Below are 57,671 nucleotides of genomic sequence, written 5' to 3'. Positions count from 1 at the left end.
AGCAGAATAGCCAATTAAAGCATAAATGGGGAAAAGATGAAGTTTCGATCTCTACTGAGGGAAGGGAGCTTCTGAAGCTAGGGGAAGAACAAGAAATGGATTCAGCCCGTCTCGCTAAAATTTCTGAACTAAAAAGCAAGGTTGAAAACGGTACATATCAAGTACCAAGCGATCAAATCGCTGAGAAATTCATTGCTTTTTGGAAAAAATCGTAGGGGAGCGACAGGGAGCTCATGACGCATGTAAACGAACTCTTTGCCGTGTTGGATAATTTGACGAATCTTCACCAAGCACTATATACATTGGCATTGGAGAAGCGAGAAGTTTTAATAAAAAACGATATGCAACTACTAACTGAACATGTCAAAAAAGAACAACAGTTGTTAAAAGCTGTTCAGCAAACCGAGCTATTACGTAAAGAAATGACCAACACGATCTTTAATGAAAAAGGGGTAGCTGTTACGAATGGAACCCTGCAAGATGTCATTAGATTGTGTACGGACGTAGAAACGAAAAATCGGTTGACTCAGTATCGGGAAGAATTACTCAGAGTCATTGGACAATTGAAGGAAGAGAATGAGCAGAATCAGCAATTATTGCAGCACTCCCTTGACTTTGTCAACATGAGCCTCGACCTGTTCACAGATCGACCGGAAGAGGACTTTATTTATAAAAATCCAGTGAATCAACAGTTACACTCGTCAATGAATCGTTCTATTTTTAACCACAAGGCTTAGAAAGGGGTGTCCATATGAGATCAACCTTCCATCTTATCGAAGTAAGTAAGAGAGCGTTGTTTGCGCAACAAGCTGCTTTAAACGTAACAGGACACAACGTTGCAAATACTAATACAGTTGGCTATACTCGTCAACGCGTAAATATGGCTGCTACAACTCCGATACCTGGACCTGGGATGAATGCAGACCGTGCACCGGGTTTACTTGGTACAGGTGTGTATGCAACAGATATTCAACGCATTCGAGAAGATTACATAGATGGTCAGTATCGAGCTGCCGCTAAAAATACAGGGTATTGGAATGACAAGGTTAAAACGATTTCTAACATAGAAGATATCATGAATGAACCGTCTGATAGTAGTCTACAGAAGGTCATGGATCAAATGTGGAAAGGGTGGGAGGATTTATCCGGCGACCCAAGGAACCAATCAGTGCGTTCTGTTTTACGTGAACGTGCGGTAGCAGTAGCTGACACATTTAATCATATGTACAACCGTCTTACCCAACTACAAGCTGATTTAAATAATGAGGTAGCTGTACAATCTGAATCCATTGATTCTATTGCCAAGCAAATCGCATCCATTAATAAACAAATCGGTGATGTTGTACCACATGGTTATCAGCCTAATGATTTATATGACCAACGTGATGTTTTAATTGATAAGCTTTCCTCGATGGTTGATGTCAAGGTTACGCCAACAGAAGGTGGTATGGTTAATATTACAATAGGTGGACAACCGCTTGTTAACAATGCAACATCTGTTGAAATGAAAGCCACAAAAAACGCAGAAACAGGAAAGTTTGATATTACCTTAGGTGGAGCAGAGTTTAAACCACTTACGGCCTCGGGAACATTGTCAGCAGCGATTGAAGGAAGAGATGAAACCACAACCAATATGATACAAAAGATTAATGCTCTTGCTGTCAATTTAGCCCGTGAGATTAACGAAGTTCATAGAACGGGGTACAACCTGGATGATATTAAAAATGGCACTCAGGAAGGCCTTAATTTCTTTGTGATTGACGGTGGAAAAGATAATCCGACAAGTGCAGCAAATATTAAAGTAAATCCTGAGATATTAAATAGCCTAGATAAGATCGCAGCAGCTAGAGCTGATGGAACAGGGCAAGTTAATGACGGAAACAACCAAAATGCATTGGAGATCACCAAAATTAAAAATAAACTAATTCCTGCGGGAACAGGCGGCAATCCAACTGATTTTCCGCAATCTACAACCATTGACGATTTTTATCGCCACACAATCGCTCAATTGGGTGTAGATGGTCAAGAAGCTTACCGTAATTATAAAAATGCAGATACGACTTCAGACATGATTTTAATGAACCGTGAATCTGTATCAGGAGTTGATACAGATGAAGAAATGACGAACGTTATCAAGTTTCAGAAGGCATATAGCGCAGCGGCTCGTGTCATGACCAGTATGGATGAGATCTTAGACAAAATCATTAATGGTATGGGGCGTGTAGGCTTGTAGGTTACTAGGGAAAAGCGTCGTAGGTAGCGACGCTTTTTTTAAAACGGTAAGAGATGAAGTCTAAGTTCCTGTTCATCTATAAACGTAAAGCAGTAAGGGATGAAATAAAATTTAGCTGGACACTGTACAAGGAGGCTAACCAAATGGCAATACGTATTACACAGAATATGATGAGTAACACCATGGTACGCAATATTAATAACTCCATGAGCCAGATGAGTAAATCTTATCAACAACTTTCTACAGGGAAATTAGTGTCCCGTCCGTCCGATGATCCAGTAATTGCTTCTAGAGGAATGTATTATCGAACATCACTAGTGGAAAATGAGCAGTTTCTACGCAATGCTGGACAAGCCCAAACGTGGATGGATTCTTATGATACATCTATGGATGAAGTTGGGAAGGTATTTCACCGGGTTCGTGAACTATTAAATGGCTCAGGTAATGGTACTTATTCAAAAGAAGAAGAAAAAAGTATTGCTGCTGAGATTGATGAATTAAAAAAACATTTGGGGGATTTGGCTAACCAAACGGTGAATGGGAAATATATTTACGGAGGCGACAATAATAATAAGCCACCGTTTGAAATTAAAAATCAAGGTGGTAAAGATGAGTTCATCTTTACATCCAACGAAGGCAAAGTGGAAATGGAAATGAGTCAAGGAGTCTTTTTCCAAGTGAACATCAGTGGGAAAAACATTTTTGATTCGCCAGCAGGTGAAAATATTTTTAAAACATTAGAAGACATTGTAGGAGATCTAAACGCAGGAAAATCTGCAGCAGACTATTTAGATAGAATGGACAATCACATTAATAACTTACTTTTAGAGCGAGCCGCTTTAGGTGCGCGTTCTAATCGCTTAGAATTAATGAGCGATCGACTTGATACTGATAGTGTAAGCATTACTTCCATGATGTCTAAAAATGAAGATGCAGATGAAGCAGAGGTTATTACAAACTTAAAAATGCAAGAAAATGTACATCGAGCTGCTTTAGGTGCAGGTGCACGAATCATTCAACCATCGTTACTCGATTTTTTAAGATAAAAGTGAAAGGGGAGTAGTAAGATGCAACTAGCTTCTTTATCTATGAGATCTACTCCTCTCTTGCTAAACTGGCGTAGTGAGCGTGGAAAGCAAGAGATTGAGCAACCAATGGCAAGCATGGAAATAAAACAAGAAGCAGCTATTCTTGAGATTAGCCAACCTCTAGGTGAATTGCAGATTGATTCCAATGAAGCGCGTGAAAATATCGATATGAGAGGCCCGTTACGACGGACTAGTGATAATGCTGAGTATGGCTACAACAAAGTAATGGAAGCGATTGAGCAAGCTGGAGTTGAAGGGGATCAACTGCGTGCTTTTGAACGCGGAGGAAATGCCATAGCTGATATCGCTTTTGAAAAAAGCATCATGTTTTCAGGTGAAGGAGTCGTAGCTGCGGGTTCTCTCATTGGAGATGGTATTGAAATACGTTATGAAGCCAAGCCGGTAGAGATCAAATTTACGCCAAGAGGGACAAAAGTTGAGACAACCATCCACCCACCTGTTCACAAATATACGCCTTCTAAGGTAGAAGCGTACGTAAAACAGTGGAATCGGCTGGATATCGAAGTCGTTGGTTTAAATGTGAACGTAGCTAGATAAGAGGTGTTGTCTGATGATGTATCAACAGGAAAAAATGGGAAAACTTTATATTGTAGAGGGTATGATTGGTTTTTCACATTTACATGAGTATCAATTAGTGCAAGAGAATCCGGAAATGCCTTTTTTCTCTCTTCAGTCATTGGAAGAGCAGGGAACTAGTTTTTGGGTGGTAGATCCGTTTCTATTCTTTACGGATTATGAATTTGATCTACCCCGTTCAGTGAAAGAAGCCTTGGAGATTACGGAAGAATCTCAGGTAGTGATTTTGTCTGTCATGACAATACGAGGAAAAGACCAAATCACAGTTAATTTGAAATCACCTCTTGTCATTAATGTGAAAAACAGAAAAGCTACACAATTTATTCTGCAAGGGGACCATTATAATTTACGGCAGCCCCTCCTTTTACAAAAAGAGAAGCCAGTGACAAAGTAGGTGATAAATATGTTGGTATTAGCGCGTAAAAAAGATGAGTCCATCATGATTGGCGATCAGATAGAGATAAAAGTGATTGCAGTTGAGAAAGACTTTGTCCGTATCGGCATATCGGCTCCACGCGATATTAACGTTCATCGAAAAGAAGTATACGTAGCCATTCAAGAAGAGAATCAATTAGCTGTACAAACAAAAGTAGATTGGGCTCAACTAGCTCAATGGTTAGAAACTGAAGAAAAACTTGAAGATGAATAAGCTTCAAGTTTTTTTGTTGTCTTCACTTGTAAGAAAATGGTTTCGTTAAAAATGCTATGCAACGTATAATAAAATACCGATATATGTAGTATGAGAGGTTAGCAAACTATTGTTGACGCGTGATCAGGAATCGCTAGGTTAAAGCTAGCTATGATCTATTTGTTTTGGAAAGGAAATATTTTTTATCATGGAAAAATACTGGGATGTTATGCGAGGGATGATCGGACTGTCAATAACTTGTGGAGAGGCGATCGAATTACTATATGAGCGCCTGTATCAGAGTCAGATCCATGAAATGGCATATTTAATGGCAGATATCACTGATGCATGTAATCAATTAGAACAGTCAATAGGGGTGGTTTCGCCATTTCTATTAAGTGATAACCGTTTAGAAGAGTTAACAAAAGTCAGAGCTGAAATACTAGAGAAGTTGGTAGTTGCTTTTGAACGAAAGGATCAGGTACTAGCAATTCAAGTATTATCTTCCCAAATGATCCCACTACAAAACCAGTGGCAAGAGGAAATGACACGTAATGTAGTTCCTCACGTACTCTCATAGTATATCTTTTAAAAATTTTAATAAATAGTAAGGAATTTGGGGGAATCTGCAAATGTCGACAACAACTAAGAAAACACTTGTGCCAGAGTATATGCTAGAATTCCAATGTATAGGTTCAGAGTGTGAGGATACTTGCTGTGCTGGATGGAAGGTCACAGTTGATCAGGATACGTATAAGAAATATAAACGTTTGAAAGATGAGGAATTATCACCAATTATAGACGAGAACATAAAACGAGTTCGCTCCAAGGCTTCTCCGAGTAATTATGCCAGAATTAAGATGGATACAGAAGGTAGCTGTGTGTTTCTTAATGAACAAAAACTATGTAGTATCCAACTAAAAAAAGGGGAAGATTACCTCTGTCACACTTGTAAAACCTATCCTCGTATTTGGAATAATGTGAATGATGTTGTCGAGCGTGCAGCAACCATATCTTGTCCAGAAATAGCAAGATTGGCACTTCTTAACCCAGAAGGAATAGGATTTCAAGAGCAAATAGAGAGTGTTGAGATAGGTTTACAATTTTCTAACCATATTAACACCAGTAAGCAAGTAAAAGGTAAAAAACTCCAAAAGTATTTCTGGGAACTTCGGATTTTTACGATCCAAGTCTTGCAATACCGACAATATAAGTTAGAGGATCGTCTACTATTTTTAGGGTTATTCTATCAAAAAGTACAAGAATACATGAACAATTCAGAAGAAGATCAAGTCTTACAGCTTATAGGTTCCTATACCAATATGCTGCAAAGTGGTACCATTGATAAAATGTTTGCTGATGTGCCTGTTAATCATACCATTCAAATGAAGATTATTAAAAAATTAACTGATCGACGTTTTTTTCAAGGTGGAGTCAATCAGCGCTATACAGAGTGCTATACGGAATGTTTAATGGGATTGGAACATTTTGAAGGTATGGAAGAGGAAGATACTCTTACTCGATATATAGATGCTAATGAAAACTATTACCAACCATTCATGAAAAATCACGAATATATCTTAGAAAATTATCTGGTAAATCATGTGTTTTCTAAAGTCTTCCCTGTTACCCTTGATAAGAATATTTTTGAAGAATATGTCATGCTCATTATTCGTTATGCCTTGATTAAATTGCAGTTAATCGGCATGTCTAAATACCATAAAACGGCGTTTTCTACCGATCATGTTGTGAAGCTTATTCAATCATTTGGACGAGCTGTCGAACATAATCAAGCTTATTTAACAAATACGAAAAGCCTGATGGAGGAAAATGGTTTCACTACAATGGGATATATGTCTATTTTGATCAAAAATTAATCGAACTGTTATAGTAATGATTATCCAAATGGTAGGAAACACCTAAAAGACTAGATTGCTATTTGTTATTTTGAATTACCTTTTCTAATAAACCAAAGGAGACCCCCCTTTTATGAGGTCTCTTTTTTATTTTTAACGAGGAAAAGAGCGCTACTACTCAATTTCTCCCAGCAATATGCCGATACTTTAGATAGAAGATGAAGATGACGGAGGGATTACTGTGGAAATTCGTCAAAATGGAAATGCAGGTTCAAATCCTCAAGAGCTAACCAAGCCACCATTAGATGCTACTATAAAACCGAAGCCTTCAACAGAAAAAGATGTGGCTCAAGCTATTGAGCATAAGGACGCTTTTCAAAAAGAATTACAGGATGAAGTATCAGCTTTAAATAGATTCATGCAAGCAAAAGAAACACACTTGAAATTTAATCTCCATGAAAAATTAGGCGAGTATTATGTACAGGTGATTGACAATAAGACTGATGAAGTGGTCAGAGAGATCCCATCTAAAAAGATGATGGATACAGTTGCTCAAATGTACGAACTAATTGGTATTATGGTTGATCAAAAAATTTAGGAGGGATTCTAAATGGCAAGTCCAATAAGATTATCTGGTTTAGCTTCAGGTATTGATACTGAAACAATGATTCAAAAATTAATGAAAGCAGAAAGATCTCCAATGGAGAAATTGCTTCGTAAGCGTCAAAAAGAAGAATGGACGCGCGACAGCTATCGTGAGCAAAATGCATTATTGCTAGATTTAAATAATAAAGTAAGTAAATTGCGCCTGACTTCAGATTTTACAAAGCAAAAAGTATCTTCTTCCGATGACGCTAAAGTAACAGCAAGTATTACAAAGAAGAATTCTACAACGCAGTACGATGTATCGAATGTTCAGCTTGCGAAACCGGGTACTGGTGTTTCCGTGAAATTTAAGGTTAGCGATGATATTAAGGATAGTAATACAGAAATAAATAGTTCCTTTGATTTTACACTGAAGGGTAATGATGGCCCAGAAGAAGTCACCATTTCAGTAGGTGAAAAAGACACAATTGAGTCGGTTTTAAATAAAATTAATAATGAATCAAGTAAGACCGGCGTTAAAGCTTTTTATTCTAATACAGACAAATCTATCGTTTTCACATCTCAGGTACCTCCAACTGATGAAGATAAATCACTAGTATCAGCTATTAAAATTACAACTAGCAGTACAGATAATAAGCTTAAGATCGAAAATGGTGAAGTCAGACAAAGTGCTAATGATGCAGAGCCTGATATTAAAGCTTTTTCTAAAGAGCAAGTTTTTAAAGGCATCGTAAAACAAGCAGGAAAAGCGACTGTAAATGGTATTGAATTTGCTCTAGATTCCAAAAACACACTTGATTTTGATGGTATGAGCTTTACTTTTAAAGATAATATCGGCGTCGGGGATAAAAATATAGTCATTACTACAGCCAAAGATACGGAGTCAGTTATGACTGCTATCAAAGAGTTCGTCGATACCTACAACAAGGTAATCGATCAATTTAATAACAAGCTGACAGAAAAAGTGTACCGCGATTTCTACCCGCTTATTGATGAAGAAAAAGAAGCAATGAAAGAAAAACAAACTGAGAAATGGGAAGAGAAAGCGAAAAGTGGTCTGTTAAAAGGCGACAGTATTTTATCTAATGTGCTCACACAGATGCGCAGCTCGTTCTATACTCCTGTAGAAGGAGTAGAACCGCCAAAAAATACACTTGCTAGCATTGGTATCGGTCCAAAGAAATCCGATGGTATGGGCAGTAAGTTTGATTACATGGAAAACGGTAAGATCTACATTGATGAAGAAAAGCTTAAAGATGCCTTGTCGAATGATCAGGAAAGAGTAATTGCTCTCTTCACAAATGGTAATGGGGGTACTTCAGGATCTGATGCATTCAAAAACCAAGGTCTTGCTCAACGTATTTATAGTCAGACGAATGCTGCTATGAAAACAATTGGAGACAAAGCGGGTCGGACAGGTACAACCAGTGATAATAGTCTAATTTCAAGGGATATCCGAGATATCAACACTCGCATTAAGGCTTGGGAGGATAAACTAAAAGATAAAGAAACGTATTTGTGGAAAAAATTCTCTGCCATGGAGCAAGCAATTAATAAGCTTAATTCTCAAGGCTCCAATCTATTATCTAACTTCGGTGGGTAATGGTTTTGAGGAATAAGGAGGGGAATGCATGAATCAGACGGCTGCACAGATCTATCAACAGAACCAAGTGAAGACTGCCTCGCCAGGCGAGCTTACGTTAATGCTGTACAATGGAGGCATCCGTTATAGTAAAGAGGCAAAGATGGCCTTGGAGAAACAGGACGTTCAAAAAGCTCATCTCAGCATTATTAAGATACAGGATATCATCCGAGAATTAATGGTTACGTTAGATCAAAATGTACCAATTTCTGAGCAGTTTATGCTGATGTATGACTATATGTTTAATCGTACAATGGAAGCGAATTTGAAAAAGGACGGTGCCATTATCACGGAAGTAGAAGAGTTTTTTGTGCAATTCCGCGATACATGGAAACAGGCAATGCTGATCGTGAAAAGGCAACCGGAAGGAACTCAGGGATAATGACGAATGTTTCTGCGATGGATGTAGCGAGCAATATCTTTATCCTTACTGAAAAACTAATGGAGATCTTGAAACGTGATGAAGAGCCGAATCCCGATGAGTGGAACTCCGTCCTTGAACAGAGAGAAGAACAAATTACGCAACTTGGCAAACTGCAAACACAAGGCATAGAATTACATGTACAGGAGAAGGAATTATTGAAAAAGAGCTATCAGCTTGATCAAGAAATCCTTCCGCTGATGAAGCTACAACAAGCTAAAATTGAAGAACAGCTACAACAGGTAAACAAGGCGAAAACAGCAAGCAAACAGTACGCTGGAGAAACCACTCAGGTTGCCTATGGAGCTTTTTTTGATAAGAAAAAGTAAGGTATATGCTAGTTTTTACACGAAAAAATGGTCGAGCAATCGACCATTTTATTTCTTGCTGAAGCTCATGTAGAGCCAATAGGAATCTATGGCATCACATCTACTGGGATACTTTGACCACATACCTGACAAGGCTTGTTGTATTCGATCCTGTCACCGCAGTAACAAACAAGGCCAATCATACGAGCGGGGTTTCCGACTACGAGCTGATGAGCTCCTACGTCCCGGATGACTACAGAGCCTGCTCCTACCATAGAATAGGCACCGATGGTTATTCCGCATACGATGGTGGCATGTGCTCCTATGGAAGCTCCTATCTCTACTTTGGTCGGTACCACTTTCCATGCATTATTACATGCACGTGGGAACAAATCATTTGTAAATGTCATATGGGGGCCGAGAAACACATTATCGTCAATCTCGACCCCTTGATATACAGAAACACCATTCTGAATTTTGACGTTATTTCCGATTTTTACCCCTTGATCGATGTAAACATCCTTACTAATGATACATTGGCTACCGATTTTACTTTTCTCGCGGACCTGTGCATTGTTCCAGATTTTTGTTCCAGCTCCAATAATAGCTTGCTTAGACACTTCGGCTGTTGGATGAATAAAGACACTTTCATTTGTCTGGTGAGACATAGCTTGCCCCCTCATAGTTCGTTCCCTTTTTGGTAAAGGATTATTTTTTTCCTTCCACAAATTACTCAGATGTTGCACGATGCTCCTCTTCTTAACGTATTACTAATAGAGTAATTTAATGACGGATACGAGGGGGAATGAACGTGAGGATACCCATCATTGATTTGACGGACGAGGTAGAATTACTTTGGGATGAGATCAACAGTGCTGTCCAGGAAGTGCTACGTTCGGGCCATTTCGTACTTGGTACCGAGGGAAAAGCGTTTGAGAAGGAAGTAGCCGACTATTTGGGATGCAAACATGCGATTGCGTTAAATTCAGGCACGGATGCTTTATTTATCGCTTTAAGGGCATTGGGAATTGGAGAAGGAGATGAAGTGATTGTTCCCTCCTTTACTTTTTATGCTACGGCGGAAGCTGTGGAGCTAGTCGGAGCGAAGCCGGTGTTTGCCGAGATTAATCCAGATACATTCAATGTAGAGCCAGCTGATATAGAATCCAAAATTACCGATCGGACCAGGGCGATTATCCCTGTTCATCTATATGGACATGCGGCTAAAATGGAGCCGATGATTACGATCGCTCAACAATACGGACTAGGGCTTATTGAAGACACGGCACAGGCATTTGGTGGAGAGTACTGTGGCAAGAAGCTCGGGACCTTTGGGCATTTTGGGTGTTTCTCCTTTTATCCAACCAAGAATCTGGGAGCATACGGTGATGCAGGTATGTTAACCACTGATAACGACGAACTGGCAGAGCTAGCTCGCAAATTACGTACCCACGGCTCCTTGATTCCTTATCAGAATGAACTTACAGGTTACAATTCTCGTTTAGATGAGTTGCAAGCCTGTATTTTACGTGTAAAGCTACCTTATATTAATCAATGGAACGAAGCCAGAAGAGAGGCTGCCCAGCATTACAATCAGATGTTAAAAGACGTACCAGGAATTGTTACGCCAAAGGTAGCAGGATATGCCAAACATGTGTATCATCAATACACGATTCGGGTGGAACAAGGCTTACGAGACGAATTGCACCGTTATCTGCAGCAAGAAGGAATTGGTGCGATGCTATATTACCCAACTCCTGTACATCAGCTGCCAGTATATCAGACAACACAACAGCCCACGTTAGCTATTACGGAACAAATGGCAACTGAGGCGTTAAGTCTGCCGATGTGGCCACGTATTACTTTAGAGATACAACAAAAGGTAGTACATGCGATACAGGGCTTCATGGCTAAAGTGGTATAGGGCAAAGGGGCGAAACTTGCTGGTGAAAGCAGGGATTCGCTTTTTTCTTTGCTGTTTTTTGGGAGTAGAAATATTTTTTACTTTTTCATCTAACTCTGGATTTTCATTTGCTATAATGAATTCGTTCAGAAATACATGCTTGGGCAAGTGAGGTTACTAACATGAATGTAAAAACATTTTTTGCGGGAAGAAATCGTTCGCTGTTACTCGTTCTACTAGTTATGTTTATTTTAATACATACCATTTATTTAAATGGAAGTGTAAGTCAGTTGCTACATCCGGCGGCAATTGAATTAGTGGGATTATCTGTCATTATCTCGTATGCCATTAAGCGTAAACACATTAAAATCAAACATTTATTCCGGTTATTGGTCCATGGTAGAGAAAATAACATGGAAGAGACCATCAAGCGTTTTTATCAATACTCGCTTGTTTTAAAAGAGAAAGGCTATCTTCCCTTGGAAAAAGAGCTGATGGACGAGCCGGATTCATTTGTTCAGCGAGGAGCGTTGCTAGCGATCGAGGGTGTATCAGAGCAAGAACTTCGTATGATTTTAGAGAATGAGTGTAAGGGTGAACAGCATTGCTATCAGCAGATGGGAGGAATGTTTCGACTGATTGCCTTACTGGCACCTGGAATGGGGCTTGTTGGGACATTAATGGGGATGACAGGCGTATTACAAACCTTGTCTGATTTTACCCAGACAGGGCAGAGCCTGAGCACCGCAGTGGTAGCTACCTTGTATGGGGCCTTGTTAGCCAATATGTTTGCGTTGCCATGTTACTACCGATTGATGGATACTCATGATCAGGAAATGTTTGAAAAACGGCTTTACATTGAAGGATGCGTAGGGCTACAACGCGTGGAAACTCCTCGAATTTTGTTTGAAAAACTAAATTCCTTTTTACCTGCTGATCAAAAGCTAGTGCTCTTAAAAATGCCAGGTAGTATGAAAGGAATTATTGAAAGGCAGAGCGAGTATGCAGGATGATCGTCTGTATGATGAGAAGGAGCTGGAGAAGAGCTGGCTATTAAGCTATAGCGATTTGATTACCTTGTTGTTTATAATCGTCATAATCATTGCAGCAATGTACTCGGCTCAGGTCAAGCAACAACAACAAGAGCTTCAGCAGAAGGCATCTCAAACTACTCAAAAAGCAGAGATAGCAAAAGCTGAGCAAGCTGTAGCTGAAATGAAAAAGAAAGCATTGGAAGCGGAAATTCGCGAGCTGTCTGCAAAGCGTGAGGTAATGGCTATCGGTGCAGGGCAACAACCAGAGGAAGATGTAGATCGAAATATGCAGGTAGTGAAGGAAAAAGTAGGGGAAGCCTTGCGAGAATTCCATATTCCCTTTGAAGAAGAAAGCGATGGAGTGATGATACGGTTACCTGAAAATTTGTTGTTTGCTAGTGGATCAGCAGAGTTAGCTCCAGATGGTCAAAAGATCGTAGACAGCCTAGCTGACGTATTACAAAAATTCCCCCACCAAGTGCGAATTGAGGGACACACAGATGACACTCCCATTACAAAAAGTCAGTATGTTGCTAATTGGGATCTGTCTCTTGCGCGTGCAAAGGCAGTAATGCAGGAATTTGTACAAGAACGGGGATTATCTCCATCACGCTTCATTGTCGCAGGTTTTGGAGAAACAAAGCCTCTTGTAGCGAATACAACAGAAAAGAATCGCATCCAAAATCGCCGTGTGGAAATCACTGTATTAAGTGAACAGACAGAATGAAGGATTCACTAAAGTAGCTATAGGTATATTCATAATTGAATGTTTTTTAAAGACCTCCTTTTTGAATCAAAATTAGGAGGTCTTTTTTATTTATGAGAACAGACAACAAGCTGATGTGAACAAAATGGAAGCGCTTATTCTAAGTTATGCACAAAAACAGTGGTCTTGTGCACAACTTCTTGTGGATAATGTGGACAACTTTGTGTAAATGCGCAATTATAGGTTAAGTTACCCACAGATAATAAAATAAGAAAATAAATTATAAAATAATGAGGTAGACAGATGGCCATATGATCGAGTAGTGGACCTAGCTTACTATTGTAAGCTGTAGATAAAGAAATAAATAAGCAAAAAAATCTTATGTGTCCAATGTGTGACATCATTTTCATATAGAATTAAAGTATTTTTCGAGCTAGAATACAATTAATCGACAATATCTGTAGGTGGAAGTAGCTCGTTTGATAGAAATAAATAATTTCATATTTAGAACTGGTAACTATATCTAAAAATGTATCGTGATTCCCTTATGTATAGGGCTGAGGCCAATTTTTAATGGTAGATTACTTCATTTTTAGCACTATTTTTTTGGCTGAAATCGAATATATAAAAAAAAATCTAATCAAAAAAATGGGAGCGCTTTCCTGCTTTTACTACGGCAGTAGTGGCTTATTTGCTAGTAAGAGTAAGCCTTTCTGAGGCTGACGCTAGATGTTTAACAAAAAAATATCGTCTACGTTGAAATTTGTCGATAATCCAGCATTTGACTTTACCATAGGCAAGGTGTATAGTCAGATCATGGATTAACAAATAGTCCACAGTTTTCTTATGAAAGGAATGTTTAATACATGCAAGGAAAAGTAAAATGGTTTAATGCAGAAAAAGGTTTTGGTTTCATCGAGCGCGATGGAGGCGACGATGTATTCGTACATTTCTCCGCTATCCAATCCGAAGGTTTCAAAAGCTTGGATGAAGGTCAAACTGTAGAGTTTGATATCGTTGAAGGCGACCGTGGTCCTCAAGCGGCAAACGTATCTAAAATCTAATTGATTTTATAATCAATACCCCCTAGGTTAACTTAGGGGGTTTTTGGTGTTTATTTCCTTAAAATTCTCTGTTTCAAAAAAATCAAAATAGGTTTAAAATGGAGACAAGCCTTACTTGCTATGTTGACGAAAGATTAAAATCAAGTGAAAATTTTTAAACATTTTGTCTGTTTTTCACGATTTTTGTTAAAACAAAAAGAGGCAACAGCAGGTTTTATTTACGTCTATGCAGAATACAAATAGCATAGACGGAAGGAGGTTGTGTCCATGAACTACAATATTCGTGGCGAAAACATTCAAGTTACAGAAGCTCTTCGGGAGTATGTAGAGAAAAAGATAAGCCGTCTCGAACGCTATTTTGACAACCTAAGTCATGTAGAGGTACATGTAACGATGCGCGTGCTTCGTGGAGAAGGAACCATTGAGGTAACCATTCCGATGACCGGAGTTATTCTCCGAGCAGAGGAGACCCACGATGATATGTATGCAGCAATTGATTTAGTTGTCGAAAAATTAGAGCGTCAAATGCGTAAGTACAAAACAAAAATCAACCGTAAACAGCGTCATGAAACAGGGAATAAAGCTATGCCAACTATGGAAGCTTCCTCTGTAGCTGTAGCGGATGAAGAGGATGATGTACAGTTTGATATCGTAAGAACCAAGCGATTCAACTTAAAACCGATGGATTCAGAAGAGGCCGTTATGCAAATGGAACTTCTGGGCCACAACTTCTTCGTCTTTGAAAACAGTGAAAGTAATGATGTAAATGTAGTCTATCGTCGAAATGATGGACGATACGGGTTAATAGAACCAAAGTAAACGTATACAATCATTAAAAAATTTAAAAATATATGTAAAAAGTGGTAAAGGGGTTGTCGATTGGCAACTCCTTTACTTGTGTTTACTGATATAGATTTGGTAAAATAGGTTGTTAGAAAGTACCCTTAGGGGAACGGTGGAAGGGGTGTCCCTATGTTAGGGCTTGTGAAAAAGCTTTTTGGCGATACAAATGAGCGTGAATTAAAGAAATTAGTTAAGCGTGTAGAAAAAATTAATGTGTTAGAACCCCAAGTAACATTACTTAGTGATGACCAATTAAAGGAAAAAACGGCGGAATTCCGTGCGCGTTTGGAAAAGGGAGAAACGCTGAATGATATATTAAACGAAGCTTTTGCTGTTGTGCGTGAAGCTTCCAAACGTGTATTGGGGATGCGTCACTTTGATGTGCAGCTAATTGGTGGTATGGTCCTGCAAGAAGGACGTATCGCTGAAATGAAGACCGGTGAAGGTAAAACCCTTGTAGCGACCTTAGCTACGTACTTGAATGCCTTGGCTGGGAAAGGTGTTCACATTGTAACGGTAAACGAATACTTGGCTGAACGTGACTCCAAGATTATGGGTGAGCTCTATCAATTTCTTGGAATGACTGTAGGCTTGAACATAAACGGTATGAATGCTGAACAAAAGCGTGAGGCTTACTACTGTGATATCACGTATGGTACAAACAATGAGTTTGGATTTGACTACCTACGTGACAACATGGTGCTTTATAAAGAGCAAATGACGCAACGCCCTTTGCACTATGCAATCATTGATGAAGTGGATAGTATCTTAGTCGACGAAGCACGTACTCCACTGATCATCTCTGGATCAGCTAATAAATCTACTGAACTTTATTATATTTGTTCCCATTTTGTAAAAAGACTAGAGCCTGAAACAGATTTTAGCATTGATGAAAAACTAAAAATCGCTACTTTAACCGATGAAGGTGTGAGCAAGGTTGAAAAAGCGTTTAACGTGGATAATTTGTATGACACCAACCATGTTACGCTTAACCACCATGTTACATCCGCTCTGAAGGCCCAGGTTCTGTTTAAACGTGATGTTGATTATGTTGTGCAGGATGGCGAGGTTGTGATCGTAGACGAGTTCACAGGGCGTCTGATGGTGGGTCGTCGTTACAGTGATGGTTTGCATCAAGCGATTGAAGCGAAGGAAGGCCTAAAAGTACAAAGTGAAAGCATGACCTTGGCAACAATTACACTACAAAACTACTTCCGTATGTATCAAAAATTGAGCGGTATGACCGGTACAGCTAAGACAGAGGAAGAGGAATTCAAAAAAATCTATGGATTGGATGTAGTCGTTATTCCTACGAACCGCCCAATCCAACGTATAGATATGGCGGATGCGATATATAAATCTGAGGATGCCAAATATCGTGCGGTAGTAAAAGAAATCGTGGAACGCCATAAAAAAGGACAACCTGTCCTGGTTGGTACAATCTCTATCGAAAACTCAGAAAAATTGTCTCATCTATTGAGCCAAAAAGGTGTACCACATAACGTACTAAATGCTAAGCAGCATGAACGCGAAGCAGAGATTGTTGCACGTGCAGGTCAATTCGGTGCAGTAACCATTGCTACAAACATGGCTGGTCGTGGTACAGACATTCAATTGGGTGAAGGAGTACCTGAAGTAGGTGGCTTGCATATTATCGGTACAGAGCGCCATGAGAGCCGCCGTATTGATAACCAGCTACGTGGTCGTGCAGGTCGTCAAGGGGACCCAGGTTCCTCTCAGTTCTTCTTGTCCCTACAGGATGAGCTAATGCGACGTTTCGGAGCTGATAACATCATGAATATGATGGATAAGCTAGGAATGGAAGAAGATATGCCAATCGAAAGCCGTCTTGTATCTCGTGCGGTTGAATCTGCTCAAAAACGAGTAGAGGGTAGCAACTTCGATGCTCGTAAAGTTGTCTTGCAATATGATGACGTAATGAATAAACAGCGTGAAGTTATCTATAAGCAGCGTAAGGAGATTCTTGAACGCGATAACCTACATGATATTGTTGAGGGCATGGTAAATAGTGTGATTGAGCGTATAGTTCAAGCTTATTGCCCGAAAGAACAGATTCCAGAGGAATGGGATCTAGAGGGTCTACTTGAAACATGCCAAAGCACATTCTTGTTCGAAGATGCGATTACGCTTTCTAATCTGAAAGGAAAAGAAGCAGAAGAGATCGAGGAGATGTTGAAAGAGATTGCTGAGAAGCAATTGAAACAACGTCAGGAAGAAATCGGCGATATGATGGCTGAATTCGAAAAAGTGGTCGTTCTACGTGCTGTTGATAGCAAGTGGATGGATCACATCGATGCAATGGAACAGTTGCGTCAAGGTATCCACCTACGTGCCTATGCTCAAACAGATCCATTGCGTGAGTACCAATTTGAAGGATATGAGATGTTCCAAGGCATGATTGCAAGCATTGAGGAAGAAGTATCCTTGTATATCATGAAATCGGAAGTAGGGCAAAACCTAGAGCGTCAGGAAGTAATTGATGCTGAGAAGTTAAAAACATCCGGTCCATCTGATGAGGCTGGAACATCTGAGCCTGAGCAAAAAAACAGAGCACAACGCCGTGCTGATAAAAAGAAAAAATAAACAGGCCTGAGAAGAAAGCTGCTGTTCAGTTGAATGGCAGCTTTTTTCGCATATAATAAGAGCAATAAGTTAGAAATGGGGGAGACAATGGAAACAGCAGAGATAACCTCGTGGCTCTTAAAAATTTTATTCTTATTAAACTTTTTGTTTGCCATTGTGGTTGTTTTTTTAGAAAGGCGTACCCCTGTTTCTACATGGGCCTGGTTAATGATTCTATGGTTTATTCCTGTTCTTGGATTTGTTTTATATCTTATGCTGGGTCAAAATTTAAGCCGGAAGAAAATTTTTAAATGGGATAAACATGTCTATGCTTATATCAAGCGAGAGGTAGTTAAACAGATGGAGCAGCTAAAAGCCAAGAAGCTCCATTTTCATGATCCTGTTGGCAAAGAGTATCAGGATATAGTGTATTTGCATCTAAACAATGATGAAGCACTGCTGACCCAAGATAATCAAGTAGAGATTATTACGGATGGCTTATATAAATTTGAACGTTTGTTTGAAGATATACGCCGGGCCAGCAAACATGTCCATTTGCTATATTACATTATAAAAAGTGACGAGCTTGGCAATCGATTAGCTGATTTATTATGCGAAAAATCACGTGAGGGGATAGAGGTTCGCGTCCTATATGATGAGAGTGGATCACGTTGGCTGTCTAAGGGATTTGTACGTCGAATTAGGCAAGCAGGTGGACAGATTGAGCCTTTCTTTCCTGCCAAGATTCCACTATTAAATTTGCGTGCTAATAACCGTAATCACCGAAAGATTGTTGTGATTGATGGAGAGATTGGCTATATTGGGGGCTTTAACATTGGGGATGAGTATTTGGGCAAAAATCCTGCCTTCGGTTATTGGAGAGATACACATCTAAGAATAGAAGGCTCTGCTGTTGATGATTTGCAATCACGCTTTATGTTAGATTGGAAGCAAGCATCTGGGCGAGATATGGCCTTTCGAAATTATTATCAAATTCCCTCTGATCCCCGTGGAGACATTCCGCTACAAATTGTTTCAAGCGGTCCTGATTCACGATGGGAGCAAATTAAGAATGGGTACATGAAATTAATCCTAACAGCAAAGGAATATGTGTATATTCAGACCCCGTATTTAATTCCTGATGATAGTATTCTGGATGCTTTGCGTATTGCAGCATTATCTGGTGTCGATGTCAAAATTATGATCCCTAATAAACCGGATCACCCCTTTGTTTATTGGGCTACTTATTCAAATGCAGGTGAGTTATTACGAGCTGGGGCAAAGGTATATACCTATGAGAATGGCTTTATGCACGCTAAAACAATTGTCGTAGACGATAAGCTTTCCACAGTAGGAACTGCTAATATCGACGTGAGGAGTTTCCGCTTAAATTTTGAAGTGAATGCTTTTGTCTACCATTCCCATACAGCTAAACAACTGGCTAATCATTTCTTAGCTGATGTAGATCTATCATCTGAATTAACACTGGAAAAGTATAAACAACGTCCATTATCCATTCGATTAAAAGAATCCGTCTCGCGGTTACTGTCAGCAATTTTATAGGAGCCCATTTGTTACTCGGGGCTCCTTTTTTGTTTGGTAAGAGTAATACGAAAAACCGTTTTTTCTAAAGGGCTTTCATCCAATTCAAGCAGACCGCCATGTAATTGGACAATCTTATGAGCGATTGACAGACCTAAACCTGTTCCCCCATCGGTTTGTCGCGAGTGATCTCCTCTGACGAAAGGGTCAAAAATATGGCGTTGTACATGAGCTGGAATGCCGGTACCATTGTCAGCAATTTCAATGATGATAGAATCGTTTTGTTCCTGAACAGCGATGCGGACGTTCGTTCCTATTGGGTTATATTTAATTGTATTGGAGATCAGATTACTAATTACCCTACTCATATGACGATAATCAAAATCGTACAAAATTTCGTATTCGGGAACTTGAATATGTAATTTAAATTGTTTTTCTTCCATGTCATCTAAGAAATCAACCGTAATCTCTCTGATGAACTCACATAAATCATAGGTACGAATGGAAAGGGGGTACTGACCATCATCTAGTGTTAGGAAGTCAAATAAAGAATTAATCAAAGCATTTACACTCTGTGACTTATTATAAATGAGCTGCAAATAACGCCTTTTTTTCTCTTCATCCACAACCATATCATCCTGTAGGGCTGAAGCGTATCCCTGAATACTTGTGATAGGTGTTTTAAGATCATGTGATATATCCATGAGCATACGCTGCTTGCTTTCTTCCAATTTTTCCTTCTCGGCGCGGGTAGCTTCTAGTTTATCTGCCAAAAAGTTAAATGCATCGCGGATTTTTCCAAATTCACTTTCAGCCTTTAAATGAATACGAGCTTGATAATCCCCGTCGATCATTTTTTTAATGGCAATGGTGATAGTATGAAGAGGTACACTGATTTTTCTAGCTGTCCACCGACTATATAACAATATGATAATAATAATCGGTATAAATAGAAGCAAACATGATTTTAGGATAATCTTGCTGACTTGAGATACTGTGTGGTCAAAATTTTTAAAGTATTGAATATCAATATTAATACTATCTCGTGGAATTTTAACCAAACAAATGTATTTCTTATTACTTTCGGTAGTAAATGGTGAAATAGAGTAATAGTAGAGTTGCTCCTCTGTATTGTCTAAATACTGATATAGCTCCTCTTCCGAATAATGATAGATCGAATCCATTTTCACCCCGATAACATGGATGATCTGTCGGTTAGAATTGAGGATTTCTACCCAGCCTCCGTTTTCCAAGATGGCATTTGCCTTAATATTTTCGTAGTCATCCGATACGATGTCCTTTGCTCGATATATAGGAGATAAGCCTTGTTCAACGCTTGAGTTTATTTGATAGACTAGATAACCGAGCGCTATAGTTAAAATGGAGCTAATAATAAATATAAAGATGCTATAATTCCATAATAAAGTAGAGTGGATTTTTTTATGTTTCATTGTTAGCTGACCTTCTTTGTTCGGATGAAAAATGAACCAGCTTATAGCCTAGACCTCGAACCGTTTTTACATAAAGTGGTTTTTTTGGGTCTGGCTCTATTTTATCACGCAATTTGCTAATATGAACCATGATGGTGTTATCGTCACTGTAAAAGGGATCGCCCCATACTTTTTCAAAAATCTGGCGTTTGGTAAATACACGATTGGGCTGTTCCATAAACATCTGAAGCATTTTATACTCGGTTGATGTTAGAGGAATTTCCACCTGATTTCTACATAAGATGCATTGGTTTTTATGTAAGGTTAAATCTCCTACAGTAAGAATTGACAAAGCCTGTGTTACTTCCTCGTTCCAAGGATTCAGATGATAGGAACGACGCAGCTGTGCTTTGATTCGGGCTACGACCTCTAAGGGATTAAAAGGCTTGGTAATATAATCATCTGCCCCCATACCTAATCCTAGAATAATGTCGTGATCTTGACTGCGAGCTGACAAGAAGATGACGGGGAGCGTGTAGTCCTGACGTATTTGTGTAAGTAGATGCAAGCCGTTAAGCTTAGGCATCATAATATCAATTAAAACTAGGTCTATTGAGTGATTCTGAATACAGAGAAGGGCTTCTTCTCCATCTGAGGCTTCAATGACTCGCAAGTTTTCTTTTTCTAAATATAATCGTAGTAATTCGACTATCTCTTGCTCATCATCGGCAACCAGGATTGTCCGATTCATTCTCTTTCCCCCCGCTAAATCTATAAGTAAAACACTACTCACTATTCTACACGTTTTGGAAAAACGTGGTGATATTTTTAGGAAATAGATAAAAATTCATCTTCAACAAAACCTAGGAAGTTTGCACCTGTCTTAATTTCAGATACAATAAACAATAAGAAAATCAGTTTTAAAGGAGTAGATAGAATGGCATTGATCGACGTGGCTGATGTAAAGCAAGAAATGGCTAGTCTGTCCAAACGACTGGCGGATATTAGGGGGTCTCTTTGACCTCCCAGAAAAGCTAGAGCGTATAGGTGAATTGGAAGAGCGGATGTTAGCTCCAGATTTTTGGGATGAGAATGATGCTGCACAAAAAACCATCGGAGAGCTTAATGGGATCAAAAGTCTGACAGATACGATGGGTCGCCTAGACACCTCCTATGACGATTTACAGATGATGCTAGAGCTGGTGATTGAAGAAGGTGATAGCTCCCTTATTTCCGATCTGTATGAGAGTACACAGGAGTTAAAAAAGAGCTTTGAAGACTTTGAACTAGAATTGTTGTTGAGCGATCAATATGATAAAAATAACGCCATTCTGGAATTGCATCCAGGAGCTGGTGGAACGGAGTCACAGGATTGGGGTTCTATGCTATTGCGTATGTATACACGCTGGGCTGAACGCAAGGGCTTCAAAGTAGAGACGTTGGATTATCTACCAGGTGATGAAGCAGGAATTAAAAGCGTTACGCTGTTAATTAAAGGACACAATGCGTACGGATATTTAAAGGCGGAAAAAGGAGTACACCGATTAGTACGTATCTCGCCGTTTGACTCTTCAGGGCGTCGTCATACCTCTTTCGTATCGTGCAACGTATTACCAGAGATTGAAAACGATAAAGAAGTAGATATTCGCACCGAGGATTTAAAGATTGATACCTACCGTGCCAGTGGTGCAGGGGGACAGCATATCAACACGACGGATTCTGCGGTTCGCATTACTCATCTGCCGACTGGTGTAGTTGTGACGTGTCAAACGGAGCGTTCTCAGATTAAAAACCGTGATCGAGCTATGAAGATGCTATTAGGCAAGTTGTTCGAGCTGCAAAAGCAAGAGCAAGAGAAAACACTAGCTTCGATTCAGGGAGAACAGAAGGACATTGCTTGGGGCAGTCAAATTCGTTCGTATGTATTCCATCCGTACAGCATGGTGAAGGATCATCGTACCAATATGGAGATAGGCAATGTGCAAGCAGTGATGGACGGAGAGCTTGATCCGTTTATTGATGCTTATCTACGCTTACAATTACAATAAAGAACAATTGCTTTTCTTTAAAAGAAGAGGCTGAAGAATGCTAGATTTTTTCAGTCTCTTTTTTGCTAGATAATCATTTAGAAATAAAAAATAGAAAAAGTATTGCATTTCGCAGATTGCTATGTTAGACTATAGAAGTCAACACGATGCGGGTGTGGCGGAATTGGCAGACGCACCAGATTTAGGTTCTGGCGGGCGACCGTGGGGGTTCAAGTCCCTCCACCCGCACCATTTGTTTGCCGGAGTGGCGGAATTAGGCAGACGCAACAGACTTAAAATCTGTCGGGAGTATTCCCGTACCGGTTCAAGTCCGGTCTTCGGCACCATATAAGAACAGTGAGCGCTTTTGCAAATATGCAAAAGCGCTTTTTCATGTTTTTGTGTTTTTTATTTGACAGTTTTGATATATTGCTCTTTTCTAAAATGTTTTACAATCTTATGAACACTGATACAGAACCTAAGAAAACGCATACTACTATGATATACTACATTTAGCAAATTACACCAATTTGGATGTAGCTTAGCTAATGGTAAAAACAGAGAAGTAAGTGAAGTAAAGGTAACACAGGTACAAACGGTAATGGCTATATAGTCTACTGCTCGTTTGTACCTATTTTTAGTTGCAAAGAAAGGGAGGCAATCAAAAAAATGAAACGTTTAGCAACTGTATTGATGGTAGGAGCTCTTGCTGTAGGATTAACAGCCTGTGGTGGACAACAATCACAACCAGCACCTGAAGAAAAGCCGGCAGCAGAGAAGGCAAGTGGAGATACAGCGACTGCATCAGCAGGAGAAGAAAAATTTAAACAAAGTAGCTGTATTGGCTGCCATGGTGTGGACTTGAAGGGAGCAACAGGTCCTTCCTTAGAAACAATAGGTAGTAAATACAATAAGGATGAAATTTTAGAGATCATTAAAAATGGAAAAGGTAGCATGCCAGGCAATATGTCTAAAGGGGAAGATGCAGAAACGATTGCAGCTTGGCTAGCAGAAAAGAAATAGAAATAAAATGGGATGAGGTCCTGAGGGTCTCATCCTTTTTAAACAAAAATAATAATTGTAATCAATCCGAATTTTTATTATTATTAATGTATATTTATGCATAAAATCTAGGAGTGAGAGCGATGAAACGTATTGGGATTATTGGAGCCACTGGATATAGCGGTATTGAACTCATTCGTATCTTATTGCAGCATCCTGAGATAAACATACATAGTCTTTATTCTAGCTCAGCAGAAGGCAGATCATTGACTGAATATTTCCCTCATTTGCAGAGTGCAGATTTACCTGTTTTACAAGGCATTCAGCCAGAGAAGATTGCGCTGGAGAATGATGTAGTATTCTTAGCGACACCTGCTGGGGTTAGTGCTGAAATAACACCTGCTTTAATTAAGGGAGGAGTGAAGGTTATCGATCTATCTGGTGATCTCAGGATACAATCTCCTGAGGTTTATCAGGAATGGTATAAAAAATCACCAGCAACGAAAGGTGTTCTGCAACAGGCTGTCTATGGTTTGCCGGAATGGAACAAATCCAAACTGAAAGAAGCCTCGGTAGTTGCTAATCCAGGCTGCTATCCAACCGCTACTCTACTTGCACTGCTACCAGTTCTTCAAACAGACTGGATTAAACCTGAAAGTATTATTGTTGATGCTAAATCAGGAGTCTCAGGTGCTGGGCGTGGAGCGTCTCTTGGTGTGCATTACAGCGAATTAAATGATAGCTTTCACGCTTATAAGGTAGGACAGCATCAGCATACACCAGAGATCGAGCAGGGAATTTTACAAATGACGGAGAAAGACATAACCATTCAGTTCACGCCTCATTTGGTGCCAATGACTAGAGGGATTTTGACTACTAGTTATATTAGTATAGATAAAAGTAAGAATGTAGCTTTTACTGTAGAAAGCTTACAAAAGCTATATGAACATGTCTATCAGGACGCCCCTTTTGTTCGTGTAAGACCATTTGAGTCCTATCCGCGCACGAAAGAGGTGCTTGGGACAAATTACTGCGATATAGCTCTTCATTTTGATGAAAGAACAGGGCGTATTATCATTTTATCTGTCATTGATAACATGGTGAAAGGTGCCGCGGGTCAGGCGATCCAAAATATGAATTTGTTGTTTGGATTTGAAGAGACGCTGGGTTTACCTATACATGCCCTTTATCCGTAGTGAGAAGGCACAGAACTTGAAATGAAGTGTAAGGTATTCTAGGTCAACTACTTATGAATAGGAGACTTTTAAGATGCTACATGAGGTTATGGTAATCAAATGCGGTGGAAGTATGCTGGAACAATTGCCTGAATCTTTCTACAACAAGCTTGCTACCCTACAAGCGGAAGGAAGATCTATTGTAATTGTACATGGAGGCGGACCAGCGATAAATCAAATGCTAGAGCAATTGAAGATAGAACCTACCTTTTCTAACGGATTGCGAGTCACGGATGGACCTACCATGCAAGCTGTGGAAATGGTATTAAGTGGTCCAATCAATAAATTGGTTGTTCGAAAGATATTACATGCAGGTGGAAAAGCATGGGGATTAAGTGGAGTAGATGGTTCCTTGTTGCAAGCGGTAGAGAAAACGCAAGGATTAGGATTGGTAGGAAGCATTACTGCCGTAAATCAAGCTCCTCTTCAATTGTTGCTTTCAAATGGCTATATTCCAGTCGTGTCACCTATTGCCGTATCAGAGGATGGTAGAACACGATATAACTGCAATGCAGATACAGTAGCAGGGGCGATTGCATCTGCTCTAGGGGCGAAGCAATTGCTGATGTTAACAGATGTACCAGGGATTTGGGCAGAGAATGAGCTAGGAGAAAAACAATTGCTACCAACTGTTACGACTGAAGACATCCAATTGATGATGAAGAACCAAATCATTACAGGTGGAATGATTCCGAAAGTTCAAGCTGCTTTAGATGCACTTGCCCAGGGAGTTCACGAGGTTGTTATTTGTAAGGGAGAGGCAGAAACGCTTGATGGTTTAGGAAAGGGAATGGCTGTAGGTACTTCTATTTCAGTGGAGATGTCACGAGGACAAGATTCACAAGCTTTTATTTCTAACAAAGTTTAGTAGGGAAAAGGAGAGGGGATCATGACTGTTTATACAGAAAAAATGCATGTGATGAATACTTATGCACGTTGGGATGTTACGATTGTCAAAGGTAGCGGCACTACGGTCTGGGATCACACAGGTAAAGCGTATTTAGACTGCACATCAGGCATCGGTGTCACATCGCTAGGACATTGTCCTCCCGCCGTATCAGCTAAACTACATCAACAACTAGATACCTTATGGCATAGCTCCAATTTAACGCAACATCCACTGCAAGAGGAATTAGGAAAAAAACTGACTGAGCTGTCTGGATTGGATCAAGTGTTCTTTTGCAACAGCGGCGCGGAAGCGAATGAAGCGGCGATTAAAATAGCTCGACGTTATTCTCAAAAAAGTAAGGATGAGAATCGGTTCGAAATCATTACGTTTGAGCAGTCCTTCCATGGTAGAACGTTAGCCACGTTAACAGCAACAGGTCAGCAAAAGGTAAAAGAGGGCTTCAATCCGTTACCTGCTGGATTTATTACTGTGCCATATGGGGATGTAGAAGCAGTGAAGAAAGTAACTACAAACCAAACGTGTGCAGTATTGCTAGAGCTTGTACAAGGAGAAGGTGGCGTGCATCCAGCATCAGTGGATTTCGTGACTGGGTTATATGAGTGGTGCAAACAAAATGATATCTTATTTATGATAGATGAGGTGCAGACAGGTATTGGGCGAACAGGAGAATGGTTCAGCTACCAGCACTATGGAATCGTTCCCGATGTGGTTACACTGGCTAAGGGATTAGGTAGTGGTTTTCCGATAGGAGCAATGATAGCGACCGAAGCGGTAGCCACGGCCTTTTCTCCAGGATCACATGGAACCACCTTTGGGGGGAACCAATTAGCTACAACAGCTGGAATGGCAACCCTTTTGGAAATGGAGAAACAGAACATTTTATCCCATGTAAAAGAAATGAGCGAGTACTTGCTTGATGCTCTAAAAGAAGTAGCAAAACAATATCCCGATCAAATAAAAGGAGTACGCGGGCTAGGATTAATGGTTGGTTTAGAAATGACTGGTGAGGTTAGCGTGTATCTAAAAGTGGCTCAGCAAAAAGGCGTATTATTGCTACAAGCAGGTCCAAATGTTATCCGTCTATTACCGGCGCTTATTATCCAAAGGTCAGAAATCGACCAATTAATTCTAGTGCTAAAAGAGATTTTGGAGTCAAAAAAGAAGTAGTACAACCACATATCAGAAGCAATCATTGCAATGATTTTTGATTTAATTCAGAAAAATCATTGCATTTTTTTTGGAGTGAATGTATTATTATACAAAAATAACGAATATATATTCATGAAGAGGGATTGTTGGGAATTTTCTTAGGATAGGAGCTGGCTGGGTTGGATAAGTATTTACAAAGCAAAAATATAGGGTTTCTTACGTTAGAGAGCGGAGAAGTATATACAGGTAAGCTTTACGGAGCTCCACTTGCTTCATACGGCGAGGTGGTTTTTCATACAGGAATGACTGGATATCAGGAGGTGATGAGCGATCCTTCCTTTTATGGTCAGATCGTCACCTTCACCTATCCATTGATTGGTAATTATGGTGTTAATGAAACCGATTATGAGTCTACTCAGCCTGCTATATCTGGCATGGTTGTCAGTCAGCTTTGTCAAAAACCTAGCCATTTTCGTTCCCAGATATCTTTAGATACTGCTGCAAAGCAGTTTGGCTTCCCTATATTAGCCGGAGTAGACACGCGGTCTATTACACAAAAAGTACGGCAGGGTGGTCTGCTTTATGGTGTGCTAGCTGATCAGCCTATGACAGCAGAGGAGATCGCTTTGCACAAGCTTCGTTATGAGGAACGAATCTTTGTAGAGCATGTTTCCAGAACCCGCTCAATCACCTATCGAGGAGAAGGCGAGCATATTGTTGTTATTGATTTGGGCATGAAGCACTCCATTTTGCAATCTCTAGTAAAGCTTGGATGCAAGGTAACGGTCGTACCTTATCAGACGCGTATGGAAGAGATTAGAGCTATGCAGCCCGATGGCATCGTCTTCTCCAATGGGCCTGGCAACCCTGAGCAATTACGAAAATATTGTCCGCAATGGCGTACATTGGCGGAAGCATTTCCGACATTAGGAATTTGCTTGGGGCATCAAGTGCTGTCGTTAATGTTTGGGGGACAGACAGAGCGGCTTCCCTTTGGGCATCGTGGAAGCAATCATCCTGTAAAAGATCTAGTCACTGGAAAAGTATATATGACTTCTCAGAATCATAGCTATGTGGTGAAGGAGGAGGGATTAGATAAACAAAACCTAGTGGTCACCTACCGAAATGTAAATGATGGCAGTGTGGAAGGTATCCGACATACTTGTTTGCCGATCATGAGCGTTCAATTCCATCCAGAAGCACATCCGGGACCGGATGATACCTCACATATTATTGCGACCTTCCTGGAGTCCGTACAAATGATAGGAGCGAAGCATTATGCCTAGACAACAACACATTCATAAAGTGCTGGTAATCGGTTCGGGTCCGATTGTGATTGGGCAGGCAGCGGAGTTTGATTACTCTGGGGCACAAGCTTGTCTTTCGCTAAAAGAGGAAGGCGTAGAAGTTGTGTTGGTAAATAACAATCCAGCTACTATCATGACCGACGCACAGGTCGCAGATAAGGTGTATCTGGAACCGTTAACTGTGGCTTCTATAACAAAAATTATTCAAAAGGAACAACCAGATGGATTGCTACCAACACTAGGCGGTCAGACAGGACTCAATTTGGCAGTGGAATTAGCTGAGGCAGGTGTATTAGAGCGTTATGGGGTAGCTTTGCTTGGGACTCCCTTGACTGCTATACAGAATGGTGAAGACCGCGAGTTATTTAAACGGATGATGAATCACATTAATGAACCTGTTCCTGAAAGCATAACAGTAAGTACTGTACAGGAGGCTCTACAATTTGCTAATCAGATTGGTTATCCCGTGATTGTTCGTCCAGCATATACACTCGGAGGAGCTGGGGGAGGAATTGCTCCTGATCAACAGGCTCTCGAACAGATCGCTGAACAAGGACTAGCGGCAAGTCCGATTCAGCAGGTGTTAGTGGAACGGAGCGTAAAAGGCTGGAAAGAGATTGAATATGAGGTCATGCGAGATGCAAACGATACCTGCATTATTGTTTGTAATATGGAAAATATGGACCCTGTTGGTGTTCATACGGGAGATAGTATCGTTGTAGCACCTTCTCAAACATTAACAGATCGTCAATATCAAATGCTGCGTAGTGTTTCTACTAAGGTAATTCGGGCGTTAGGTGTAGTGGGTGGTTGTAATATTCAATTTGCATTAGATCCATATTCAGATCGTTATTATCTAATTGAAGTAAATCCGCGGGTCAGTCGTTCCTCTGCCTTAGCTTCAAAAGCCACAGGCTATCCGATCGCAAGGATTGCCGCAAAATTAGCATTGGGTTATCACCTGGACGAGGTACTCAATCCTATCACCGGTTATACCTATGCTAGCTTTGAACCAGCACTGGATTATGTAGTGGTCAAAATTCCACGTTGGCCCTTTGATAAATTTCCATTAGCTGATCGCAAGCTAGGAACACAAATGAAAGCAACCGGCGAGGTGATGGCTATCGCTCGAACTTTTGAAGCGGCTTTGTTAAAAGCTCTCCGCTCTTTAGAGATTGGTTGTCATTATCTCTACCGAAAGGATATAGCGTCTCTATCCACAGAGGAATTGGAGAAAGTGTTAGATATTGCTACTGATATTCGTCTATTTGCTGTAGCAGAAGCGCTACGACGTGGTATGAGTTTACAAAAGCTTCACGAGAAAACAGAAATTGACCCTTTCTACTTACATCATATCGAGTCCATTATCCAGTGGGAGAAAAGGTTGGAAACATCATGCTTAGACACATTAAGCATGGAAGAGCTGAGTATGTGTAAGGAAATTGGATTTACGGATCAGACAATCGCTTGGATCATGAAGGTCCCCGTAAGTGAAATCTGGAAAAAACGACAGCAATGGGGTCTCATGCCGGTCTATAACATGGTCGATACGTGTGCGGGAGAGTTTGATGCAAGGACAGCTTATTATTATTCCACATGGCAAGGCAAGAATGAGGTAGTATCGTTATCCGCGAAAAAAATATTGGTACTAGGCTCAGGCCCCATTCGTATTGGGCAGGGGATTGAATTTGATTATTGTTCCGTCCATGCAGCTAAAGCTTTGCAAAAACAGAAGCTGAAAGCCATCGTGGTTAACAATAACCCAGAGACAGTGAGTACCGATTACGAGACGGCTGACCATCTTTATTTTGAGCCTTTGCATATAGAAGATGTGTTACATGTAGCTAAGCAAGAAGAAGTAGCTGGAGTACTCGTCCAATTCGGTGGGCAGACCGCGATTAATTTGGCAAGTGCTATAGAAGAAGCGGGACTGACAGTCTTAGGAACAGCTTTAGAGCAAATGAAGCGAGTTGAGGATCGAGAGCTTTTTTATCAGTTGCTCCAAAAGCTAAATATTCCCCACATACCAGGAAGGGGAGTCTATTCCACAGAAGAGGCGATTCATGTTGCTACTAGCATCGGCTATCCTGTACTGCTACGTCCATCCTACGTCATTGGAGGCCAGGGAATGACGGTCGTGCATGATGAGAGCGAGCTACGTCAAGCCATGCAAGACTGGATTGATGAACAAGTTGATACCAATTGCTTCCCTTTGTTGATCGATCAATTTATAGCGGGTATGGAAGTGGAACTAGATGCGATATCCGATGGCTATGATGTATTAATTCCCGGAATTTTTGAACATGTTGAGAAAGCAGGGATACATTCAGGAGATAGTATTGCATTGTTTCCTGCCCAGCATCTCACAGATCAACAGAAGCGGCTGATAGTTCACTATACCAAGAAGATCGCGAAGGAAATGCAAGCGATCGGTTTCATTAATATTCAATTCGTACTAAAAGATTTAAATGTCTATGTATTAGAAGTAAATCCGCGTGCTTCACGAACAGTGCCAATTACGAGTAAAGTGACCAATATTCCGATGGTGGAATTGGCTGTGCGAGCCTCTCTGGGGGAACGCTTGGCGGAGATGGGCTATGGGCTTGGACTTTCACAAGACATTGATTTTTTTGTTGTAAAAGCTCCTGTGTTTTCCTCAACTAAGCTAGTGGGAGTTGATCCTTTACTTGGACCTGAAATGAAATCCACAGGTGAAATTCTGGGTCTTGGTAGAACAGTAAAGGAAGCATTAAGTAAGGCCTTTACCTACAAGCAACATACGAATAAACGACTAGCTAGTGGAGATGGTCTATTTCTTTCGCTAAACGATGCTGACAAAGCAAGCGTACTACCTTATCTCCAGGAACAAAAAGAATTGGGTATTCGCCTGTATGCAACAGAAGGGACGGCTCATTTTTTGATTCAGAATGGCATTGAAATTGCACAAATATGTAGGGGATTACCTGATTATATGGCATTGGTGAAAGCAGGAGCAATTCAAACCTCCTTAATAACCGCTACAAAAGGAAATCAGGCAGAACGTAAAGGATTTCAATTACGTAGCTTATCTGTTCAACATGGCATTACGTTGTTCACTGTTGTCGAGACGTTTGCGGCCTACCTACAAATCAACCAAGAAAAGGAGAGCGAAAGTAATGAAGCCTGTGAAGACCTTGGATCTCTATGCAGACATTCAACCCTCTCGCTATAGAGGAAAAAGTACGCTACAGATTGATGAGTGGAATAAGGAAGAGATACTCGGACTACTGCATAATGCTAGTCAAATAAAATCGATGCAAAAAAGCGGTAAGGCCTATCAGCCATTAGCTGGGAAAACGTTAGCGATGATTTTTACTAAATCCTCCACCCGTACTCGTGTTTCTTTTGAGGTTGGTATGTATCAATTAGGGGGAAGCAGTCTGTTTTTGACTGATAAAGATCTACAATTAGGTCGTGGTGAAACAATTTCAGATACAGCTAAAATTTTGTCTAGTTATGTAGATGGAATTATGATTCGGACTCATGCACACGAAGATGTGGTAGAACTAGCAAAGCACGCTAGTGTACCTGTTATTAATGGGCTAACCGATTTATATCATCCTTGTCAGGCTTTAGCTGACCTTTTAACTATACAAGAACACAAGGGTAAATTGCAGGGAATTAAGCTAGCCTTCATTGGAGACGGCAATAATGTGGCGAATTCACTTGTCTTAGGGGCGGTTATCCTCGGATTAGATGTACGTGTCGCTACACCTCCAGGATATGAGATGCAGAAAGCTATTGTTGAAAAGGTAGAGGAATATGCTACGCAATATGATGGAAAATTTATGATGACCCATGATGTGTATGAAGCTGTTGATCAAGCAGACGTTATTTACACGGATGTATGGACCAGCATGGGTTTTGAAGAAGAGAATGAGCAACGTTTAAAAGATTTTGCTTCCTATCAAGTAAATAAAACACTGGTGGCAAGAGCTGACTCATCTTATATCTTTATGCATTGTCTGCCTGTGCACCGTGGTGAAGAGGTGACAGCAGAGATTATTGATGGACCTCATTCTGTGGTGTTTGAGGAAGCAGAAAATCGTCTCCATGCACAAAAAGCATTGCTAGCTTCTGTAATGTAAATTCATTGTGAACCATATGGAAATAATGTCATTTTATAGTACAATATGTATAATTACCCAGAAAAACACTACGAAATGGAGAGACAACAATGGCAAAAGATAAAATTGTATTAGCGTATTCTGGTGGTTTAGATACCTCTGTAGCAATCAAATGGTTGCAAGATACTTATAGCTATGACGTAATCGCGGTAGCCCTCGATGTGGGGGAAGGAAAGGATTTGGAGTTTATCCAAAAAAAAGCGATGCAAGTTGGTGCATATAAATCCATCGTAGTAGACGCGAAGGAAGCCTTTGCGAATGAATATGTTTTACCAGCTTTACAAGCCAATGCCATGTATGAAGGAAAATATCCGTTGGTATCAGCGCTGTCTCGTTACTTGATTTCTAAAATTTTGATTGAGATCGCGGATCAGGAGGGAGCAGTAGCTGTTGCTCATGGATGCACTGGTAAAGGAAACGACCAGGTGCGCTTTGATATTTCATTTACCGCTTTACATCCAAATATTCAAATTGTTGCGCCAGTTCGTGAGTGGGGTTGGACACGTGATGAAGAGATCGAGTATGCCAAGAAAAATAATATTCCCATCCCGATCAATCTAGATAACCCATATTCAATCGACCAGAATCTTTGGGGAAGAAGCTGCGAGTGTGGCGTTCTAGAAGACCCGTGGGCTGCACCACCTGAAGGAGCTTATGAATTAACTGCCTCGATTGACGATGCTCCAGATCAAGCGGAAGAGATTGAGATCAGTTTTACAAAAGGTGTTCCGACTGCTTTAAATGGAGAAGCAATGACATTAGCTGAGCTAATTCTGGCTTTAAATAAGATTGCAGGCAAGCATGGAGTCGGTCGGATTGACCATGTGGAAAATCGCTTAGTAGGTATAAAATCTCGCGAAGTATATGAGACGCCAGCTGCTACTACACTCATTCTAGCACATCGGGAGCTGGAGTTTCTGACACAACCTCGTGAAGTCGCTCAATTTAAACCAATCGTGGAACAAAAAATGGCTCAAGTGATTTACGAGGGTCTCTGGTATTCTCCAATTCGTCCTGCCCTACAGGCCTTCATTAAAGAGACTCAGGCAAATGTAACGGGTATTGTTCGTGTTAAGCTTCATAAAGGTCAGGCTATTGTCGTCGGACGTAAATCAGATGCGTCATTGTATAGTCATGAATTGGCTACCTATAATTCTGGGGATCAATTTGATCATAAAGCAGCACTTGGCTTTATCAAATTGTGGGGATTGCCTACAAAGGTATATTCGCAGATTAATAATGAAAACAATGCCGGGCTTGAAAATAACTTTGCTACAGATGCTTCTCCTTCTACAAGTAAAACAGCAAAGGAAGCGATCAAGCCATGAAACTTTGGGGAGGACGTTTTACGAAACCAACCAATCAACTCGTAGATGAATATACAGCTTCTATTTCGTTTGACCAGAGACTATGGCGTCAGGATATTGTGGGTAGCTCGGCGCATGTAGCCATGCTCGGAAAATGCGGCATTCTGTCTATGGATGAGGTACGTCAAATCATTGCTGGCTTGAAAAAGGTAAAAGAAAAGATCGAGCAGAAGCAGGTTCAATTTGACATTGCGCATGAAGATATTCATATGAATATTGAAAAACTATTAATTGAAGAAATAGGAGCCTTAGGTGGTAAACTCCACACAGGTAGAAGCCGGAATGATCAGGTGGCGCTAGATATGCATTTATATCTACGTGAAAAACTGATGGAAATTATTGAATTAAGCATGTACCTACAACAGGCATTATTAGATCAGGCCCAAAATCATTTGGAGACCGTTATGCCCGGGTATACTCATTTACAACGGGCGCAGCCAGTGCTTTTTGGCTATCATTTGATGGCATACGTATCTATGCTACAACGAGATTTGGAACGGATGCAGGATTCATTTAAAAGGGTAAATATATTACCTCTCGGAGCGGGGGCACTTGCTGGGACTACTTTTCCGATCGATCGACAGTTCGTTGCCTCTATGCTTCAGTTTGACGGGATTTATCAAAATAGCATGGATGCAGTGAGCGATCGAGATTTTATTATCGAGTTTTTATCCAATGCTTCCTTATTAATGACCCATCTCTCCCGCTTGTGCGAAGAACTTGTTATTTGGAGCAGTCAGGAATTTTCCTTTATTGAATTAGACGACGCGTTTTGCACTGGTTCTAGCATCATGCCACAAAAGAAGAACCCTGATGTAGCAGAGCTTGTCCGTGGAAAGACTGGACGTGTCTACGGGAATCTAATCGGAATGCTAACGGTACTAAAAGGACTGCCGCTCGCCTATAACAAAGACATGCAAGAGGATAAAGAGGGCATGTTCGATACAGTGGAGACGTTACATGGAGCACTGGCTTTGTTAACGCCTATGATTTCTACTATGCAGGTAAAAACGGAGCAGATGCGAAAAGCAGTCACACAGGATTTCTCTAATGCGACGGACTTGGCAGATTATCTAGTAACGAAACAAATTCCGTTCAGACAGGCACATGAAATCGTGGGAAAAGCGGTTCTGTACTGCATTGAACGTCAAAAATATTTGCTAGATCTTACCTTAGAAGAATTCCATGGGTTTTCCCCGCTTATCGATCAGGATGTGTACCAGGCACTAGATATTGATGCGGTCGTGAATGCACGTAATGTACTAGGTGGAACGGCCAAACAACAGGTTGAACAGCAGATTCAATTTTACCAGCAGCAAGGAAAAGGAAACAAAGCGTGGGTGGCAACACATAGTCAGAAGGTTATGGTGGAGGCCTTGGTGGATATTAAGTCGCCTGTTGTATAGGTGAAAATAGACTGTAATGCTGTAGGGACAAAGGGGATCAGCTAGTTCAAAGCTGGTCCCCTTTGCTGTGAACATTCTCTAGTTAACAAAAAATATTCTATGAGATGGGGAAAATACTCGAAGATCATTTCGTTAAAAAACGGGCTAGAAACTAGGTTTTACTTGGATAAGAACTTATGTCAAAAAAGTAAGAAAATAGTTGTCAATATAAAAAAGTGGGTATAAGATCACAATTTTATGTTGTTTTTTTCCATTTTGCCGACAAGAAATGCGATAATTAGGGGATAACAACACAGAAACTCAGTGGTATAATAGAAAAAGTGATCAGATGCTAGTATTTTTTGTCTTTTTCTGATGCTTCAAGAACATAAGCGATAGTAGGGTGTGATTCTTTTGATCGAGATGTATGATGTCTGGAAAACATATCCCAATGGCACTAATGCGCTAAAGGGGATTAATGTAAAGATTGATAAGGGTGAATTTGTCTATGTTGTAGGTCCGAGTGGTGCAGGTAAATCAACCTTTATTAAATTAATGTATCGTGAAGAGAGACCAACCAAAGGACAAATCTTTTTAAACAGTTTTAATGTTAGTCGTATTAAGGAAAGACAAATACCGAATGTACGCCGAAGTATCGGAGTTGTGTTTCAGGATTTTAAACTATTGCCAACTTTAACGGTATTTGAAAATGTTGCATTTGCAATGGAAGTCATCGAGGCGAATCAGAAAAGCATAAAGCCTCGTGTTCTGGATGTGCTTAATCTTGTTAAATTAAAGCATAAAGCAAAAATGCTGCCAGGAGAGTTATCGGGTGGAGAGCAACAACGTGTCGCATTGGCGCGGGCTATCGTTAACAATCCAAGTATCATTATTGCGGACGAGCCTACAGGTAACCTTGATCCCGAAACTTCATGGGATATTATGCGCTTGTTTGAAGAAATCAATCAGCGTGGAACGACCGTTGTAATGGCAACACATAACCGTGAGATTGTTAATACGATTCGCCGTCGTGTCATCGCGATTGAAGCTGGTGAAATTGCCCGCGATGAACAGAGAGGGGAATACGGTTATGAAGATTAGTACATACGGACGCCATGTGCGAGAAGGTGTAAAGAACTTGGGACGGAATGGCTGGATGACTTTTGCTTCAGTTAGTGCCGTAACCATTACATTATTGATTTTAGGTGTATTCTTACTACTCGCATTAAACGTAAATCACATGGCAAAATTGGTTGAAAATCAGGTTGAAATTCGTGTTTTTATGGATGTTACCTCCGATAAAGCAGTAGCAGAGAATTTACAAAAACAAGTGAAAGCATTACCTGCTGTAGAAACCGTTACCTATGTTCCGAAAGCTCAGGGATTAAAGGATTTGCGAGAGCAGCTAGGTGAAAACGGAAAGCTTTTGGACGGCTTGGAGAAAGAGAATCCTCTACCAGATGCATTGGTAGTTAAGACTAAAGAACCAGAAGATGTAGATTTTGTCGCTAAGCAGGTCAAAGAGATGGAACATATTGAAGATGTCGACTATGGGGCGGAAACGGTGAACAATTTGTTTACCGCAACCAATATTATGCGTAATGTAGGCATTTTCTTCATTATTGGATTAGCTTTTACGGCGATGTTCCTGATTGCTAATACCATTAAACTAACAATTGTTGCACGCCGTCGTGAAATTGAAATTATGAAGTTAGTAGGAGCAACCAACTGGTTTATTCGTTGGCCTTTCTTTATTGAAGGTCTGTTTATGGGTGTAATGGGAGCGATTATTCCTATTACTATCCTTACAGTAGGCTACTACTATTTATTGCAACAAATACACGCTAGCATGTATAGCTCAATGCTTCCTTTATTGCCAATGGATCCGTTTGCCTATCAAGTAGGGCTATTATTGATAGGAATTGGTGCTTTTATTGGTATTTGGGGAAGTATGCTTTCCGTTCGCAAATTCTTGAAGGTGTAAATGATAGAGCAATTGATAGAATAAGGCTATGGGAGGGCACGTGAAATGAAAAAGAATAACCTCATTCTTTCTGTTTTAGCGACCAGTATGCTGGCATGGGGATTAGCGCCTGCTCCTGCGGGGTATGCCAGTAAGAAATCATTACAGACGATTAATCGTGAGCTAGAACAAATCAGATCACAGAAAAAGAAGCAACAACTTCAGGTTAGTAATATTAAAAGTCAAATTAATACAGTGAGAAGCGAGCAGAAAAATTTAGATCATGAGCTATTCGCCATCGATCTAAAGCGAGAAGAAACTCAGCAGAAGCTGGACAAGCTGGATAAGGATATCAATGCCACAGCTAAAAAAGCCGTGGTTGCACAGGAAGATTTAGATTCCGCTGTAGATCGGGTGGCTAAGCGTGATGAGCTATTAAAGACACGTGTCAAAGCAATGTATAAACGCGGTAAGGTTTCTTATCTAGATGTATTGATGGGCTCCTCTGATTTTGGCGATTTGTTAACACGCATGCATGGCATGAAACTAATTGTCGAACAGGATAATCGAATTTTGGAAGAGAACAAAAAGGATAAACAAACCATTGAAAAACGGAAGAAAGACGTGGATAATTTACTTGCTTCCTATAAAACGATGTTCTCAAAAAGCGAGGATTTAAAAGAGGAGCTGGATCGACAATATAATCGCAGTGTCGTTGTGAAAGCGGAGCTTAAGAAGAAGGAAAACGATCTCGTAGAAATCGAAGCAGAAGCACAGGAAGCCATGAGAGCGGTGATTCAGGCAGAATCTGCTAAGCTGTTAGAAAAGCAAAATTTAAGTAGTGTTAGCAATTACAAAGGCGGAAAATTAGGCGTTCCACTTGATTCGTTTGTTCTTACCTCTTCGTTTGGATATCGAGCTGATCCGTTTACAGGAAAGTCAGCAGGTCATGATGGGCTTGATATGGCTGCTCCTAAAGGAACAACGATTAAGGCGGCTGAAGATGGTGTTGTTATATTTGCTAGTACGATGCGTGGATATGGTAATGCAGTCGTTATTCAGCATAATAACGAAATTAGCACGCTGTACGGACATATTCGTGAGGGTGGAATTAAGGTTCGGGTTGGACAAGCTGTAAAACGTGGTGAAAAGATTGCAGAGGTAGGTTCCACTGGACGCTCAACCGGTAACCATTTGCATTTCACCGTATATAAAAATAATCGACCGGTTGATCCAGCACCTTATATCCGCTAGCAGTCTCGCAAATATTGTAGCTCCACTTTGCATACACTAGTTGCATAGCTTTTCCATGGCTGACAAAAAGGATGGTGTATAGTATGAACTGGAACGGACGCAAGGTGCTCGCCCTTGTGCTAGCTGGTATGTTGACCAGCAGTCTCTTAACTGTGATTGCTGTGAAGACAGCTCCGTTAAGCTCTGCAACCAATGCAGTAGTGGCTGGCGGAAGCAACGGTCTTTTCTCTCTTGGTGGTGGACAAGATTCGCTCAAAGACTTTGCTAAGCTACAGGAAGTATATAAAATAATCAAATCGCGTTACGTGCATGAGGTAGCTGATGACAAACTCATGGAGGGTGCCATCAATGGCATGATCTCTGCGTTGGATGATCCGTATTCAGACTATATGGATCCTCAGGCAGCAGCAGAATTTAATGCATCTCTTAATTCTTCATTTGAAGGAATTGGTGCAGAAGTAACAATGAAGGATGGTAAGCTTACCATTGTTTCACCGATAAAAACCTCCCCAGCAGAAAAGGCGGGGCTTCGTCCGAACGATCAGGTGCTTAGTGTTAATGGCGAATCTTTGGAAGGCTTAGATTTGCATAAAGCGGTAGGCAAAATCCGTGGTCCTAAAGGAACCAAGGCTACTCTTAAAATCATGCGTGCAGGACAACCTGAACCGATTACTGTTGTAATAGTTCGAGATGATATTCCAATTGAGACGGTATATAGCTCTATCCTAGAGAGTAACGGTAAAAAGATCGGTAAATTGGAGCTGACTTCTTTCGCAAGTGCCACGGCTGACGATTTTAATAGAGAATTGGCTGAACTAGAGAAAAAAGGAATTCAAGGATTAATCATTGATGTTCGTGGTAACCCAGGCGGTTATCTAAAGGCGACAACTAGTATTAGTGAAGGCCTGGTCCCTAACAAAGCCAAAATCGTTGAAATCTCGTATGGAAATAATAACGAACAAGTAGAGACGTTTTATTCCAAAGTGGATAAGGGAAAGCCGTATCCAATCACTGTACTTATTGATGGAGGGTCTGCTAGTGCTTCTGAAATTTTAGCAGGTGCCCTTTCTGAGAGTGCAGGTGCAAAATTGGTTGGTGAAAAAACGTTTGGTAAGGGTACCGTTCAGAACACGATGGAAATGAAGGATAAGAGCCAGTTGAAGCTGACAATTGCTAAATGGTTAACACCAAAAGGGGATTGGATTCATAAAAAAGGTATCCAACCTAATGAAGTTGTCAATCAGCCAGACTACTTCAAAGCAACTCAGCTCCCACATGATAAGGTGTTATCACGTGATATGAATGGGTTGGACGTTAAGAACCTCCAATTAATTCTTAAAGGATTGCAATTGAAGCCAGATCGTATGGATGGCTATTATGATGCTTCAACTGAAGCGGCAGTGAAAAAATTCCAACAGGCGCACAAGCTTGAAGCTACGGGAAAAGTTGATCAAAAAACGGGTCTAGAGATGCAAACCGCTTTAATTAAAGTAATGAAAGATCCGAATAACGATCGCCAATTGCAACGTGCATTGGAAATCACCGCACAGTCTAAGGTAAAATAATCCAAAGAAAAAAAGCAGGGAAACCTTTCTATTCTGTAGAAAGTAAGAACCACGAACAAAACGGTCGTGGTTCTTTTTTTGCATGAAGATAGATTGTTAACAATGATAGAATAAGTGCAATAAGTTTTGCCGGCACTAGAGGCTTGGCAGCTGCCAAGTTCTCTTTTATATTTTTTGAGGGGGAGAGAATTTTGAGTGTGCTCTGGAACCTTATAAGCAACTATTTGTACGCATTGGTACATTTTCTGTTAAATCCGCTCTTATATGCGTTTCTCATATTTATTTACTTGCATTATCGCAAACAAATGTTATGGGAGCGTCAACTGTTTTCTGTACGAATACATTCGCCATTGACACAGACTATCCGTTCCGTTGGTCTGGGGATGGTAGGTGGTTTGTTTGTTAGCCTGGTAGCTGGTTTACTAGGTATTTTCATTCAGGTATCTGACATGTGGATCGCCTGGGCAATTGCTCTATTACTCGCCTTTGTAAGGTTTCGATTTCTATGTTTAGCCTATGGGACAGCTATTTTTACCGGCTTACACGGAATTGCTAAACTATTCCCCATAGTAGGAGAGATATCTGGTTTCGACAAAGTCTGGGGGTGGTTTGCTCATGCTAATCCAGCACCATTATTAGCTTTAGTAGCTCTTTTACATATCGTAGAAGCGTGGTTTATTAGAAGTCATGGAGGCAGACATGCATCTCCGTTGTTTGTAGAAGGTAAACGTGGAAGAGTTGTAGGTGCTTACCAACTTCATTCCTTTTGGTTAACACCTGTTATTGTATTAACACCTGTTACGGGAGAAGCATTTCATGTGCCTGCTTTATTTCAAGGTTGGCCATTGTTTTCTCCCGATTGGGCGATGGCTACACTCGGAATGCTACTATTACCAGCTATTACGGGTTTTTCTGCTATTACCAAAACGAAAACACCTCAGGCAAAGGCGAACTCGTTATCCAAGCATTTATTTATCTACTCATTCCTTTTGCTTGGAATAAGCTATGCAGCAGTAATCATTCCGTCTCTTGTATATGTGGCTGCCCTCTTTGCATTTTTTGGACATGAATGGTTGGGCTGGCTAAGCTCACGTCAAGAAGAGAAACTGCCTCCCTACTATGTTCCTGCTGAAAAGGGCTTGAAAGTGATGGCTGTTCTGCCAGGGACACCTGCCGATGTAATGGGAATTAGGATCGGTGAGGTGATCGTTAAGGTAAATGGGCACCCGATCTCTGTAAAAGAAGATTTATATCCAGCGTTACAAGTTAATCCAGCATTCTGTAAAATGGAAGTTTTAACATTGGATAATGAAATAAAATTTACGCAGAGTGCTATCTATGCGGGACAACATCATCAGCTTGGAATTATTGTGGTACCAGACGAGCGAACAACGCATTTTGTTTCCATGCAGGAGATTGGTTTACATGGAGGTAAGAAGCATAAGTCTAAAGGAGAGCACGAGCTTGGAATTTAGAAGGTAGAACATAGAACATAGAACATCATGTATTCCCCGAGTAAAGGACAAGTATGGCAGTCCCTTACTCGTTTTTTTTGTACTATCGAAACTATAAAAATGAAAAGAAAATCAAAGGATTATGGGCGTGGATGTAAAAATCATAAGTATATGAGTATATACGATCTATAGATAAGGAGGTGAATAATGGTACTGCTTATCATTCTTACCATAGGACTTTCGTTTTTATTAAATTGGTTAGTTCCATTAATTGGATTTGAAAGTGACCCTTTTACAGTTTGGTTGGTTTCTTATCTCATTTGTTTTCTTGCAATTATTCCGTGGCAATTAAAAAGGGAGGAGCAAAGATATGAGGGGTTCATGGAAAGAGAGCCTTTTTGGAATACGGAATCCACTATGATTCTACAAATTCTAGCAATAGCTGAAAAAAGAAAAGGTTATATCACACCATCTGATATAGCGGCCCAAACTGAATTAACTATTAAACAGGCAATAGAAGCGTTACAGAAACTACAAAAGCAAGGGTATGCAGAACTATGTGTGGCTCAGACAGGAGATATTATTTATTATTTTCCTGGGTTTGAATAATAAAGAGGTGAATGGGATCATTGGTGATCTATACAAGAGACGTAGAATCAGAAAGAACGAAGCAACGGAGAGAGGATTTCATTGAATCTGTTCATATATTTCTATATCTTTCTACCATACTAGCAATTGTCTATACGTTTAGAAAAATCCAAGAAAATGCTATTTTTATCGCCGTCCTTATCGGTATAATAACCATAGTTTTTCTAGCTTTCTCTATTCGAAAAAAACGTTTACTTAAAAGAGAATACCGATCTAGTTGTGAAGCATTAGCCTTGTCTATTGCAGGTAGGCATAATGGGAGATTATCTGTCCCCTTATTTTCTTTAGAATCTTCGTTACGTCTAGATGAATGTGACAGAATAGTAAGGGATTTAGAAGAAAAAGGAGTATTTAGGAGTATTATTAATACTGAGAGTGGAACTATATATCATTTAGACCCTTACATATTACAATCGTTGGAGCGATCTAATCAGGATAGTGATCAGGATAATGATGATGAATGTGACAGTGAATGGGATGAAGAAGATGAAGACGATGATTGGGATGATGACGATGACTGGAACGAAAATCAGAAGCAGATGACTAAGAAGAATCATGCTCAACTGTTAAACGTCATAGTACCTAAATCTATACGTGAAAACAAAGTGGTTCGTTTTTTTACAGCAGGAAATATTCTTGTTAAGGTATTACTTGTGTTGCTCATTGTACTATTTGATCTTGTAGATAAACATTATATCCTTGAACATGCAAAAATATATATTGTAGCTACGTCTGTTTCCCTTAGCTTTTTTATTCTGCTGGGCATTTCTAGCTATGTTCAGAGTAACAAGACCATGAAGCGAATGAGAGAGATAGATATCATGGATTACATTTTTGAAAAAGAAGGATATCTTTATCAAAAAGAGATTGCAGCCTATACATACGAATCAATTGACTCTGTACAACCTACTATTCAAAATTGGTTCAAAAATAGATATGCATCTATTCATACGTTAGATGATGGCTCTATACTATATTATTTTCCAGAGATAACAGATCAATCGGTTATTAATCAGAATCGTTCTTTTTTCTCACCTATGGAACACAGTAATAAACTGATCATTCAATTTATGCAATACACCATGCTAGCCTGTCTACTAAGTGGGATGGGAGGTTATGTTGCTGATAGGTATGGTATGTGGGTGTTTGGAATTGCATGGGGGATCATTTTCTTACTTGCTCTTGGCACGATCGCTTCTCGAGTATCGACCGAGTCAGAACGAATGGAGAGAATGGGCTTTCAGGTAGCAGAGCAAAAGGGCGGAGCGTTGACCATACATGAATTTGCTTACGGGGCAGGAATTAGAATGGAGGAGGCTGCGCAGATATTAAGAAAATGGGAGCAGGAAGAGTTGGCCAGAAGCATGGAACACCCAGATCAGATTCCTTATTACAAAATTAATGGTGTTCTTAGTATGGAGCAGCGACTAAGCTCAGAATATGTATAGAAGACCATTGAGACAGATAAGACTTCATTGAAGCAAGCATGGAAAACAAAAGATGACCTCAAGCTACTTTTTGAGGTCATCTTTGACTTTTGAAAAGCAGTTTTTTGTTGTTCTTATCAATTCTTAGGTAGTGGGTTTTTCTTGTTCTTAAGGAGTTTTAGAACCATCAGGATTTTGGAAGCCATCTGTTTCACCAGTACCATCTGTATCCCCTGGCTCAGAAGGTGGTTCTACTTCTTCCTCTGGTTCCGGTTCTGGCTCTAGTTCTGGTTTTACTACTTCAAGCCCAACGATATCCGTAGATTTAATCTTTTTACCGTTCTCTAGAACAAATTCAACTAAACCATTTTTCATGCTGACTGACTGAATGACGCCTGTTTCTTCAGTTGAGGTTGGTTTACCATCCGCGTCTTTCCCTTGTTCCGTATACGTAACTTGATAACCAATCATATTAGCGTATTTTAGCGTTTGGTCAACGCCAGTTTGGGACGTAAGCGATTCTAAGCCATGGATTTGCTGTTGGGAGATAATATCGTCACCCACTAAAAACCAAATTTTACCCTCGACCATTTTTACACCGTCAATGGTACCAGAAGCTGTTGTTACATATACTTGTCCGGAGTCATCTTTACGAGCCACCTCATAGGTAGCTTTTTTACCGATGATTTCCTCGTACTCTTTTACGTTTAACAGACTGCTATTTGACTCCTTCATGAGAAGTTCAATATTCGACACTTTTTCTACCATTGTCATCATAGCAGTTTGCATCATAAATTGAGAGTTGTCCATTGGTGACATCGGGTCTTGATTCTGAAGTTGGGCAATCATTAGCTTCATAAAAGATTCGCTATCCAAACCAGTTGAATATTCTTTTTTATTGCCATAGTTATATTCCGATTGTACGGAAGACTTTGTTTTCGGTATTGTACTTTGTGCTGCGGTCTTAGCCGCCGCCATCGACTTTTGTATGTTGTTGGTCGGCATTCATTTTCCTCCCAAATGGGTAAAAATTATCAGACAGATAGACTTGCTATCTTTCTTTATTATCGGTAAAATCACTTATAATGAATAGACAAACAAACGTTCGAGTTTTTGCTTAGATTTTAAATGATTGTGCTATAATGAAGGATAGGATATATAAAGGAGGATGAGGGGACCGTGGATCGTTTTGAGTTAGTTTCGGAGTATACGCCTTCAGGTGATCAGCCTACTGCGATTGCAGAGTTAGTGGAAGGAATAAAGGCTGGTAAACGTCATCAAACTCTGCTGGGTGCTACCGGAACAGGTAAAACTTTTACAGCTGCTCACATGATAGCTCAGGTGAACAAACCTACACTAGTCATGGCGCATAACAAAACCTTAGCTGCACAGTTGGCAGCAGAATTTCGTGAATTTTTTCCAAATAACGCGGTAGAGTACTTCGTTAGTTACTACGATTACTATCAACCGGAAGCCTACATTCCTCATTCGGATACTTATATAGAAAAGGATTCAAGCGTTAATGATGAGATTGATAAATTACGTCACTCAGCAACTAGCTCGTTATTAGAGAGACGGGATGTCATCATTGTGGCTTCTGTTTCTTGCATATACGGTTTGGGTTCCCCGATTGAATATAGAGAAATGGTACTTTCTTTGCGTACGGGCATGGAAAAAAGCAGAGATGAGGTTTTGCATCGGCTAGTAGATATTCAATATGATCGCAATGATATTAACTTTACTCGTGGGACGTTTCGTGTTCGAGGAGACGTACTGGAAATATTTCCGGCGTCGCGCAGTGAACAGGCAATACGAGTAGAGTTTTTTGGTGATGAGATTGAGCGCATTACAGAGATTGATGTATTAACCGGGGAGATTATGGGAAGCCGAGAACACGTAGCGATTTTCCCTGCATCTCACTTTGTTACCCGTGAAGAAAAAATGAAGAAGGCTGTTGAGAATATTGAACAGGAGCTTGAACTAAGGTTGCTGGAGTTGCAAGCAGCAGGCAAACTACTGGAAGCTCAACGGCTAGAACAGCGTACGAGATATGATATAGAGATGATGTTAGAAATGGGCTTTTGCTCGGGAATTGAGAACTATTCCCGTCATTTGACTGGTTTACCGGAGGGACATCCTCCGTACACGCTGCTTGATTACTTCCCAGATGATTTTTTGATGGTGATAGACGAGTCTCATATGACCCTGCCACAAATCCGCGGGATGTACAATGGCGATAGAGCGCGCAAAGATGTACTAGTGGAGCATGGTTTCCGCTTACCGTCCGCACGCGATAACCGACCACTCAGGTTTGAGGAATTTGAAAAGAAAGTAAAGCAAGCAGTCTATATTTCAGCTACACCAGGAGTATATGAACTTGAGCACACGCCTAAGATGGCAGAGCAGGTCATTCGTCCAACAGGTTTAGTTGATCCAACTATCACAGTTCGTCCAATAAAAGGCCAAATTGATGATTTAATCGGCGAAATTCAGGCAACCATTGCTAAAGACGAGCGTGTTTTAGTAACGACGCTTACGAAGAAAATGTCAGAAGATCTAACCGATTACTTGAAGGAGATCGGCATTAAAGTCCGTTACCTGCATTCCGATATCAAGACGATTGAGCGCATGCAAATTTTACGCGCCTTACGATTGGGTGAATTTGATGTTTTGGTGGGGATTAATTTATTGCGGGAAGGATTGGATTTGCCGGAGGTATCTTTAGTTACGATTTTAGACGCTGATAAAGAAGGTTTCTTGCGCAATGAACGGTCATTAATTCAAACCATCGGGCGTGCTGCGCGGAATGCAGAGGGTCGTGTCATTATGTACGCTGACAAAATGACTGATTCAATGACGAAAGCAATACAAGAAACAGAACGCCGTCGTAGAATCCAGCTTGCTTACAATGAAAAGCACGGCATCACGCCACAAACGATTCAAAAAGCTGTTCGTGGAGTTATTGAAGCAACAAGAGTGGCGGAGGAGAAAGCTGATTATCTACCACACTTAAATGTAAAGAAGATGCCGAAAAAAGATCGTATTGTAGTTATCGAGCGAATGGAAGAGGAAATGAAGGAAGCCGCACGCAATCTCATGTTCGAACGTGCAGCAGAGCTTCGTGATTTGATATTGGAGTTGAAAGCAGACCTGTAGGGAGTGAAATACATGCCATTAGATCGAATCGTGGTGAAGGGTGCACGTGCTCATAATTTAAAAAACATAGATGTCGTCATCCCACGAGATAAATTTGTTGTTTTAACGGGACTATCTGGTTCAGGAAAATCGTCTCTTGCTTTTGATACGATCTATGCGGAAGGACAGCGTCGTTATGTAGAGTCGCTATCTGCTTATGCTCGTCAATTTCTGGGACAAATGGATAAGCCTGATGTAGATTCTATTGATGGTCTCTCTCCAGCTATTTCGATTGATCAGAAGACCACTAGTCGCAATCCACGTTCTACTGTAGGAACAGTGACAGAGATCTATGATTATTTGCGTCTGTTGTATGCACGTATTGGTAAGGCTGTTTGTCCTACTCATGGAATAGAAATTAGTTCACAAACGATCGAACAAATGGTAGATCGTATTATGGAATTCCCAGAACGGACCCGTATGCAAATTCTTGCTCCTTTAGTTCAGGGACGTAAAGGAGAGCACGTAAAGCTATTGGAAGATATCCGTAAACAAGGGTATGTACGGGTTCGTGTTGATGGAGAAGTGCGGGATTTATCTGAAGAGATTCTTTTGGAAAAAAACAAAAAGCATAGCATTGAAGTTGTAATTGATCGGATCGTTGTCAAACCTGATTCTCAGACACGTATTGCTGATTCCTTAGAAACAGCTTTGCGTTTAGCAGACGGTAAGGTGATTGTCGACGTTATCGATCAGGAAGAACTACTATTTAGCGAGAAGCATGCTTGTCCACTCTGTGGCTTCTCGATTGGTGAGTTAGAACCGCGAATCTTCTCATTTAATAGTCCGTATGGAGCCTGCTCAGAATGCGATGGATTGGGAGTGCGGATGGAAGTGGACCCTGATCTGGTTGTCCCGGATTCTGCAAAAACATTGTCAGAGGGTGCTATAGCAGCTTGGGAGCCAAAGTCTTCTACCTACTACCCACAATTGTTAGAATCAGCGTGCCGTCATTTTAGCATTCCTACAGATGTACCGGTGGAAGAGCTGGAAGATGAGCAATTACAAATCGTTTTATATGGTAGTAAAGGTGAAAAAATTCAATTCCGTTATGAGAATGAATTTGGTCAAGTACGTGAGGCTACAGTGGCATTTGAAGGGGTAATCCCTAACCTACAAAGACGTCATCTGGAAACCAGTTCTGATTATATACGTGAACAAATTGAAGGCTTCATGGGTCAAAAAGCTTGCCCGGTTTGTAAGGGTCAGCGATTGCGCCAAGAGAGCCTAGCTGTTTTGATCGGCAAACGTAATATTTCGGAGTTAACCAGTCTATCTATTGTAGATGCACACCAATTTTTTGATCAAGTTGAGTTAAGTGAGAAAGATATAAAGATCGCTCAGATGATCTTAAAAGAGATCAAAGCCAGACTGAATTTCCTTATTGATGTGGGGCTTGATTACCTCACATTAAGTCGAGCGGCAGGAACCTTATCAGGTGGAGAGGCCCAACGTATACGATTAGCTACACAGATTGGCTCTAGTCTAATGGGAGTCTTGTATATTTTGGACGAGCCAAGTATTGGTCTACATCAGCGTGATAATGCTCGTTTGATTAAGACGCTTGAGCATATGACAAGCTTAGGAAATACACTTATCGTAGTAGAGCATGACGAGGATACGATGCTAGCCTGCGATTACATTATCGATATTGGTCCTGGAGCAGGGATTCATGGTGGACAGATAGTAGCGGAAGGAACCCCACAAGAAGTGATGAAGAATCCTGACTCTCTAACAGGAGCTTATTTAAGTGGGCGTAAATTCATCCCTGTTCCTCTTGAAAGACGTAAGCCTGCACAAAATGGAGAAGCTTGCGATAAATGGGTGATTATTGAAGGGGCAAAAGAAAACAACCTGAAAAATGTAAACGTCAAAATTCCATTAGGTGTGTTCGTTGCTGTTACGGGTGTCTCTGGTTCAGGAAAAAGTACCCTAATCAACGAGATTCTGCACAAAGCTTTGGCACGTGAATTAAATCGTGCAAAAGCCAAGCCGGGAGAATTTAAACGGATTAATGGCTTGGATCATCTGGACAAGGTAGTTGATATTGACCAGTCACCAATTGGTCGTACACCTCGCTCGAACCCTGCTACGTATACAGGTGTGTTTGATGATATTCGTGATCTGTTTGCTTCCACTAATGAAGCAAAAGTGCGTGGATACAAAAAAGGGCGATTTAGCTTTAACGTAAAGGGCGGGCGTTGTGAAGCTTGCACAGGGGACGGTATTATTAAGATTGAAATGCATTTTCTGCCTGATGTATACGTACCTTGCGAGATTTGTAATGGTAAACGATACAATCGAGAGACCTTAGAGGTTAAATATAGAGGCAAAAGCATTTCTGATATTTTGGAAACAACAGTGGAAGATGCAGTTGAGTTTTTCAAAAATGTACCGAAAATCCAACGGAAGGTTCAAACCTTGCTGGATGTTGGTTTAGGCTACATGAAGCTAGGACAACCGGCAACCACTTTATCAGGTGGAGAAGCCCAACGCGTTAAATTAGCTTCTGAATTACATCGCCGAAGTACGGGGCGCACCATATACATTCTAGATGAACCAACAACAGGATTGCATACCTACGACATTGATCGGTTGCTAAAAGTCTTGCAACGATTAGTAGAGAATGGGGATACTGTTTTGGTTATTGAGCATAATCTAGATGTTATTAAGACAGCAGACCATATAATCGACCTTGGACCAGAAGGTGGAACACGTGGCGGTAGTATAGTAGCCACAGGAACTCCTGAAGAGGTAGCCAAGGTGAAGGGATCGTATACGGGTGAATTTTTGGGACCTATTCTTGAACGTGATCGCAAGCGTACCCAAGAACGGATTCAAGAGCTAGTTAATCATACCTAGGGTAAAAGCTTTACATTACAACATGGGAAAGGCATCCTTTTTAACAGGGTGTCTTTTCATTTACATGATATAAAAGATAAAAGTCAATTCACGAAGAGAGTTGTTTGCACAAGGTGCGTTCGTTACAATAGGGGTAAGAAATAACGGAAAACAGCAATCTTGGCTGGGAAAGTGGTGTTTGATACAAATGGTAAATGTCAGTCATCTTGTTGAACATTTTCAACTGAAAATAGTAAGTGGCGAAAAAGGGTTAAGTCGCCCGATCAGCGTTACTGATTTAAGTCGACCTGGATTACAGCTAGCGGGATATAAATCCCATTATCCTGGAGAACGCATCCAAATTCTCGGAATGACTGAAATGGAATTTTTACATACATTACCTAAAGAAACCATAGTTGATAGACTCAGCTTTTTAATGAGTGAGGAGACACCTTGCTTATGTGTAGCGCGTAATTTGGAATTGCCACAAGAAGTGCTGGATGTGTCTAATAGTAGAGGAGTACCTGTCATTCAATCTCCTTTACCTACAACCAGTCTGGTTAGTAAGCTTACAAATTATTTAGAAGATCGTCTTGCTCCAACCGCTACCATTCATGGGGTTCTTACGGATGTATACGGAGTGGGCGTCTTTATTCTTGGTGCTAGTGGAATAGGGAAAAGTGAGACAGCTCTGGAACTGGTTAAGCGTGGTCATCGTCTCGTAGCAGATGATGCTGTAGAGATTCGTCAAACACAAGAAGGCCACTTAACGGGGATGGCACCTGATTTAATTCAACATTTATTAGAAATCCGCGGAGTAGGTATTATCAATGTAATGACGATGTTTGGTGCAGGAGCTGTGCGTAATACGAAAAACATTGATATGGTCGTGAAGCTAGAACTGTGGGATCAGCATAAGCACTACGAACGTTTGGGACTAGACGAAGAAAAAATGAAAGTAATGGATACAGATGTGCCGGTCATTACCGTCCCTGTGCGTCCAGGTCGAAATTTAGCAGTTATTATCGAGGTAGCAGCTATGAACTATCGCTTGAAACGCATGGGCTACAATGCTGCTGTGCATTTCTCTAAGCGTTTGACAGATACAATTGAAGATCATGATTCATTTATCTAAGATGATGCGATCCCTATAGGAAGAGGTAAAGGAGCAATCTGACGCTTATGCGTAACACCAAACGATATCCCGTAGCGGGAGGAGTAAATCCGCTTTGGCATATGTATAAAACCGTGAGTTTTTGGAAGGTTTGCAGAAACTTTGTTGTTATCCAACTGGCGCGTTATTGTCCGTTTGTGTTTGTGAAGAATTGGATGTATCGTACCTTTCTTGGAATCAAAGTAGGCGATCAATCTGCTGTAGCATTGATGGTCATGATGGATATTATGTATCCTGAACTAATTACGATTGGACGAAATTGCGTAATTGGCTACAATACTACAATTTTAGCCCATGAATATTTAGTGGACGAGTATCGACTAGGGGAAGTTATTATTGGTGACCGTGTATTAATTGGCGCCAATTCCACGATTTTGCCAGGAGTAGTCATTGGTGATAATGCAGTAATTGCAGCAGGGAGTGTTGTTCACCGTGATGTACCAGCAGGAGCATTTGTGGGTGGAAATCCGTTACAAATCATTCGACAGTGAAGTAGAGGACCTTTGTCTCGTCAGGAGACGAAGGTTTTTTTATTGTAAATTAAGCGTTTATAGAGGTGCAATAGGGAAAAGTGTAATAAAGCCTCTGTTTGTGGTTGAGGCTAAAAAATATATTTTTGACTACGAAGTACGTAGGCAAAGATATAACACAAAGACATGCTGTCATAAAAAAATGTTGACCTCTTTGATAATTAGTAGTATATTTTCTACTAATCCAAACGCTTTAGTTTATTAGCAGAGTAAAGTGTCTATAGGAGCAGGAGGGAATGAGGATGGCTACACCTTTGGTTTTTGAAAAGCCATTGGGCATGCGGGATGTATTGCCTGAGCTGTTACAAAAACAACGTGTAATTGAACGAATTTTGCGTCAATGTATATCGAGGTGGGGTTATGATGAAATTGCTACGCCTGCGCTGGAGTACTTTGAAACGGTGGGGGTAGCAAGTGCGACCTTGACCGACCATATGTTTAAGCTGTTGGATAAACAGGGACATACTGTCATTTTACGTCCTGAGGTAACGGCACCTATAGCACGTGTTGTCTCCTCCTTGTATAAGCACGTACCTTATCCGATCCGGTTATTTTATCAAGCGAATGTATTTCGTGCGCAAGAAAAAGAAGCTGGACGTCCTGCTGAATTTTATCAAACAGGAGTGGAGCTTATCGGGGATGCCAGTGTAGATGCCGATGCTGAGGTGATCGCCTTAGCAATTTCATGTTTACAACAAGCAGGTGTAGCTGCCTTTAAAATAACGATTGGTCATGTGGATGTGGTAACAGGCTTGTTAGAAGAAATCGTGGTGGATAAACACGAGAGGTTGAGCTTGGTGAAATGCCTACAGCATAGAGATTATGCAGGATATCGACAGGTTGTGAGTACATTATCTGTCACGGAGGAAGAGAAAGTGAAATTGCTTTCCTTACTTCAATTACGTGGTGGTAGAGAGAGCATTGAGGAGGGTATGCAGCTCTTACGTAATCCAAAATCGGTAGAAGCTATGCAAACCATTTCATCATTATGGGATGCGTTGGCGGCTTATGGTGTGGAAGAGCATATCTTATTGGACTTAACACTTATTGGTCGTTTTGATTACTATACAGGAATTGTTTTTGAAGGGTATGCAGCAGATCTAGGTTCATCTTTGTTAAGTGGCGGACGATATGATCGGTTGTTAGAGCAATTTGGTCGTTCAGCAGCAGCTACAGGGTTTGCACTGGAAATTGATTGTTTATTACAGGTAGCAAATATAGTAGCCCCTTTTAATCAAAAACGTTATGTCATTTTATATGAGCAACATCAACGGGAAGAGGCTCTTCGCTATGCACAGCAAAAACGTGATGAACAAAATATCGTTATTACAGCGAGGTGGTCAGCAGAGGTAGAGCATGCTTTTGTAAATTGCGAGCAAAATCATGTTGTTATCTGGGGAGGAGAGGTACCGTGAGAAAAACAGAATCGTTGCAAAAATTAACGATAGCGATGCCGAAGGGTAGAATCTTTGAAGAATCATTAATCTTTTTACAGGAATCAGGAATCGTACTTGAGGAAAATTCCAAAGATTCCCGCAAATTAATTATTCCTGTTCCTCATTTTCAGATGGAATTTATTTTGGCAAAACCAGCTGATGTACCGACTTATGTGGAGTATGGTGTAGCAGATGTTGGTGTAGTAGGCAAAGATGTTTTATTGGAAGAAGACAGAGACGTCTATGAATTACTTGATCTTGAAATTGGGAGATGTCGCATGGTAGTTGCTGGTTTAGCTCAGTATCAGCCAGCGGTTCAGCCTAGAGTAGCTACTAAGTATCCTACGATCGCATCGCGTTATTTTCGAGAGCAAGGTCAACAGGTCGAGGTCATTAAGCTAAATGGTTCCGTAGAATTAGCTCCTTTGATCGGACTTGCTGAACGAATTGTTGATATTGTCTCTACAGGACAGACATTACGAGAGAATGGTCTGGTGGAGATTGAACATATTTGTGATATTACTACAAGGTTAATTGCTAACCGCTCAAGTTATCGAATGAAAAGTGAAGCAGTAGAGGACATTGCCCAAAGATTTCTCCAGGTCATTCCAAAAGCAGAGGTACTCAGATGAGAAGGATAGGAGGTACTAGACAGCATGCTACGGATTATAAATGCAAGCGAGCTAAGTATCACACGTAGTATCGACCAAGGCACCGAAGAACAGCAAAGTGCGGTACGGGAGATTTTACAAGCGGTTAAAGAGTATGGCGATGAAGCAGTTCGTACATTTACACAAAAATATGATGGAGTAACAGTAGGTGAGATTCGAGTAACGGAAGCAGAGTATCTAGCTGCCAAGACATTCGTTTCCAACGAGGTGCAAAAAGCGTTGCAAGAAGCAGCCGACAATATTCGCGCATACCATCAACATCAGGCACGTACATCCTGGTTTACGACAAGAGAGTCTGGAACTATGCTAGGCCAAATGATTCGGCCTCTACATAGCGTGGGGCTTTATGTTCCTGGCGGTTCCGCTTCCTATCCCTCCTCTGTTCTCATGAATGCCATTCCAGCACAAGTCGCAGGGGTGGAGAAAATTGTAATGGTCACACCACCGGATCGAGAAGGTAAGGTTGCCCCAGCCGTTTTAGTTGCTGCCGAGATCGCTGGTGTGACGGAGATTTATAAAGTTGGTGGGGCTCAAGCAATTGGAGCACTTACCTATGGAACCAAGACTATTCCTGCTGTAGATAAGATTGTAGGGCCGGGCAATATCTACGTAGCGCTAGCCAAACGTGAGGTGTTTGGAGTGGTAAGCATTGATATGATAGCCGGTCCTAGTGAAATCGTAGTGTTAGCAGATGAAACAGCTTCGCCCCGTTATATTGCTGCTGATCTCCTGTCACAAGCGGAGCACGATTCACTGGCATCAGCTATCTTGATTACGACCTCACAAAAAGTAGCTGAGGAAGTAGCTTTTGAAATAAAGCAGCAAATAGCGAGCTTACCAAGAAAAGAGATTGCTGAAGCTTCCTTACACTCTCATGGAGCTATCTGTGTTGTGGCAGATTTGGAAGAAGGCTTTGCAGTGGTTAATCGATTAGCTCCTGAGCACCTAGAGTTACATGTGGAAGATGCCTTTAGTCATTTAGGGAAAGTTAAAAATGCCGGAGCTGTTTTTTTAGGTCCCTACAGCTCCGAACCTGTAGGAGATTACTTTGCAGGAACGAACCATGTTTTACCAACAAATGGAACAGCGCGGTTCTCTTCTCCTTTATCAGTGGATGATTTTATTAAAAAAATGAGTGTTATTTCCTATAGTAAGGCTGATCTCGTAGAACATGGAGAAAAGATTGTGAGATTGGCGGAGGCAGAAGGGTTAACAGCTCATGCCAAAGCTATTCAAGTTAGGCTAGCAGAGTGTTAATGATAAAGGCTGATAACAGAGTGTTGTCAACTTAGCTGAAAGGAAGAAAGCGATGGAACAGGCTATGAGTCGAACAGCAACTATAAAGCGAAAAACCAACGAGACAAACGTAGCTTTGCAATTTGCAGTAGACGGAAATGGAGAGAGCAGACTAAACACAGGTGTTCCTTTTTTGTCGCATATGCTTGATTTATTTACGCGTCATGGCCATTTTCAATTACAGGTAGAAGCAGAAGGCGACATCGAGATTGACTATCATCATACGGTTGAGGATATCGGAATTTGTCTAGGTCAGGCCGTACGTGAGGCGTTGGGTGATAAAACGGGGATCAAACGCTATGGGAATGCATTTGTTCCTATGGATGATGCGTTGGCCCAAGTGGTGATTGATATAAGTAATCGGCCTCATTTGGAATACCGTGCTACTTATCCTTCTTGGCAGGTTGGACAATTTCCTACTGAGCTAGTGCATGAATTTTTGTGGAAATTTGCTTTAGAATCACGGATGAACGTTCATGTTATTTTGCATTATGGCCAGAATACCCACCACATGATTGAAGGGATATTCAAAGCCTTAGGCCGTGCGTTGGATGAAGCAACGCAGATCGATCCACGAGTAAAAGGAGTCCCCTCTACGAAAGGAATGCTGTAGAAACATGATTGGAATTATCGACTATGGGATGGGTAATTTGTTTAGTTTACGCAAAGCGCTGGAACGTTTAGAGGTAGCACATGAGATCGTTAGTCAACCAGAACACTTAAATAACTATAGTGGATTATTACTACCAGGTGTAGGTGCCTTTGGGGACGCCATGAGATATATACGAGCAATCAGCTTAGATCAAGCGATCCGAGAATACGTACGGACAGACCGTCCAATATTGGGAATATGTTTAGGAATGCAACTATTGTTTAGCGAAAGTGAAGAGCATGGGGAGCATAAAGGCTTAGACCTGCTCCCAGGGAGAGTTGTACGCTTTCAGGGAGATTTTAAAATTCCTCATATGGGATGGAATGAACTTTCTCTAAGGAATCGTCAGCATCCTTTAGTAAAGGGAGTACTAGAAGGAGAATATGCGTATTTTGTGCATTCCTATTATGTACAGGTACATGATCCGACTCATTTGCTTGCAACTACGGACTACCATCATGATGTAGCAGCGATTGTTTCGTCTGGAAAAGTTACAGGTATGCAGTTTCATCCAGAGAAGAGCGGGTCAACAGGCATTCGTTTATTAGCTAATTTTATACAGCAATGCAAGGAGGGTCTGTCATGACATTCACTATCTATCCTGCTATTGATATACGTGGAGGGAAGTGTGTTCGTTTATTCCAAGGGGATTTCAATCAAGAGACAGTATATGGGGAGTCTCCTCATGATATTGCTCGAATGTGGTCGGAATCAGGAGCATCTTGGGTGCATGTGGTGGATCTGGATGGAGCAAAAGAAGGATCGCCTGTACATTTTGAATTGATTGGTGAAATGGTTAAATCGATATCTGTACCAATCCAAGTAGGTGGCGGAATTCGGACTTTACAGGATATTGAAGCATATGTGGAGTGTGGAATCGCAAGAATTATCCTAGGGACAGCGGCTATAGAGGATCTTATCTTTACAAAAGAGGCATTACGTCGCTACGGTTCACGTATCGCCATTGGCTTGGATTGTCGAAGTGGCTACGTCGCTACCAGAGGATGGCTATCTACAACGAAAATGAAGGCAACAGAATTAGCTAAACAATTAGTGGAGTACGGAGCGGAATTATTTATTTACACAGATATCGGACGGGATGGCACACTTACAGGACCTAATATAGAAGAAATTGTTCAATTAGGAGTTGCTACTGGCAAAAAAGTCATTGCCTCAGGAGGAGTTGGCCATTTAAATGATTTACTCGCTTTGGCCAAACAAAGAGAGTGTGGAGTAGAGGGAGCTATTGTTGGAAAGGCGCTTTACACGGAAGCTATTTCACTTCCCGAAGCCTTAGATAAAGTAAGGGAGGTCAAGCGAACATGTTAACCAAGCGCATCATTCCATGTTTGGATGTTAAAGAGGGGCGAGTGGTGAAAGGGATTCAGTTTGTAGGCTTACGAGATGCTGGTGATCCAGTTGAACTCGCCAAAAAATACTGCCAAGAGGGAGCTGATGAGCTGGTATTTTTAGATATATCAGCCTCTCATGAAGGGCGTAAAACAATGATAGATGTTATTGAGCGGACCGCTGCCCATATCACAATTCCGTTTACAGTGGGCGGTGGTATCAATTCTATTGAAGATATGAAACAAATTTTGCGAGCTGGTGCAGATAAAATATCGCTTAATACGGCTGCAGTGTTGAATCCAAGGCTGATTCAAGAAGGAGCCTCATTTTTTGGAAGTCAATGTATTGTCGTAGCGATTGATGCGAAGCAAACAGGACCTAGCACTTGGGAGGTATTTACACATGGTGGTCGAAAGGCAACAGGTCTGAATGTTTTAGATTGGGCAAGAGAAGTAGAAAGATTAGGTGCTGGTGAGCTTTTACTTACCTCCATGGATGATGATGGTGAAAAATCGGGTTTTGGACTTGAATTAACAAGTTTAGTCTCCACAACGGTAGGAATTCCAGTGATTGCGTCTGGTGGTGCAGGACATGTAGAACATTTTGTTGATGTACTTACAGTTGGAAAGGCAGATGCAGCACTGGCAGCCTCTATCTTTCATTATGAGAAAACATCAATTACTGCGGTGAAAAAATTTGTAATGACAAAAGGGGTGCCTGTACGTTATGAAGGAGAAGCGGCTATCAGAGAAGCTGAGATTTGATGATCAAGGGTTATTGCCTGTTGTTATTCAAGATGCTTCGACGAAAGAAGTTCTTACATTGGCATACATGAATAAGGAAGCATTGGAAAAGACCTATGAGACAAACGAAACATGGCTCTGGAGCCGTTCAAGGCAAGAACTATGGAATAAAGGAGCGACATCAGGGAACCGACAAAAGGTTATTTCTATTTCTGAAGACTGTGATAGAGATGCTCTGTTGCTAAAGGTTTTACCTGTTGGTCCGGCTTGTCATACTGGGAGTTATTCCTGTTTTTCACAAGAGAAAGAAGTAGACCAGATTTTTGAAAGAAGCAGTAAAAATAACCATTTCTTCATTCTTGGAGAGTTAGAAGCGTTAATCGCTACTCGCCAAAAGGAAATGCCTGTGGGAGCTTATACTACGTACCTTTTTGAGAAAG

General features: G+C 40.8%; 53 protein-coding genes and 2 tRNA genes (2 of these 55 cut by a window edge). 51 read left to right on the top strand and 4 right to left on the bottom strand.

Translation table 11 applies throughout. From position 1 onward, the window contains the following. From flgM to ACQV1I_RS23100, 13 genes are all read left to right on the top strand, one after another. Positions 1-215, top strand: the 3' portion of a protein-coding gene (flgM, locus tag ACQV1I_RS23160; protein ID WP_018669790.1) for a flagellar biosynthesis anti-sigma factor FlgM. Its footprint begins 64 nt before the window's first position; the window shows 215 of its 279 coding nt (coding positions 65-279); its start codon lies off the left edge, out of view; the stop codon is at positions 213-215. An 18-nt stretch (positions 216-233) separates the two neighbouring features. Further along, the gene (locus ACQV1I_RS23155) at positions 234-737 is read left to right on the top strand and encodes a flagellar protein FlgN (protein WP_018669791.1); all 504 of its coding nucleotides are present in this window, start codon (positions 234-236) and stop codon (positions 735-737) included. A 14-nt stretch (positions 738-751) separates the two neighbouring features. Continuing rightward, positions 752-2,233: a flagellar hook-associated protein FlgK gene (flgK, locus tag ACQV1I_RS23150; RefSeq protein ID WP_018669792.1), complete on the top strand. Its 1,482-nt coding sequence runs from the start codon at positions 752-754 to the stop codon at positions 2,231-2,233. A 143-nt stretch (positions 2,234-2,376) separates the two neighbouring features. Beyond that, positions 2,377-3,279: a flagellar hook-associated protein FlgL gene (flgL, locus tag ACQV1I_RS23145; protein ID WP_018669793.1), complete on the top strand. Its 903-nt coding sequence runs from the start codon at positions 2,377-2,379 to the stop codon at positions 3,277-3,279. 21 nt (positions 3,280-3,300) lie between these two features. Beyond that, positions 3,301-3,879 carry a DUF6470 family protein gene (locus ACQV1I_RS23140; RefSeq protein ID WP_116333639.1) on the top strand — a complete coding sequence of 193 codons (579 nt, stop codon included), beginning with the start codon at positions 3,301-3,303 and terminating at the stop codon, positions 3,877-3,879. Positions 3,880-3,892: 13 nt separating this feature from the next. Then, positions 3,893-4,312, top strand: coding sequence for a flagellar assembly protein FliW (locus ACQV1I_RS23135; RefSeq protein WP_094699841.1), 420 nt, complete (start codon positions 3,893-3,895; stop codon positions 4,310-4,312). 9 nt (positions 4,313-4,321) lie between these two features. Beyond that, complete coding sequence (gene csrA, locus ACQV1I_RS23130; protein ID WP_018669796.1) at positions 4,322-4,567, top strand: carbon storage regulator CsrA; 246 nt, start codon at positions 4,322-4,324, stop codon at positions 4,565-4,567. Between the two features lie 187 nt (positions 4,568-4,754). After that, positions 4,755-5,126, top strand: coding sequence for a hypothetical protein (locus tag ACQV1I_RS23125; RefSeq protein ID WP_104033151.1), 372 nt, complete (start codon positions 4,755-4,757; stop codon positions 5,124-5,126). A 52-nt stretch (positions 5,127-5,178) separates the two neighbouring features. Then, a complete protein-coding gene (gene fliB / locus ACQV1I_RS23120) occupies positions 5,179-6,423 on the top strand; it encodes a flagellin lysine-N-methylase (protein WP_018669798.1) in 1,245 nt (414 codons plus the stop codon). A gap of 220 nt (positions 6,424-6,643) precedes the next feature. Then, complete coding sequence (gene flaG, locus ACQV1I_RS23115) at positions 6,644-7,000, top strand: flagellar protein FlaG (protein WP_116333640.1); 357 nt, start codon at positions 6,644-6,646, stop codon at positions 6,998-7,000. A gap of 12 nt (positions 7,001-7,012) precedes the next feature. Further along, positions 7,013-8,611 (top strand): flagellar filament capping protein FliD, encoded by a 1,599-nt coding sequence (gene fliD / locus ACQV1I_RS23110; protein ID WP_116333641.1) that lies wholly within the window; start codon positions 7,013-7,015, stop codon positions 8,609-8,611. A 28-nt stretch (positions 8,612-8,639) separates the two neighbouring features. Further along, positions 8,640-9,032, top strand: coding sequence for a flagellar export chaperone FliS (fliS, locus tag ACQV1I_RS23105; protein ID WP_116333642.1), 393 nt, complete (start codon positions 8,640-8,642; stop codon positions 9,030-9,032). Further along, positions 9,032-9,400, top strand: a complete 369-nt coding sequence (locus ACQV1I_RS23100) for a flagellar protein FliT (protein ID WP_116333643.1) — start codon at positions 9,032-9,034, stop codon at positions 9,398-9,400. The genes fliS and ACQV1I_RS23100 overlap by 1 nt, the downstream gene beginning before the upstream one ends. 86 nt (positions 9,401-9,486) lie before the next feature. Here the strand turns inward: ACQV1I_RS23100 and ACQV1I_RS23095 are convergent, their stop codons facing one another. Continuing rightward, on the bottom strand, positions 9,487-10,047 hold the full coding sequence (locus ACQV1I_RS23095) for an acyltransferase (protein WP_116333644.1): 561 nt from the start codon (positions 10,045-10,047) through the stop codon (positions 9,487-9,489). A 137-nt stretch (positions 10,048-10,184) separates the two neighbouring features. Between ACQV1I_RS23095 and ACQV1I_RS23090 the strand changes: the two genes are divergently transcribed. From ACQV1I_RS23090 to cls, 7 genes are all read left to right on the top strand, one after another. Then, entirely contained in the window at positions 10,185-11,303 is a 1,119-nt protein-coding gene (locus tag ACQV1I_RS23090) for a DegT/DnrJ/EryC1/StrS family aminotransferase (protein WP_094699836.1), read from the top strand. A gap of 161 nt (positions 11,304-11,464) precedes the next feature. After that, positions 11,465-12,295, top strand: a complete 831-nt coding sequence (locus tag ACQV1I_RS23085; RefSeq protein WP_116333645.1) for a motility protein A — start codon at positions 11,465-11,467, stop codon at positions 12,293-12,295. Then, positions 12,285-13,043 (top strand): OmpA/MotB family protein, encoded by a 759-nt coding sequence (locus ACQV1I_RS23080; RefSeq protein WP_116333646.1) that lies wholly within the window; start codon positions 12,285-12,287, stop codon positions 13,041-13,043. The genes ACQV1I_RS23085 and ACQV1I_RS23080 overlap by 11 nt, the downstream gene beginning before the upstream one ends. 845 nt (positions 13,044-13,888) lie before the next feature. Beyond that, entirely contained in the window at positions 13,889-14,086 is a 198-nt protein-coding gene (locus ACQV1I_RS23075) for a cold shock domain-containing protein (RefSeq protein ID WP_094699833.1), read from the top strand. Positions 14,087-14,353: 267 nt separating this feature from the next. After that, positions 14,354-14,905, top strand: coding sequence for a ribosome hibernation-promoting factor, HPF/YfiA family (gene hpf / locus ACQV1I_RS23070; protein ID WP_018669807.1), 552 nt, complete (start codon positions 14,354-14,356; stop codon positions 14,903-14,905). 153 nt (positions 14,906-15,058) lie between these two features. Then, positions 15,059-17,533 carry an accessory Sec system translocase SecA2 gene (secA2, locus tag ACQV1I_RS23065; protein WP_116333647.1) on the top strand — a complete coding sequence of 825 codons (2,475 nt, stop codon included), beginning with the start codon at positions 15,059-15,061 and terminating at the stop codon, positions 17,531-17,533. Between the two features lie 87 nt (positions 17,534-17,620). Next, entirely contained in the window at positions 17,621-19,075 is a 1,455-nt protein-coding gene (gene cls / locus ACQV1I_RS23060; RefSeq protein WP_094699831.1) for a cardiolipin synthase, read from the top strand. 11 nt (positions 19,076-19,086) lie between these two features. Here cls and ACQV1I_RS23055 read toward each other — a convergent pair whose 3' ends face one another. Both ACQV1I_RS23055 and ACQV1I_RS23050 read right to left on the bottom strand, forming a co-directional pair. After that, on the bottom strand, positions 19,087-20,505 hold the full coding sequence (locus ACQV1I_RS23055; RefSeq protein WP_116333648.1) for a HAMP domain-containing sensor histidine kinase: 1,419 nt from the start codon (positions 20,503-20,505) through the stop codon (positions 19,087-19,089). Then, on the bottom strand, positions 20,495-21,235 hold the full coding sequence (locus ACQV1I_RS23050; protein WP_094699829.1) for a response regulator transcription factor: 741 nt from the start codon (positions 21,233-21,235) through the stop codon (positions 20,495-20,497). The genes ACQV1I_RS23055 and ACQV1I_RS23050 overlap by 11 nt, the downstream gene beginning before the upstream one ends. A gap of 195 nt (positions 21,236-21,430) precedes the next feature. Between ACQV1I_RS23050 and prfB the strand changes: the two genes are divergently transcribed. From prfB to ACQV1I_RS22955, 19 genes are all read left to right on the top strand, one after another. Further along, a protein-coding gene (prfB, locus tag ACQV1I_RS23045; RefSeq protein ID WP_236645736.1) for a peptide chain release factor 2 occupies positions 21,431-22,532 on the top strand; the annotation gives its coding sequence in 2 pieces (ribosomal slippage) (positions 21,431-21,502 and positions 21,504-22,532; 1,101 coding nt in all). A 148-nt stretch (positions 22,533-22,680) separates the two neighbouring features. Beyond that, positions 22,681-22,763 (top strand) — tRNA-Leu (locus ACQV1I_RS23040). A gap of 7 nt (positions 22,764-22,770) precedes the next feature. After that, a tRNA-Leu gene (locus ACQV1I_RS23035) sits at positions 22,771-22,858 on the top strand. 322 nt (positions 22,859-23,180) lie between these two features. Next, positions 23,181-23,534 (top strand): cytochrome c551, encoded by a 354-nt coding sequence (cccB, locus tag ACQV1I_RS23030; RefSeq protein ID WP_094699827.1) that lies wholly within the window; start codon positions 23,181-23,183, stop codon positions 23,532-23,534. A gap of 122 nt (positions 23,535-23,656) precedes the next feature. After that, entirely contained in the window at positions 23,657-24,709 is a 1,053-nt protein-coding gene (argC, locus tag ACQV1I_RS23025; RefSeq protein WP_116333650.1) for an N-acetyl-gamma-glutamyl-phosphate reductase, read from the top strand. 73 nt (positions 24,710-24,782) lie between these two features. Beyond that, positions 24,783-25,616 (top strand): acetylglutamate kinase, encoded by an 834-nt coding sequence (gene argB / locus ACQV1I_RS23020; protein ID WP_116333651.1) that lies wholly within the window; start codon positions 24,783-24,785, stop codon positions 25,614-25,616. Between the two features lie 21 nt (positions 25,617-25,637). After that, positions 25,638-26,825: an aspartate aminotransferase family protein gene (locus ACQV1I_RS23015; protein ID WP_116333652.1), complete on the top strand. Its 1,188-nt coding sequence runs from the start codon at positions 25,638-25,640 to the stop codon at positions 26,823-26,825. A 161-nt stretch (positions 26,826-26,986) separates the two neighbouring features. Continuing rightward, positions 26,987-28,093, top strand: a complete 1,107-nt coding sequence (locus ACQV1I_RS23010) for a carbamoyl phosphate synthase small subunit (RefSeq protein WP_116333653.1) — start codon at positions 26,987-26,989, stop codon at positions 28,091-28,093. After that, a complete protein-coding gene (carB, locus tag ACQV1I_RS23005) occupies positions 28,086-31,325 on the top strand; it encodes a carbamoyl-phosphate synthase (glutamine-hydrolyzing) large subunit (protein WP_116333654.1) in 3,240 nt (1,079 codons plus the stop codon). The genes ACQV1I_RS23010 and carB overlap by 8 nt, the downstream gene beginning before the upstream one ends. Further along, on the top strand, positions 31,270-32,241 hold the full coding sequence (argF, locus tag ACQV1I_RS23000) for an ornithine carbamoyltransferase (protein ID WP_116333655.1): 972 nt from the start codon (positions 31,270-31,272) through the stop codon (positions 32,239-32,241). The genes carB and argF overlap by 56 nt, the downstream gene beginning before the upstream one ends. Positions 32,242-32,330: 89 nt before the next feature. Further along, positions 32,331-33,608, top strand: coding sequence for an argininosuccinate synthase (locus ACQV1I_RS22995; protein ID WP_116333656.1), 1,278 nt, complete (start codon positions 32,331-32,333; stop codon positions 33,606-33,608). Next, positions 33,605-35,053 carry an argininosuccinate lyase gene (gene argH, locus ACQV1I_RS22990; protein ID WP_116333657.1) on the top strand — a complete coding sequence of 483 codons (1,449 nt, stop codon included), beginning with the start codon at positions 33,605-33,607 and terminating at the stop codon, positions 35,051-35,053. Before ACQV1I_RS22995 ends, argH begins: the two co-directional genes overlap by 4 nt. A 393-nt stretch (positions 35,054-35,446) precedes the next feature. Then, positions 35,447-36,133, top strand: a complete 687-nt coding sequence (gene ftsE, locus ACQV1I_RS22985; protein ID WP_018669823.1) for a cell division ATP-binding protein FtsE — start codon at positions 35,447-35,449, stop codon at positions 36,131-36,133. Next, on the top strand, positions 36,123-37,016 hold the full coding sequence (ftsX, locus tag ACQV1I_RS22980) for a permease-like cell division protein FtsX (protein ID WP_018669824.1): 894 nt from the start codon (positions 36,123-36,125) through the stop codon (positions 37,014-37,016). Before ftsE ends, ftsX begins: the two co-directional genes overlap by 11 nt. Positions 37,017-37,061: 45 nt before the next feature. Next, positions 37,062-38,249, top strand: a complete 1,188-nt coding sequence (locus tag ACQV1I_RS22975) for a murein hydrolase activator EnvC family protein (protein ID WP_104033173.1) — start codon at positions 37,062-37,064, stop codon at positions 38,247-38,249. Between the two features lie 83 nt (positions 38,250-38,332). After that, positions 38,333-39,814: a S41 family peptidase gene (locus ACQV1I_RS22970; RefSeq protein ID WP_116333658.1), complete on the top strand. Its 1,482-nt coding sequence runs from the start codon at positions 38,333-38,335 to the stop codon at positions 39,812-39,814. A gap of 191 nt (positions 39,815-40,005) precedes the next feature. Then, positions 40,006-41,289, top strand: coding sequence for a PDZ domain-containing protein (locus ACQV1I_RS22965; protein ID WP_116333659.1), 1,284 nt, complete (start codon positions 40,006-40,008; stop codon positions 41,287-41,289). Between the two features lie 186 nt (positions 41,290-41,475). Beyond that, a complete protein-coding gene (locus tag ACQV1I_RS22960) occupies positions 41,476-41,877 on the top strand; it encodes a MarR family transcriptional regulator (RefSeq protein ID WP_116333660.1) in 402 nt (133 codons plus the stop codon). Positions 41,878-41,897: 20 nt separating this feature from the next. After that, positions 41,898-43,364 carry a hypothetical protein gene (locus ACQV1I_RS22955; protein ID WP_147304249.1) on the top strand — a complete coding sequence of 489 codons (1,467 nt, stop codon included), beginning with the start codon at positions 41,898-41,900 and terminating at the stop codon, positions 43,362-43,364. A 147-nt stretch (positions 43,365-43,511) separates the two neighbouring features. On the opposite strand, the gene ACQV1I_RS22950 is transcribed toward ACQV1I_RS22955, so the two are convergent. Further along, positions 43,512-44,348, bottom strand: a complete 837-nt coding sequence (locus ACQV1I_RS22950; protein ID WP_116333662.1) for a flagellar hook assembly protein FlgD — start codon at positions 44,346-44,348, stop codon at positions 43,512-43,514. 174 nt (positions 44,349-44,522) lie between these two features. Between ACQV1I_RS22950 and uvrB the strand changes: the two genes are divergently transcribed. From uvrB to hisIE, 12 genes are all read left to right on the top strand, one after another. Continuing rightward, on the top strand, positions 44,523-46,499 hold the full coding sequence (gene uvrB / locus ACQV1I_RS22945) for an excinuclease ABC subunit UvrB (protein WP_094699810.1): 1,977 nt from the start codon (positions 44,523-44,525) through the stop codon (positions 46,497-46,499). Between the two features lie 12 nt (positions 46,500-46,511). Further along, positions 46,512-49,400: an excinuclease ABC subunit UvrA gene (gene uvrA, locus ACQV1I_RS22940; protein WP_116333663.1), complete on the top strand. Its 2,889-nt coding sequence runs from the start codon at positions 46,512-46,514 to the stop codon at positions 49,398-49,400. A gap of 187 nt (positions 49,401-49,587) precedes the next feature. Next, positions 49,588-50,514 carry an HPr(Ser) kinase/phosphatase gene (gene hprK / locus ACQV1I_RS22935; protein WP_176452362.1) on the top strand — a complete coding sequence of 309 codons (927 nt, stop codon included), beginning with the start codon at positions 49,588-49,590 and terminating at the stop codon, positions 50,512-50,514. Positions 50,515-50,561: 47 nt separating this feature from the next. Next, positions 50,562-51,044: an acyltransferase gene (locus ACQV1I_RS22930; protein WP_094699808.1), complete on the top strand. Its 483-nt coding sequence runs from the start codon at positions 50,562-50,564 to the stop codon at positions 51,042-51,044. Between the two features lie 281 nt (positions 51,045-51,325). Continuing rightward, positions 51,326-52,498, top strand: a complete 1,173-nt coding sequence (locus ACQV1I_RS22925) for an ATP phosphoribosyltransferase regulatory subunit (protein ID WP_116333664.1) — start codon at positions 51,326-51,328, stop codon at positions 52,496-52,498. A gap of 35 nt (positions 52,499-52,533) precedes the next feature. Beyond that, complete coding sequence (gene hisG / locus ACQV1I_RS22920) at positions 52,534-53,151, top strand: ATP phosphoribosyltransferase (protein WP_242066186.1); 618 nt, start codon at positions 52,534-52,536, stop codon at positions 53,149-53,151. 24 nt (positions 53,152-53,175) lie between these two features. Further along, positions 53,176-54,447: a histidinol dehydrogenase gene (gene hisD, locus ACQV1I_RS22915; protein ID WP_094699805.1), complete on the top strand. Its 1,272-nt coding sequence runs from the start codon at positions 53,176-53,178 to the stop codon at positions 54,445-54,447. Between the two features lie 52 nt (positions 54,448-54,499). Continuing rightward, on the top strand, positions 54,500-55,099 hold the full coding sequence (gene hisB, locus ACQV1I_RS22910; RefSeq protein ID WP_438769842.1) for an imidazoleglycerol-phosphate dehydratase HisB: 600 nt from the start codon (positions 54,500-54,502) through the stop codon (positions 55,097-55,099). Positions 55,100-55,103: 4 nt separating this feature from the next. After that, complete coding sequence (gene hisH / locus ACQV1I_RS22905; RefSeq protein WP_094699804.1) at positions 55,104-55,724, top strand: imidazole glycerol phosphate synthase subunit HisH; 621 nt, start codon at positions 55,104-55,106, stop codon at positions 55,722-55,724. Then, a complete protein-coding gene (gene hisA / locus ACQV1I_RS22900) occupies positions 55,721-56,467 on the top strand; it encodes a 1-(5-phosphoribosyl)-5-[(5-phosphoribosylamino)methylideneamino]imidazole-4-carboxamide isomerase (RefSeq protein ID WP_018669840.1) in 747 nt (248 codons plus the stop codon). Before hisH ends, hisA begins: the two co-directional genes overlap by 4 nt. Next, the gene (gene hisF, locus ACQV1I_RS22895) at positions 56,461-57,252 is read left to right on the top strand and encodes an imidazole glycerol phosphate synthase subunit HisF (RefSeq protein WP_094699803.1); all 792 of its coding nucleotides are present in this window, start codon (positions 56,461-56,463) and stop codon (positions 57,250-57,252) included. The genes hisA and hisF overlap by 7 nt, the downstream gene beginning before the upstream one ends. Then, positions 57,215-57,671, top strand: partial view of a bifunctional phosphoribosyl-AMP cyclohydrolase/phosphoribosyl-ATP diphosphatase HisIE gene (gene hisIE / locus ACQV1I_RS22890; protein ID WP_094699802.1) — the 5' portion only. It continues 188 nt past the right edge of the window; 457 of the gene's 645 nt are visible here — the first part of the coding sequence; its start codon is at positions 57,215-57,217; the stop codon falls past the right edge of the window. Before hisF ends, hisIE begins: the two co-directional genes overlap by 38 nt.

It is taken from the genome of Brevibacillus sp. JB24b (assembly GCF_051713385.1).
GTDB lineage: Bacteria > Bacillota > Bacilli > Brevibacillales > Brevibacillaceae > Brevibacillus_B > Brevibacillus_B laterosporus.
The sequence above is the reverse complement of the archived record's forward strand: the minus strand, read 5'-3'. Positions and strand labels throughout refer to the sequence as shown.

Coding starts and splice junctions, on each gene's coding strand:
- hisH (WP_094699804.1), top strand. CDS start 55,104: ATGATTGGAATTATCGACTATGGGATGGGTAATTTGTTTAGTTTACGC.
- ACQV1I_RS23085 (WP_116333645.1), top strand. CDS start 11,465: ATGAATGTAAAAACATTTTTTGCGGGAAGAAATCGTTCGCTGTTACTC.
- carB (WP_116333654.1), top strand. CDS start 28,086: ATGCCTAGACAACAACACATTCATAAAGTGCTGGTAATCGGTTCGGGT.
- ACQV1I_RS22995 (WP_116333656.1), top strand. CDS start 32,331: ATGGCAAAAGATAAAATTGTATTAGCGTATTCTGGTGGTTTAGATACC.
- ACQV1I_RS22975 (WP_104033173.1), top strand. CDS start 37,062: ATGAAAAAGAATAACCTCATTCTTTCTGTTTTAGCGACCAGTATGCTG.
- ACQV1I_RS22960 (WP_116333660.1), top strand. CDS start 41,476: ATGGTACTGCTTATCATTCTTACCATAGGACTTTCGTTTTTATTAAAT.
- flgK (WP_018669792.1), top strand. CDS start 752: ATGAGATCAACCTTCCATCTTATCGAAGTAAGTAAGAGAGCGTTGTTT.
- ACQV1I_RS22950 (WP_116333662.1), bottom strand. CDS start 44,348: ATGCCGACCAACAACATACAAAAGTCGATGGCGGCGGCTAAGACCGCA.
- ACQV1I_RS23090 (WP_094699836.1), top strand. CDS start 10,185: ATGAACGTGAGGATACCCATCATTGATTTGACGGACGAGGTAGAATTA.
- ACQV1I_RS23055 (WP_116333648.1), bottom strand. CDS start 20,505: ATGAAACATAAAAAAATCCACTCTACTTTATTATGGAATTATAGCATC.
- argH (WP_116333657.1), top strand. CDS start 33,605: ATGAAACTTTGGGGAGGACGTTTTACGAAACCAACCAATCAACTCGTA.
- ACQV1I_RS22925 (WP_116333664.1), top strand. CDS start 51,326: ATGGCTACACCTTTGGTTTTTGAAAAGCCATTGGGCATGCGGGATGTA.
- fliD (WP_116333641.1), top strand. CDS start 7,013: ATGGCAAGTCCAATAAGATTATCTGGTTTAGCTTCAGGTATTGATACT.
- ACQV1I_RS23080 (WP_116333646.1), top strand. CDS start 12,285: ATGCAGGATGATCGTCTGTATGATGAGAAGGAGCTGGAGAAGAGCTGG.
- ACQV1I_RS23095 (WP_116333644.1), bottom strand. CDS start 10,047: ATGTCTCACCAGACAAATGAAAGTGTCTTTATTCATCCAACAGCCGAA.
- ACQV1I_RS22970 (WP_116333658.1), top strand. CDS start 38,333: ATGAACTGGAACGGACGCAAGGTGCTCGCCCTTGTGCTAGCTGGTATG.
- fliB (WP_018669798.1), top strand. CDS start 5,179: ATGTCGACAACAACTAAGAAAACACTTGTGCCAGAGTATATGCTAGAA.
- ACQV1I_RS23140 (WP_116333639.1), top strand. CDS start 3,301: ATGCAACTAGCTTCTTTATCTATGAGATCTACTCCTCTCTTGCTAAAC.
- hprK (WP_176452362.1), top strand. CDS start 49,588: ATGGTAAATGTCAGTCATCTTGTTGAACATTTTCAACTGAAAATAGTA.
- ACQV1I_RS22930 (WP_094699808.1), top strand. CDS start 50,562: ATGCGTAACACCAAACGATATCCCGTAGCGGGAGGAGTAAATCCGCTT.
- cls (WP_094699831.1), top strand. CDS start 17,621: ATGGAAACAGCAGAGATAACCTCGTGGCTCTTAAAAATTTTATTCTTA.
- argF (WP_116333655.1), top strand. CDS start 31,270: ATGAAGCCTGTGAAGACCTTGGATCTCTATGCAGACATTCAACCCTCT.
- ACQV1I_RS23015 (WP_116333652.1), top strand. CDS start 25,638: ATGACTGTTTATACAGAAAAAATGCATGTGATGAATACTTATGCACGT.
- ACQV1I_RS23050 (WP_094699829.1), bottom strand. CDS start 21,235: ATGAATCGGACAATCCTGGTTGCCGATGATGAGCAAGAGATAGTCGAA.
- ACQV1I_RS23075 (WP_094699833.1), top strand. CDS start 13,889: ATGCAAGGAAAAGTAAAATGGTTTAATGCAGAAAAAGGTTTTGGTTTC.
- ACQV1I_RS23125 (WP_104033151.1), top strand. CDS start 4,755: ATGGAAAAATACTGGGATGTTATGCGAGGGATGATCGGACTGTCAATA.
- argC (WP_116333650.1), top strand. CDS start 23,657: ATGAAACGTATTGGGATTATTGGAGCCACTGGATATAGCGGTATTGAA.
- ACQV1I_RS23135 (WP_094699841.1), top strand. CDS start 3,893: ATGATGTATCAACAGGAAAAAATGGGAAAACTTTATATTGTAGAGGGT.
- hisA (WP_018669840.1), top strand. CDS start 55,721: ATGACATTCACTATCTATCCTGCTATTGATATACGTGGAGGGAAGTGT.
- hisG (WP_242066186.1), top strand. CDS start 52,534: ATGCCGAAGGGTAGAATCTTTGAAGAATCATTAATCTTTTTACAGGAA.
- uvrA (WP_116333663.1), top strand. CDS start 46,512: ATGCCATTAGATCGAATCGTGGTGAAGGGTGCACGTGCTCATAATTTA.
- ftsX (WP_018669824.1), top strand. CDS start 36,123: ATGAAGATTAGTACATACGGACGCCATGTGCGAGAAGGTGTAAAGAAC.
- secA2 (WP_116333647.1), top strand. CDS start 15,059: ATGTTAGGGCTTGTGAAAAAGCTTTTTGGCGATACAAATGAGCGTGAA.
- hisF (WP_094699803.1), top strand. CDS start 56,461: ATGTTAACCAAGCGCATCATTCCATGTTTGGATGTTAAAGAGGGGCGA.
- hpf (WP_018669807.1), top strand. CDS start 14,354: ATGAACTACAATATTCGTGGCGAAAACATTCAAGTTACAGAAGCTCTT.
- cccB (WP_094699827.1), top strand. CDS start 23,181: ATGAAACGTTTAGCAACTGTATTGATGGTAGGAGCTCTTGCTGTAGGA.
- hisB (WP_438769842.1), top strand. CDS start 54,500: ATGGAACAGGCTATGAGTCGAACAGCAACTATAAAGCGAAAAACCAAC.
- ACQV1I_RS23155 (WP_018669791.1), top strand. CDS start 234: ATGACGCATGTAAACGAACTCTTTGCCGTGTTGGATAATTTGACGAAT.
- hisD (WP_094699805.1), top strand. CDS start 53,176: ATGCTACGGATTATAAATGCAAGCGAGCTAAGTATCACACGTAGTATC.
- flgL (WP_018669793.1), top strand. CDS start 2,377: ATGGCAATACGTATTACACAGAATATGATGAGTAACACCATGGTACGC.
- csrA (WP_018669796.1), top strand. CDS start 4,322: ATGTTGGTATTAGCGCGTAAAAAAGATGAGTCCATCATGATTGGCGAT.
- fliS (WP_116333642.1), top strand. CDS start 8,640: ATGAATCAGACGGCTGCACAGATCTATCAACAGAACCAAGTGAAGACT.
- ACQV1I_RS23100 (WP_116333643.1), top strand. CDS start 9,032: ATGACGAATGTTTCTGCGATGGATGTAGCGAGCAATATCTTTATCCTT.
- argB (WP_116333651.1), top strand. CDS start 24,783: ATGCTACATGAGGTTATGGTAATCAAATGCGGTGGAAGTATGCTGGAA.